The organism is Chitinivibrio alkaliphilus ACht1 (genome assembly GCF_000474745.1).
GTDB classification, from domain to species: domain Bacteria; phylum Fibrobacterota; class Chitinivibrionia; order Chitinivibrionales; family Chitinivibrionaceae; genus Chitinivibrio; species Chitinivibrio alkaliphilus.
Genome location: NZ_ASJR01000007.1, coordinates 57,672 through 115,342, shown reverse-complemented (window position 1 = coordinate 115,342; position 57,671 = coordinate 57,672). Strand labels below are relative to the sequence as shown.

Annotated in this window: 61 protein-coding genes (2 of these 61 cut by a window edge); 42 read left to right on the top strand and 19 right to left on the bottom strand. The window is 46.1% G+C overall.

Going from position 1 to position 57,671, the window contains the following annotated elements; genetic code table 11:
• From CALK_RS04915 to fliN, 10 genes are all read left to right on the top strand, one after another.
• Window positions 1–597 carry the 3' portion of a flagellar hook-length control protein FliK gene (locus CALK_RS04915; RefSeq protein WP_022636558.1) on the top strand. It extends 276 nt beyond the left edge of the window, so only the last 597 of its 873 coding nucleotides appear in the window; the start codon falls outside the window, past its left edge; it ends in the stop codon at window positions 595–597.
• Between the two features lie 11 nt (window positions 598–608).
• Window positions 609–1,802 (top strand): flagellar hook capping FlgD N-terminal domain-containing protein, encoded by a 1,194-nt coding sequence (locus CALK_RS04910; RefSeq protein ID WP_022636557.1) that lies wholly within the window; start codon window positions 609–611, stop codon window positions 1,800–1,802.
• Window positions 1,803–1,817: 15 nt separating this feature from the next.
• The gene (locus CALK_RS04905; protein ID WP_022636556.1) at window positions 1,818–2,207 is read left to right on the top strand and encodes a TIGR02530 family flagellar biosynthesis protein; all 390 of its coding nucleotides are present in this window, start codon (window positions 1,818–1,820) and stop codon (window positions 2,205–2,207) included.
• A gap of 83 nt (window positions 2,208–2,290) precedes the next feature.
• Window positions 2,291–4,423 (top strand): flagellar hook-basal body complex protein, encoded by a 2,133-nt coding sequence (locus CALK_RS04900; RefSeq protein WP_022636555.1) that lies wholly within the window; start codon window positions 2,291–2,293, stop codon window positions 4,421–4,423.
• A gap of 125 nt (window positions 4,424–4,548) precedes the next feature.
• Window positions 4,549–4,764, top strand: a complete 216-nt coding sequence (locus tag CALK_RS04895) for a flagellar FlbD family protein (RefSeq protein ID WP_022636554.1) — start codon at window positions 4,549–4,551, stop codon at window positions 4,762–4,764.
• A 3-nt stretch (window positions 4,765–4,767) separates the two neighbouring features.
• Window positions 4,768–5,535: a motility protein A gene (locus tag CALK_RS04890; protein WP_022636553.1), complete on the top strand. Its 768-nt coding sequence runs from the start codon at window positions 4,768–4,770 to the stop codon at window positions 5,533–5,535.
• A 1-nt stretch (window position 5,536) separates the two neighbouring features.
• A complete protein-coding gene (locus CALK_RS04885; RefSeq protein ID WP_022636552.1) occupies window positions 5,537–6,253 on the top strand; it encodes an OmpA/MotB family protein in 717 nt (238 codons plus the stop codon).
• Between the two features lie 15 nt (window positions 6,254–6,268).
• Window positions 6,269–6,832: a flagellar basal body-associated FliL family protein gene (locus tag CALK_RS04880; protein WP_022636551.1), complete on the top strand. Its 564-nt coding sequence runs from the start codon at window positions 6,269–6,271 to the stop codon at window positions 6,830–6,832.
• 18 nt (window positions 6,833–6,850) lie between these two features.
• The gene (gene fliM / locus CALK_RS04875; RefSeq protein ID WP_022636550.1) at window positions 6,851–8,035 is read left to right on the top strand and encodes a flagellar motor switch protein FliM; all 1,185 of its coding nucleotides are present in this window, start codon (window positions 6,851–6,853) and stop codon (window positions 8,033–8,035) included.
• The gene (gene fliN / locus CALK_RS04870) at window positions 8,028–9,077 is read left to right on the top strand and encodes a flagellar motor switch protein FliN (RefSeq protein ID WP_022636549.1); all 1,050 of its coding nucleotides are present in this window, start codon (window positions 8,028–8,030) and stop codon (window positions 9,075–9,077) included. The genes fliM and fliN overlap by 8 nt, the downstream gene beginning before the upstream one ends.
• Before the next feature lie 2 nt (window positions 9,078–9,079).
• Here the strand turns inward: fliN and CALK_RS04865 are convergent, their stop codons facing one another.
• The 3 genes from CALK_RS04865 to CALK_RS04855 form a co-directional block, all read right to left on the bottom strand.
• Window positions 9,080–9,979: a hypothetical protein gene (locus CALK_RS04865; protein WP_155851789.1), complete on the bottom strand. Its 900-nt coding sequence runs from the start codon at window positions 9,977–9,979 to the stop codon at window positions 9,080–9,082.
• Window positions 9,980–10,067: 88 nt separating this feature from the next.
• Complete coding sequence (locus CALK_RS04860) at window positions 10,068–10,742, bottom strand: glycosyl hydrolase family 8 (RefSeq protein WP_022636547.1); 675 nt, start codon at window positions 10,740–10,742, stop codon at window positions 10,068–10,070.
• A gap of 66 nt (window positions 10,743–10,808) precedes the next feature.
• On the bottom strand, window positions 10,809–11,438 hold the full coding sequence (locus CALK_RS04855) for a redox-sensing transcriptional repressor Rex (protein ID WP_022636546.1): 630 nt from the start codon (window positions 11,436–11,438) through the stop codon (window positions 10,809–10,811).
• A 109-nt stretch (window positions 11,439–11,547) separates the two neighbouring features.
• Here CALK_RS04855 and CALK_RS04850 point away from each other — a divergent pair, with 109 nt between their 5' ends.
• The 6 genes from CALK_RS04850 to CALK_RS04825 all read left to right on the top strand — a co-directional run bounded on the left by CALK_RS04850 (window position 11,548) and on the right by CALK_RS04825 (window position 17,392).
• On the top strand, window positions 11,548–11,787 hold the full coding sequence (locus tag CALK_RS04850; RefSeq protein WP_022636545.1) for a (2Fe-2S) ferredoxin domain-containing protein: 240 nt from the start codon (window positions 11,548–11,550) through the stop codon (window positions 11,785–11,787).
• Window positions 11,787–13,490: a [Fe-Fe] hydrogenase large subunit C-terminal domain-containing protein gene (locus CALK_RS04845; RefSeq protein ID WP_022636544.1), complete on the top strand. Its 1,704-nt coding sequence runs from the start codon at window positions 11,787–11,789 to the stop codon at window positions 13,488–13,490. The genes CALK_RS04850 and CALK_RS04845 overlap by 1 nt, the downstream gene beginning before the upstream one ends.
• Entirely contained in the window at window positions 13,468–14,655 is a 1,188-nt protein-coding gene (locus tag CALK_RS04840; protein WP_022636543.1) for a SpoIIE family protein phosphatase, read from the top strand. The genes CALK_RS04845 and CALK_RS04840 overlap by 23 nt, the downstream gene beginning before the upstream one ends.
• 8 nt (window positions 14,656–14,663) lie before the next feature.
• On the top strand, window positions 14,664–14,924 hold the full coding sequence (locus CALK_RS04835) for an NADH-quinone oxidoreductase subunit NuoE family protein (protein WP_022636542.1): 261 nt from the start codon (window positions 14,664–14,666) through the stop codon (window positions 14,922–14,924).
• Window positions 14,908–16,377, top strand: coding sequence for a monomeric [FeFe] hydrogenase (locus tag CALK_RS04830; RefSeq protein WP_022636541.1), 1,470 nt, complete (start codon window positions 14,908–14,910; stop codon window positions 16,375–16,377). Before CALK_RS04835 ends, CALK_RS04830 begins: the two co-directional genes overlap by 17 nt.
• A 145-nt stretch (window positions 16,378–16,522) precedes the next feature.
• A complete protein-coding gene (locus CALK_RS04825) occupies window positions 16,523–17,392 on the top strand; it encodes a pirin family protein (protein ID WP_022636540.1) in 870 nt (289 codons plus the stop codon).
• Here the strand turns inward: CALK_RS04825 and CALK_RS12805 are convergent.
• From CALK_RS12805 to CALK_RS04805, 5 genes are all read right to left on the bottom strand, one after another.
• Window positions 17,387–17,563, bottom strand: coding sequence for a hypothetical protein (locus CALK_RS12805; protein WP_022636539.1), 177 nt, complete (start codon window positions 17,561–17,563; stop codon window positions 17,387–17,389). The genes CALK_RS04825 and CALK_RS12805 overlap by 6 nt on opposite strands.
• 86 nt (window positions 17,564–17,649) lie before the next feature.
• Window positions 17,650–18,396, bottom strand: coding sequence for a ZIP family metal transporter (locus CALK_RS04820; protein WP_022636538.1), 747 nt, complete (start codon window positions 18,394–18,396; stop codon window positions 17,650–17,652).
• 167 nt (window positions 18,397–18,563) lie between these two features.
• On the bottom strand, window positions 18,564–20,357 hold the full coding sequence (gene guaA, locus CALK_RS04815) for a glutamine-hydrolyzing GMP synthase (protein ID WP_022636537.1): 1,794 nt from the start codon (window positions 20,355–20,357) through the stop codon (window positions 18,564–18,566).
• 81 nt (window positions 20,358–20,438) lie between these two features.
• Complete coding sequence (locus CALK_RS04810; protein ID WP_022636536.1) at window positions 20,439–21,275, bottom strand: sigma-70 family RNA polymerase sigma factor; 837 nt, start codon at window positions 21,273–21,275, stop codon at window positions 20,439–20,441.
• 141 nt (window positions 21,276–21,416) lie between these two features.
• Entirely contained in the window at window positions 21,417–24,011 is a 2,595-nt protein-coding gene (locus tag CALK_RS04805) for a GH36-type glycosyl hydrolase domain-containing protein (protein ID WP_022636535.1), read from the bottom strand.
• Between the two features lie 191 nt (window positions 24,012–24,202).
• On the opposite strand from CALK_RS04805, the gene CALK_RS04800 reads away from it, so the two are divergent.
• From CALK_RS04800 to CALK_RS04780, 5 genes are all read left to right on the top strand, one after another.
• Window positions 24,203–25,258, top strand: a complete 1,056-nt coding sequence (locus CALK_RS04800; protein WP_022636534.1) for a type IV pilus twitching motility protein PilT — start codon at window positions 24,203–24,205, stop codon at window positions 25,256–25,258.
• Window positions 25,259–25,278: 20 nt separating this feature from the next.
• A complete protein-coding gene (locus CALK_RS04795; protein ID WP_022636533.1) occupies window positions 25,279–26,475 on the top strand; it encodes a type II secretion system F family protein in 1,197 nt (398 codons plus the stop codon).
• Between the two features lie 89 nt (window positions 26,476–26,564).
• Window positions 26,565–26,885 (top strand): flagellar biosynthesis anti-sigma factor FlgM, encoded by a 321-nt coding sequence (locus CALK_RS04790; RefSeq protein WP_022636532.1) that lies wholly within the window; start codon window positions 26,565–26,567, stop codon window positions 26,883–26,885.
• A 76-nt stretch (window positions 26,886–26,961) separates the two neighbouring features.
• Window positions 26,962–28,143 carry a tetratricopeptide repeat protein gene (locus CALK_RS04785; RefSeq protein ID WP_022636531.1) on the top strand — a complete coding sequence of 394 codons (1,182 nt, stop codon included), beginning with the start codon at window positions 26,962–26,964 and terminating at the stop codon, window positions 28,141–28,143.
• Window positions 28,144–28,205: 62 nt separating this feature from the next.
• On the top strand, window positions 28,206–28,511 hold the full coding sequence (locus CALK_RS04780) for an HU family DNA-binding protein (RefSeq protein WP_022636530.1): 306 nt from the start codon (window positions 28,206–28,208) through the stop codon (window positions 28,509–28,511).
• A 2-nt stretch (window positions 28,512–28,513) separates the two neighbouring features.
• On the opposite strand, the gene CALK_RS04775 is transcribed toward CALK_RS04780, so the two are convergent.
• The 5 genes from CALK_RS04775 to acpS all read right to left on the bottom strand — a co-directional run bounded on the left by CALK_RS04775 (window position 28,514) and on the right by acpS (window position 31,321).
• The gene (locus tag CALK_RS04775) at window positions 28,514–28,729 is read right to left on the bottom strand and encodes a DUF2905 family protein (protein ID WP_022636529.1); all 216 of its coding nucleotides are present in this window, start codon (window positions 28,727–28,729) and stop codon (window positions 28,514–28,516) included.
• Between the two features lie 2 nt (window positions 28,730–28,731).
• Complete coding sequence (gene ruvB / locus CALK_RS04770; protein ID WP_022636528.1) at window positions 28,732–29,781, bottom strand: Holliday junction branch migration DNA helicase RuvB; 1,050 nt, start codon at window positions 29,779–29,781, stop codon at window positions 28,732–28,734.
• The gene (ruvA, locus tag CALK_RS04765) at window positions 29,778–30,395 is read right to left on the bottom strand and encodes a Holliday junction branch migration protein RuvA (protein ID WP_022636527.1); all 618 of its coding nucleotides are present in this window, start codon (window positions 30,393–30,395) and stop codon (window positions 29,778–29,780) included. The genes ruvB and ruvA overlap by 4 nt, the downstream gene beginning before the upstream one ends.
• Window positions 30,396–30,458: 63 nt before the next feature.
• On the bottom strand, window positions 30,459–30,935 hold the full coding sequence (gene ruvC, locus CALK_RS04760; protein ID WP_022636526.1) for a crossover junction endodeoxyribonuclease RuvC: 477 nt from the start codon (window positions 30,933–30,935) through the stop codon (window positions 30,459–30,461).
• On the bottom strand, window positions 30,932–31,321 hold the full coding sequence (acpS, locus tag CALK_RS04755; protein ID WP_022636525.1) for a holo-ACP synthase: 390 nt from the start codon (window positions 31,319–31,321) through the stop codon (window positions 30,932–30,934). Before acpS ends, ruvC begins: the two co-directional genes overlap by 4 nt.
• An 85-nt stretch (window positions 31,322–31,406) precedes the next feature.
• Between acpS and CALK_RS04750 the strand changes: the two genes are divergently transcribed.
• The gene (locus CALK_RS04750) at window positions 31,407–33,419 is read left to right on the top strand and encodes an endo-1,4-beta-xylanase (protein WP_022636524.1); all 2,013 of its coding nucleotides are present in this window, start codon (window positions 31,407–31,409) and stop codon (window positions 33,417–33,419) included.
• Between the two features lie 120 nt (window positions 33,420–33,539).
• Here CALK_RS04750 and CALK_RS04745 read toward each other — a convergent pair whose 3' ends face one another.
• From CALK_RS04745 to CALK_RS04735, 3 genes are all read right to left on the bottom strand, one after another.
• Entirely contained in the window at window positions 33,540–34,271 is a 732-nt protein-coding gene (locus CALK_RS04745; RefSeq protein WP_022636523.1) for an SAM-dependent methyltransferase, read from the bottom strand.
• A 2-nt stretch (window positions 34,272–34,273) separates the two neighbouring features.
• A complete protein-coding gene (locus CALK_RS04740) occupies window positions 34,274–35,401 on the bottom strand; it encodes an MraY family glycosyltransferase (protein WP_022636522.1) in 1,128 nt (375 codons plus the stop codon).
• A 110-nt stretch (window positions 35,402–35,511) separates the two neighbouring features.
• Window positions 35,512–36,756: a hypothetical protein gene (locus CALK_RS04735; protein ID WP_022636520.1), complete on the bottom strand. Its 1,245-nt coding sequence runs from the start codon at window positions 36,754–36,756 to the stop codon at window positions 35,512–35,514.
• 145 nt (window positions 36,757–36,901) lie between these two features.
• Here CALK_RS04735 and pyrR point away from each other — a divergent pair, with 145 nt between their 5' ends.
• The 11 genes from pyrR to CALK_RS04680 all read left to right on the top strand — a co-directional run bounded on the left by pyrR (window position 36,902) and on the right by CALK_RS04680 (window position 45,302).
• Window positions 36,902–37,432 (top strand): bifunctional pyr operon transcriptional regulator/uracil phosphoribosyltransferase PyrR, encoded by a 531-nt coding sequence (gene pyrR, locus CALK_RS04730; RefSeq protein ID WP_034636802.1) that lies wholly within the window; start codon window positions 36,902–36,904, stop codon window positions 37,430–37,432.
• Window positions 37,432–38,361, top strand: coding sequence for an aspartate carbamoyltransferase catalytic subunit (locus CALK_RS04725; RefSeq protein WP_022636518.1), 930 nt, complete (start codon window positions 37,432–37,434; stop codon window positions 38,359–38,361). Before pyrR ends, CALK_RS04725 begins: the two co-directional genes overlap by 1 nt.
• A complete protein-coding gene (locus tag CALK_RS04720; RefSeq protein ID WP_022636517.1) occupies window positions 38,351–39,673 on the top strand; it encodes a dihydroorotase in 1,323 nt (440 codons plus the stop codon). Before CALK_RS04725 ends, CALK_RS04720 begins: the two co-directional genes overlap by 11 nt.
• Before the next feature lie 69 nt (window positions 39,674–39,742).
• Complete coding sequence (locus CALK_RS04715; protein WP_022636516.1) at window positions 39,743–40,210, top strand: hypothetical protein; 468 nt, start codon at window positions 39,743–39,745, stop codon at window positions 40,208–40,210.
• Window positions 40,210–40,845, top strand: coding sequence for a DUF6162 family protein (locus CALK_RS04710; RefSeq protein WP_022636515.1), 636 nt, complete (start codon window positions 40,210–40,212; stop codon window positions 40,843–40,845). Before CALK_RS04715 ends, CALK_RS04710 begins: the two co-directional genes overlap by 1 nt.
• Window positions 40,846–41,724 (top strand): metal ABC transporter solute-binding protein, Zn/Mn family, encoded by an 879-nt coding sequence (locus tag CALK_RS04705; RefSeq protein WP_022636514.1) that lies wholly within the window; start codon window positions 40,846–40,848, stop codon window positions 41,722–41,724.
• Window positions 41,717–42,418, top strand: a complete 702-nt coding sequence (locus tag CALK_RS04700) for a metal ABC transporter ATP-binding protein (protein WP_022636513.1) — start codon at window positions 41,717–41,719, stop codon at window positions 42,416–42,418. The genes CALK_RS04705 and CALK_RS04700 overlap by 8 nt, the downstream gene beginning before the upstream one ends.
• A gap of 23 nt (window positions 42,419–42,441) precedes the next feature.
• Entirely contained in the window at window positions 42,442–43,329 is an 888-nt protein-coding gene (locus CALK_RS04695; RefSeq protein WP_022636512.1) for a metal ABC transporter permease, read from the top strand.
• Window positions 43,330–43,483: 154 nt separating this feature from the next.
• A complete protein-coding gene (gene hisB / locus CALK_RS04690; RefSeq protein WP_022636510.1) occupies window positions 43,484–44,074 on the top strand; it encodes an imidazoleglycerol-phosphate dehydratase HisB in 591 nt (196 codons plus the stop codon).
• Window positions 44,075–44,159: 85 nt separating this feature from the next.
• Window positions 44,160–44,942: an SPOR domain-containing protein gene (locus CALK_RS12070; protein ID WP_022636509.1), complete on the top strand. Its 783-nt coding sequence runs from the start codon at window positions 44,160–44,162 to the stop codon at window positions 44,940–44,942.
• A gap of 87 nt (window positions 44,943–45,029) precedes the next feature.
• Window positions 45,030–45,302 carry a hypothetical protein gene (locus tag CALK_RS04680; RefSeq protein WP_022636508.1) on the top strand — a complete coding sequence of 91 codons (273 nt, stop codon included), beginning with the start codon at window positions 45,030–45,032 and terminating at the stop codon, window positions 45,300–45,302.
• Here CALK_RS04680 and CALK_RS12800 read toward each other — a convergent pair.
• Both CALK_RS12800 and tsaD read right to left on the bottom strand, forming a co-directional pair.
• The gene (locus tag CALK_RS12800; protein ID WP_022636507.1) at window positions 45,299–45,454 is read right to left on the bottom strand and encodes a hypothetical protein; all 156 of its coding nucleotides are present in this window, start codon (window positions 45,452–45,454) and stop codon (window positions 45,299–45,301) included. The genes CALK_RS04680 and CALK_RS12800 overlap by 4 nt on opposite strands.
• 4 nt (window positions 45,455–45,458) lie before the next feature.
• Window positions 45,459–46,454, bottom strand: coding sequence for a tRNA (adenosine(37)-N6)-threonylcarbamoyltransferase complex transferase subunit TsaD (gene tsaD, locus CALK_RS04675; protein WP_022636506.1), 996 nt, complete (start codon window positions 46,452–46,454; stop codon window positions 45,459–45,461).
• 202 nt (window positions 46,455–46,656) lie between these two features.
• Between tsaD and CALK_RS04670 the strand changes: the two genes are divergently transcribed.
• The 6 genes from CALK_RS04670 to nadB all read left to right on the top strand — a co-directional run bounded on the left by CALK_RS04670 (window position 46,657) and on the right by nadB (window position 52,681).
• The gene (locus tag CALK_RS04670) at window positions 46,657–46,845 is read left to right on the top strand and encodes a hypothetical protein (RefSeq protein ID WP_022636505.1); all 189 of its coding nucleotides are present in this window, start codon (window positions 46,657–46,659) and stop codon (window positions 46,843–46,845) included.
• Window positions 46,846–46,944: 99 nt separating this feature from the next.
• A complete protein-coding gene (locus CALK_RS04665; RefSeq protein ID WP_022636504.1) occupies window positions 46,945–47,733 on the top strand; it encodes a hypothetical protein in 789 nt (262 codons plus the stop codon).
• Window positions 47,733–48,602, top strand: a complete 870-nt coding sequence (locus tag CALK_RS04660) for an RluA family pseudouridine synthase (RefSeq protein WP_022636503.1) — start codon at window positions 47,733–47,735, stop codon at window positions 48,600–48,602. The genes CALK_RS04665 and CALK_RS04660 overlap by 1 nt, the downstream gene beginning before the upstream one ends.
• Window positions 48,599–50,350 (top strand): sensor histidine kinase, encoded by a 1,752-nt coding sequence (locus CALK_RS04655; RefSeq protein WP_022636502.1) that lies wholly within the window; start codon window positions 48,599–48,601, stop codon window positions 50,348–50,350. The genes CALK_RS04660 and CALK_RS04655 overlap by 4 nt, the downstream gene beginning before the upstream one ends.
• Entirely contained in the window at window positions 50,331–51,017 is a 687-nt protein-coding gene (locus CALK_RS04650) for a LytR/AlgR family response regulator transcription factor (protein ID WP_022636501.1), read from the top strand. Before CALK_RS04655 ends, CALK_RS04650 begins: the two co-directional genes overlap by 20 nt.
• 65 nt (window positions 51,018–51,082) lie before the next feature.
• Complete coding sequence (nadB, locus tag CALK_RS04645; protein ID WP_022636500.1) at window positions 51,083–52,681, top strand: L-aspartate oxidase; 1,599 nt, start codon at window positions 51,083–51,085, stop codon at window positions 52,679–52,681.
• A 28-nt stretch (window positions 52,682–52,709) separates the two neighbouring features.
• Here the strand turns inward: nadB and CALK_RS04640 are convergent, their stop codons facing one another.
• The gene (locus CALK_RS04640) at window positions 52,710–54,518 is read right to left on the bottom strand and encodes a tetratricopeptide repeat protein (protein WP_022636499.1); all 1,809 of its coding nucleotides are present in this window, start codon (window positions 54,516–54,518) and stop codon (window positions 52,710–52,712) included.
• A gap of 104 nt (window positions 54,519–54,622) precedes the next feature.
• On the opposite strand from CALK_RS04640, the gene CALK_RS04635 reads away from it, so the two are divergent.
• From CALK_RS04635 to CALK_RS04625, 3 genes are all read left to right on the top strand, one after another.
• Complete coding sequence (locus CALK_RS04635) at window positions 54,623–55,795, top strand: TraB/GumN family protein (protein WP_022636498.1); 1,173 nt, start codon at window positions 54,623–54,625, stop codon at window positions 55,793–55,795.
• Window positions 55,792–57,432, top strand: a complete 1,641-nt coding sequence (locus CALK_RS04630; RefSeq protein WP_022636497.1) for an Ig-like domain-containing domain — start codon at window positions 55,792–55,794, stop codon at window positions 57,430–57,432. Before CALK_RS04635 ends, CALK_RS04630 begins: the two co-directional genes overlap by 4 nt.
• A 149-nt stretch (window positions 57,433–57,581) precedes the next feature.
• Window positions 57,582–57,671, top strand: partial view of a trans-sulfuration enzyme family protein gene (locus CALK_RS04625; protein WP_022636496.1) — the 5' portion only. The gene runs 1,071 nt beyond the window's last position; only the first 90 of its 1,161 coding nucleotides appear in the window; the start codon lies at window positions 57,582–57,584; the stop codon falls past the right edge of the window.

Below are 57,671 nucleotides of genomic sequence, written 5' to 3'. Positions count from 1 at the left end.
TCATCTGTTCAGGCGGGATCTGAAGAGCTTGATATACACCTTGAGGGGTTACGAAAAGAGGGGCTAAGTACTCAAGAGCTCTCTCAAATCCGCTCTTTCATTACTTCTGAACAGGCAACAACCCCTTCCCTGGACGATATGCAGCAGATGAAAACAATGGCTGAACGGATTGAAGAAATATCGGTGATGACACAACTCTCTGACAAAATGAGCGATGCCCCGCGAGAGGGGGTACATGCCATCACCTTAAAACTAAAACCAGATCACTTGGGTGAAGTACAAATACGAATGCAGGTTGATCAAGATGTGGTAAGTGCCCGTATTCAGGTTGAGAGCCAACAGGTACGACAAATTGTAGAAAGTAATTTTCAGCTTCTCCGTGACGCTCTCCAAGACCACAACCTCTCCGCGGGTGCCTTAGATGTAAATGTGGGAGGCTTCTCTCATGAAGAGGGAGGGCACAAACAAAACCGCAGAGAAAGAACAGAAAATGAATTACCGCAAAATGAGTATGATAACTCAGCGGAAACTCTGTCAGAGATTCGTGGCGACTCGGGACGAAGATTTGGCACAAATTCCTTTGAATACATAGTGTAAGGGAGGATGACATGACACGAGTAAGTGAATCAGTGAACAATATGTTCACCCCGAAGAAAGACCCCTATAGCGTCACCGCCGGAATCGGTGAGAGCGGCTTGGAGACAAAGAAAGTGACGGGCGATCGCGATAGTGATACCTTTGTTGATCCGAGCGATCACGGCATGGGACAAGATGAGTTTCTTTTTCTTCTCACGGAACAGATGCGTCATCAAGACCCCTTGGACCCCATGGATAACCGTGAGTTTGTGACACAACTGGCACAATTTTCACAACTTGAGTCCTCCACGAACATGCGCGAATCTTTGCAGGATATGAACAAATCCTTTCAAAGCTCCCTTGATATACAAAATAACACAGCCCGTTCTATGAATAACGCTTCCGCTGTCTCTCTTGTGGGTAAGGAGGTACGCCTTCTGCAAGATACCATGAACTGGACGGGAAATACAAACCAACCCTACTATGTACAAATGGGAAGCCACGATATGGTACATGTAGAAATAGTTGACAGGGAAGATGAAGTTGTTGATACAATTGAAGTTGAACGGGGCCCCGAAGGCAATGCGGGGGTTTTCACTTGGGATGGAGTAACAGCCCAGGGTGACCGGGTTGATTTTGACCAGTACAAGCTACGTGTTCGGGAAAATAAAAATTCAGCCGATGAGCTCTACTGCTTCGTTCAAGATACGGTCACGGGCCTGCGATACACTGGCGATGGAGCCAAGCTTCAGGTGGCAGATCGGGAAATTGGAGTGAGTAATATCTTAGAAGTATCACCCCAAGGTGGTGACACGGAGACAGACTCACCAGGATTTTCTGGGCTTACCATGGGGCAAGCCTTAAATTTGGTCGGTAAAGATGTGCGAACCAGTGTCACCCCATCCTATCGTCCTTCACCGAACAACACAGAAGCAACCTATCGAGTTGATCTCAACGGGGCTCCCCAGGCAAACCTCGTGGTACGTGACTCAGAGGGGGTTGTGGTACAGCAGCAGGATGTTCGGGAGTCAGGGGAAGTGACGGTGCCTCTTTTTGGCGACCCTGATGAAGAATATACAGTCTCCCTTGAAGGAAGTGACGAGCCATTCTTTTACATGGATTCAACCGTCACAGGGGTACGAACCACCCCACAAGGGGTGCAATTAAGTGCAGGAGGACGTCTCGTGCGCCTTGATGATATTATAGAGCTTTCAGCGAAATCATAAATAAAGGAGGTTGTAATGGAAACGCCGGGAGTAGGCTCTCCCAGAAGGATCGACCCGCCACAGGGCCAAAATATACAGAGCCGTATTACGCAATACCGCGATACGGGGGTTACCTTTGGAGATCTGCTCAAAGACAAAGTAACTCCGCAGGAACTGAAATTCTCTGCCCATGCGGAAAATCGTATTAAAAGCAGAAACATACCTATGAACGAGGAGGTTCAGGAAAAATTAAATCGAGCCGCACAAAAAGTTGCTGAGAAGGGAGGAAAGGATGCGCTCCTACTTATGAAAGACTCAGCCTTTATTGTGAATGTGAAAAATAGAACCGTTGTCACTGCCATGGACAGTGCAATGATGAATGAAGATGTCTTTACAAATATTGACAGTGCAGCATTTGCGGAATAGCCGGTCCCGTTCTAACGGGAAGCTTTGCGGGGTTGACCGATTGATACTCCGCCCGGGCTGCACAATTCCACAAGGAGTTTTGTATGTTACGGTCACTCTATAGCGGTACATCAGGATTGCGAAACCATCAGGTTTCCATGGATGTTACGTCAAACAATATTGCCAATGTAAACACCACCGGGTATCGTGGACAGCGCGTTACCTTTAAAGAACACATGTACCAAACCCTTCAAGGAGCTACCCGTCCTCCTGGAGAACGAGGCGGCACAAACCCAATGCAAGTTGGTCTCGGTATGGGAATCGGCTCGGTTGATACCATTCTTAGTCAAGGCGCTCTTGAGTCTACGGGCCAAATCACCGACCTCGCCATAGAAGGAGATGCATTTTTTGCCTTTTCCGATGGCATAGGAACCTACTACAGCAGAAATGGTTCATTACAACTTGATGGAGGTGGTCGATTGGTTTCTCCGACCAACGGTTACACCATTCAAGGGCTGATGGCAGATCCCGATGGACGAATTCCCTCCAAGGCAGTTCCAGGAGATGTTCGTATTCCCTTTGGAGAAAAGGCCCCTGCAAATGCAACCTCTGAGGTTGGGTTTTCCAGTAATCTCAATAAAGACTCTGCTGGTCTAGGAACAATCCTTCACACAGGCAAATTTCTTGCCTTGGCTGAAGGGGACAACCTTTTAACGGGCTTGAACGATCAAAATGGGAATCTCCTCAATATCCGTGACGATGACACCTTGCGCATTGACATCAACGATGGAGCTGGAAGCTATCGTTTTGAGGTGCGCGTTGGTGATGGTTCAGACGAGATAGAAACCATGGCGGATCTTGCTGACTGGCTTGAAGAGTCTCTCCAGGATGGAACCGACGGTCCGGGTATCGGCGGGGCTTCGGTCACCATAAATGGAGAAGGGCAACTTGAAATTGATGGGCTGGGTGGAGATACAATCTCCAGTATATCTATCGGAAACGCCACACGCCCCACCTCCGATACCTATGTAAAAAATCTCTTTAACTGGACAAGTATTACCGGTGACAACAACACATCAAGCGGACAAGCCATGACTCCTGCCACGGAAGATCATGATATCACCGATCTCTTCGATGCAGCAGGCCGTGATCTCGGACTCGAACCGGGGGATGAACTCAATATTGCTGGCAGTATTGGATCCGAAACTATTAATTTTGACCCCGTGGTATACGGTACCGACTTTACCACCATGGGAGAATTTCTTGATGTAATCCAAAAGGCCTTAAATCTCCCCGAAACAGTTGTGGGAAGCGACGGAACTGATGTACCGACAGTGGAGCTGAACCGTGCCGCCGATGGGGATAAACGAGCTCCCGCTGGAGCAATTATGATCCGGGGCCAAGCTCAAGAATCCTTTGCGCTCAACGGTATTGCCATCAGTGCCCGTAATTCGAACCAGTCTGAAACCGCCCCCAACCCCTTCAACAGTAACCTCTCTTTGACAGAAGTGCAAAGTGCCCGGGACACGGCTGTGCACGCAACGTCCATCGAGGTGTATGATGAATCGGGGCAAGCTCACACCATGACCACCACCTTTACCCATACGGGAGAGCCAAACAAGTGGTTGTGGGAGATTTCCATGGAGGGTGATCAAAATATTATCAGTGGAAATAAGGGCACCATCGAATTTGGACAAGACGGTTCCCCATCATCCTGGACCTTTGATGATGGGGTATCCCGCTTTCAATTTGATCCCATGAATGGATCGGCCAATGTAAGTCTCGATCTCAAAACGGGGAGTCCCGGTAATTTTGAGGGAATCACCCAGTTCAGTTCTCCAACAACTACTGCGGCAAAAGAACAAGATGGTTATGCCATGGGGATACTGGACCAGATATCTATCTCTGAGGATGGATCTGTTGATGGTACCTATACCAATGGAACCAACAAGACCATCGCCAAGATTCTCGTGGCGGAGTTTCGTAATCCTTCGGGGCTTCAACGTCTGGGAGATAGTATGTACGGTGTTTCCAGCAATTCTGGTGAAGCTGTGTTGCAGGAGGCTCAAAAGGGCTCTACCTCTTCAATCAAGCCAGGAGCGCTTGAAATGTCAAATGTTGAATTATCCACAGAATTTACCAATTTAATTACCATTCAGAAAGGATATCAGGCTAATTCCAGGGTAATAACAAAGTCAGATCAATTACTGGATGAATTAATTAATTTAGTACGATAAAATAGAGGGAGAGAAAAGATACTCTCCCCCTTCTCTGTAAGGAGTATTCTTGAAAAAGAAGAATACCTCTTACTGAGCAGGGGACGGTAACAAAGGATATATATTAGAGGAAAAAGGACACGGGTATGATTTATGTAACACGGCTAAAGGGCAAAGAATTTGTAGTAAATGCCGCCTATATTGAAACCGTTGAAAAAACGCCGGATACGGTAATTCGTCTTACCACGGGAAAGGTATATGTGGTACGTGAAACCCCCGAGGAAGTTGTGGATAAGTGCGTTACCTATTTTACAAACTGTCGTACAGAGCTTACCGTGCGCCATATGACGCGAGAGGAGTAAGGCATGAGTATCAGCAATATTGCAGGACTTTTTACGGCATGGCTCTTTATTCTTATGGGCATGGGTTTTGGTCAGCTGGGTACTTTTATCGATATCCCTTCGCTGCAAATCGTTATTATCGGCTCCATTGCAGCAACGGTTGTTGCCTATCCTCTGGAAAGTATAAAAACCTTGCCGGCCTTAATAAAGCAAGCCTTTTCTTCATCAAAGGTTGCACCGAAAGAGTCTATTACCACCCTCGTCGATTTCTCCGACCAGGCTCGTCGTGAAGGAATCCTAGCCCTTGAAGATAAGGCTCAAAAACTGGATGATGAATTTCTGAAAAAAGGAATCGGCCTCGCTGTAGACGGCACAGAACCGGAAATTATTCGGGATATTCTTAAAACGGAGATAACGTTCATAGAAGATCGACATAAACGGGGCGCACAGATGTTTGAGTTTATGGCAACCATTGCTCCTGCCATGGGCATGATTGGAACCCTCGTAGGACTGATCCTTATGTTGGGAAGTATGGATGATGTCTCAACCATTGGACCAAACATGGCGGTTGCTCTGATCACAACTCTCTACGGCTCTCTCATGGCAAATGCCTTTTGTACTCCCGTGGCAAACATCTTGTCTGAAAAATCGGGACAGGAGATTATGGTGAAAAATCTTATGCTTGAGGGAATTATGGCATTACAAACAGGGGATAATCCCCGGATTGTAAAACAGCGTTTAGCAGCCTTTCTTAACCCCGTTGCTCGTGCTGAAATAATGGAGGAAGACTAAGATGGCGGACCAAGAAGAATGCAAGCAGGAGGAGTGTAAGCAGGGCTCACCGGAGTATATGGCCACCTACGGCGATATGATGACCCTCTTACTCTGCTTTTTTGTACTGCTTCTTTCCATGGCGGAGGTTGATCCGGCAAAATTTGATATTGCTGCCTCCTCCTTTCAAAATGCCCTCAGTGGTGTTTTAGAAAGCCTTCCTACAGTTGCTGTGCAGCAGGAAGTCCTTCGTCCGCGCCTCGGAGGAGATGACCAAAACAAGCGGATTGCTGCGAATGCGGCCATGCGTATCCGTGAAGTAACACAGCAGGATGAGTTTCTTGAAGATGCCGTCCGTGTGAAGGTGACGGAGAAAGGAATTGGGGTTATCATTAATGACCCTGTCACCTTTGATCCGGGAAGTGCTGAACTAAAAAATGAATTTATGACAATATTGGAGACGGTCATGACCACCATTGAGGATATCCCTCAAAAGGCAATTCGTGTTGAGGGACATACGGACAATGTCCCCATCAGTACGCCGCAATACCCCTCAAATTGGGAACTATCCTCGGCCCGTGCCCTGTCGGTGGTACAATACCTGTATGGACGGGGTATAGACCCGGCAAAACTGAGTGCCGTCGGATACGGAGAGTATCGGCCTCTTGTCCCAAATACAAGTGCAGAAAATCGACAAAAAAACCGACGAATTGAAATATATGTAGATTTCACCGACTGATAACTGGAGTGCCCTATGGCTGATGAAAAAGAACAAGTAGAAGAAAAAGAGCAGAAACAGGAAAAACCCGAGAAAAAGGGGAATCTACCGCTGCTTCTTGGCCTAATATTCGGAATAATTCTCGTGCAAGGCCTTATTGTCTTTGCAACAATCCGTTTTATCCATGCTCCGCAGGGTGATGATATGGCACAGGAAGAGACACCGGAACAAGAGGTAGAACAGCAACAACAGCAACAGCGAGCCTCAGGCAATGAGGTAATACTCAGCGATGCAGCCTTTGAGACTGTCGTAAATATATCTGGAACTGAAGGATCTCGGTTTCTCAAAGTACGCATTGAACTTGCCTATGATCCAGATCTTCGTGAGAACCGAAATCTCCTTTCTGTTGCGACAAACCGTATCAGCCACTTAAAATCAACGGCAATACACTATTTGTCCGGTCTTACGTTGCGGGAAGTGCTTGATCCTTCGGCTCAGAAAAATATTAGCTCAGACCTGCTCATTCGTTTTAATAACTCCCTACCTTCAGGGGCTGGGCAGTTCAGTAATGTATATATTACTGAGTACATAGTACAATAACAGGACAAGGAGGCGACCATGAGTGATATCCTTTCTCAAGATGAAATAGATGCGCTTCTCTCTGCGGTAAATGAAGATGATGTAGAAGAGAGCCCTTCCCATGGTGATGCCCCCGTTGCAGAATCTTTGCCTGAAGAGCCCTCCTTTGATGAATCATTTTCTATTGATTATGACAGCGATGACGATGATGATATCGGTGACCGTGTACTCAGCCTCTACGATTTTCGTCGCCCCGATCGAGTCTCAAAAGAGCAAATGCGGACAATTCATAACCTTCATGAAGGGTATGCCCGCCTTTTTTCCACCACCTTAACAAATTATCTTCGCACCTTCGTTGAAATTGAAGTGGTAAGTGTGGATCAGCTCACCTACTCAGAGTTCATCATGTCCATCTCAAACCCAAGCTGTATTCACCTGTTTCAAATGGAACCCATTGATGTGACGGCCATCTTTGAGATGAACCCTTCCCTCGTATTTTTTATGATAGACCGTTTATTTGGGGGGCTTGGACGTGGCTCTGAAAATAATAGGGAGTTAACAAAGATTGAACAAAATGTAATCCGCAGTATTGTATCACGGGGCTTGGGAGACCTCTCCGGTGCATGGGAACATATGGGATCATTCAATCCACGCATTACCAACTACGAAACAAACCCCATGTTCGTACAGATTGTCCCCCCGGGGGAAACGGTAATACTCATCACTTTTGAAGTACATATGCTTAAATCTTCAGGCCTTATGAGTATTTGCTTTCCCTACCAAATTATTGAGCAGATATTCTCTGAACTCGAAGGAAATGATTATCTCTCCACGACAGCTGAAACCACTCCGGAAACAATAAAGACAATGGAAGAGGAAATTCAAGATGTAACCGTTCCTCTCTCAGCACTCATTGGAAAAACGCAGATATCCATACGTGATCTTCTCCAGCTTCAGACAGACGATATTATCTGTCTGGATAAACATAAAGATGCCAATCTCATTGTTCAGATTGGCGGCAAGAGCAAAATGGGCGCCAAAAGCGGTGTTTCCGGACGAAAAAAAGCGGTAAAAATAACCAAGATTTTTGAACAGGAGTTCCCAGCCCCGGGAAAAACGAACCAAGGAAAACGATTTACCACATCGTCCTTGGAAGACGATTTTGAAGAAAATGTCTTTGCAGATGCCGGGGAAGACACTACAAAGGAGGATTCTCATGAGTGATTTTCTCTCTCAAGACGATATAGATGCACTACTTCAATCAGAAGAGGTTTCAGGGGGCTCAAGCAGTGGTGGCGGTGATGCCTTGGAAGCAATTGTGGCCGACTTTAACTCACAACAGGGATCCGTCATAAAAACCCTTATCGGCAAAGAAATCACTTTTACCTTTGAAGAGAAAGTTGATTCTGAAGAAGGGGCACAACTCTTTGAGAATACGGAGTATCTGGGAATTGATATCCCCTTTACCGGTGCCGTAGAAGGTACAGCAACCCTCTACATGTCAAAAAAACATGTGGCAACCTTTGCCGACCTTATGGTTATGGGTGACGGAGCAGCACCGTACAACGCAGAAGAGCATAATGATGCAATTAAGGAGCTTTACAGTGCCGTTGCCGGAGGATATACCACAGACCTTGGTGGCAAAGCCGACGGTTCTGTAAACTACGACACCATTGAGATACAAGATGGCGATACAACCTTGGATCTTCCTGCGGCAACAGCAAAGATATCAGTTACTATCGAAACAGGAGACCCCTTCTATATTCTTCTCGCCATGGATACGTCTCTCCACGGGCAGCTCAATGAGCTATACGGTGGTTCATCTGAAAATCTGGAAGAGGAAGAAGAGGAGGCGTCTGCCCCCCGAAACCGCCCCTTTGATGATGATGATGATCTTCTTTCTCAAGATGAACTTGATTCATTGACAACAGCGTCTTCAAGCCTTAGCGGTGGATATGAGACAAGTGAACCGACACCACAGAAGCCTCGGGTCAAGCCTGCATCTCAGAAAAATATTGACATGCTTCTCGATATTGATCTGGATATTGCCATTGAACTGGGCAAAACAGAGATATCTATCAAACGAGTTCTCGATATGGCTCCGGGATCAATGGTTGAACTTGATAGCTTTGCCGGCGAACCGGTGAATCTCTTGGTAAACAACAAGGTTGTAGCCAAGGGTGAGGTGGTGGTGGTTGACGAAAACTTTGGAGTGCGTATCATCTCCCTTGTTTCTCCCGAGGAGCGTATCAAAAGCCTTCGATAAATTTAGGGAAACCGAATAAGCTGGCTCTGCTTTCTCTCCACACGAGAAAGGATATACTGTCCCGGTGTAAGCTCCGGAAGAGTAAGCATACCGTGAGAGTCTGCCTCTAAGGTGTGGATACGACGGCCATGGGGAGAATAGAGGTGGATTGTTTCATCCCCGGAAAACCCTGAAAATTGACGAACATCATGTCGCAAGATCGTTCCCTGTTCGCGTGTATGAGTCTCCTCTTGCGATACAAGAGAAACCTCTTCACTCCGATGAGCTGTGGGAATCCACCAATTTCCGGTCACTAAGAGAAGTGTAAGAAGAGTAATTGAGTTATCATAATATCCCGATGACCATTCAGATGGTTCTGAAAAGATACTCAAGGAGTCCCAAAGCTCATTAAAGGCCCACTCCCGAGGCAAAGTTGATTCCGTATCCCGAAGAGATAAGGCTGTCATAAAAGGAGCAGCAAAAGCTCTATCGTAGTAGTTATATCCCTCAAGAGGCGATCCATCCAAGGTGTACCCGGCACGAATACTATCAAGTTGTAGATACCCCCACCCCTCATGGACCGGAGCAGTGAGAACCCATCTACCGATACGCATCACAGCCTCACGTGCTTCTTCAATCCCGTATTGAATATAGCCCTGGGCAAAACGCCAGGGAAAGCGGCACGCATTATACCAATAGGCATTATCAAATGCACCGGGGGTTGCATCAGGCTCATCCGATATTCCCGTAAACGTAGAAATAGGTTGAGAAAAGTCACCTGCCTCATTCCCCATAAAATCAGGTACAAGACCGGTATTTTCATTACGAATAAACCCGACAAGCTCTATTTTCATATCTTCAAGAACGCTCCATACCTGAGGCACATCACCATGACCGGTCTTACGATAAAAGGAATCACTCATACGCGCCTCATGAAATGCTCGAAAATGGGAAAGCATAAAATCTGAGGAGCGTGTCGCCCGAACCTCCCAATACCCTAATTCCGGATATTCATGATTTGTCCCAATACCAAGGCGGGGAAAAACTCCGCTTGGGGATGCTCCTGCGGTGCATAGAGGATATTATTTTCTTCAAGGGCTGTAATAACACGAAGAGCAGCCTCTTTATAGGTGAGATCAAACCCTTCAGGACCTCCTCCCCCCACTGCTCATGAGCAAGAAGAAGTGCGTAGGCAACATCCATATCTCCATCTGTTGCGGAAGGTAAACGACGATCTGAAGAAAGGTCACCATCAAGAGGTACGGCCCATGACATTAAATCATCGTGCTCCTTGCATGACCAGTTACGAAACACACGATACAGCCCATCAAAAATCTCCCGAGCCTGCCTTTCTTCCCCCGCCATTAAAACCGTAATAATCATTGCCCACCCATGCGCTTCAGACTGAGAAATGGTCTCACCCAACCCGGAAACATCAGAGGGATTTGTTTCAGCTTGCAAGACATACCCTCTGCCGGAATTTTCATAGGCTCCATTGGTGAATTCATACTCCATCAGGTACGCGTCCTTCCACCGTGAATAGTACGTTGCCACCACTTCACTTGGAGTATGTTCGCTCACTTGATATATTCGAGAATAGTCAACTTCTTGTGGAAAGGGACGGTGAACTCGTGCTGCTACGGGTACACAGAGAAAAAACAGACACAAGAGAAAGGACACTGCCATGGGAACCCCTTTAACTCAAATTAGATACACCTATAAAATACATGGATATCGATTCATTTTTACAAATTATTCTGCCAAATCAATTGATAAGAGCGCAAGACCTGCAGAAATATCTTCATCCTGCACCACAACATCCGTGGGAACATCGAGTTTTAAAGAACTAAAATTCCAAATACCGCGAATCCCTCCAGCAACCATTTTATCAGCTACATCCTGAGCTGCTTTCGGCGGTACCGTAAGTATCCCCAAGGAGACAGAACATCGCTGAACAAGCTCGGTTAAACGACGTAAGGAAAATATTTCAGTACCATGAATTTTGGTACCCACCTTATCTGAATCAATATCAAACCCTGCCAAGATAGACAAGCCCTTATCAGCAAAACCCGTATACCCCAAAAGGGCTGTTCCTAAAGCTCCAACCCCTACCAAAAAAGCTTCCCGATTCTTATGCCATCCTAAAAATCGCCGAATTTCTTTTATGAGCCCATCCACAGGATACCCTCGCTTTGGCATACCGACAATATCGGTGTATGCCATGTCTTTACGTACCTGTATTGGGGTAAGTTCCAAGCGACGAGCGATGGTGGTTGCGGAAACCCATAGGGCATTTTCTGCGGCAAGCTCATGTAACACCGTAAGATAACGAGGAAGTCTCTTAACTGTTGGAACAGGAACACCCCGTTCATTTTTTCTCATACAGCTCCACCAATAAAATCGGTAATATACATAAAATACGAAAAAAAGATTGCGAAAGCCAAATAAAGATATATCTTTATCGATATAAATTTATACAAAGAAGGTCGCTGTGCACGTAAAAATTTGTATGGGAAGCTCCTGTTACAGCCGCGGAAATAATCAAAATCTGGCCCTACTTGAAAAGATGTCTTCACGAACAACTGAAGATGTACGCATAGAGCTCACGGGACAACTTTGCATGGAAGCATGCAAAAAGGGACCTCACATTGAAATTAATTCCACTGCCTACACAGACGTTTCTCCTCACGACCTCCCCACTCTATTGGCACACCATCAAAGGAAAGAGTAATGCACGCCCCCATATACACAGAACAGCGAGCATGCCAAGACTGCTATAAATGTGTGCGACAATGCCCGGTAAAGGCCATTGAGGTAGTAAACTCCAGCGCGGTAGTAAATCATACGTACTGCATATTCTGCGGAAAATGCACCCTTGTGTGCCCCGCCGGTGCAAAAAAAATACGATGTGACATATCACGGGCTCGAAATCTGCTCGATACTGCTGAAACAACCATTCTCAGCCTTGCCCCAAGCTATGGCGCTGAGTTTTCTGACCGCTCTCCAGAAGAGCTTATTGCAGAAATACAGTCCCTCGGTTTTTTCGGTGTTTCAGAAACTGCCCTAGGAGCTGAAATCATCTCGGACTATCTACAACACCACCCCCATGATTTTACCATATCCACGGCGTGTCCGCCCGTGGTGGAACTCATTACAACCTATCTCCCCCATCTTCTCAGCCATGTATCTCAAGCAATGAGCCCACTAATGGCACATGCGTGTATGCTCAAAGAACAGTACGGCCCTGAAACGAAGGTTATTTTTGCCGGTCCCTGTCCTGCAAAGAAGCTTGAAGCGGATCGCGAGGACACCGCCATAGACCTGGCACTTACCTTCTCTGAGCTCAGAGAATTACTCCGTACACAGGGAGAATCGCAGAAGAAGCATGGAGGAACATTTATCCCTTATGGTGCTCACAATGGTACACGCTTTCCCCTTGATGGAGGGATGAGTGAAGTAATGAAAGAGCGGGGAGATACCCGTCAAACCCTTTCCTATTCCGGCATCGACCATATTGTGGAAACATTGAAGAAAACCTCCGCAGAGACAATGCCGCCGGTATTCCTAGAACTTCTCTCCTGTGCCGGAGGCTGTATTAACGGCGCCGGATGTACCACAACAAATACCACCATTCTTCGCGAACTCAGCATTATACCTGGTAGAAAACATCCATCTGTCCCAGCCCTTTTGCACCAGAGCCCCCACTATTCCTATGGTACGAACCTGCCCCTTACATCGCCCTTTTTTTACCCCCACGAAATAACTACGGTACTGAGAGATATCGGTAAATATTCTGCAGAAGACGAAATAAATTGCGCCGGCTGCGGCTATAATTCATGCCGCGATTTTGCCCGGGCCTGTTTGCTTGGAAAGGCAGAAACAACCATGTGTGTAGTTCACATGCGCCGACAAGCAGAAGAAAAAAATGATGCGCTATTACGCACCATCCCCCTCGGAGTTGTTCTTGTGGACAGTGCGCTACGTATTGTAGAGTGCAATGCAAAATTCATGTCTCTTTTTTCTGATATTGAGTTTTCTCTCTCTCACAAGGAGTTACAACAACTGCGAGGAAAACCTCTGCACCAGCTCATTCCCTGTGATGCCTTATTCTCCCATCTATTTGAAAAGAAAAAGAAGACCCATGAAATCCGTCAAACCATTCACAATAAAATTTACCGAATCTTCCTATTCCAGATAAACGATCATCGCCAAGCAGGCGCAATATTTCAAGATATTACCAGCCCCGCTGTAAAGGCTGAAGAAGTTATTGGAAAAACAGAAGAGGTGATTCAAAAGAACCTCTCCACCGTACAAACCATTGCTTCTCTCCTTGGAGAAAATGCCGCAGAGACGCAACTGATGCTCAACTCAATTATAGAAACATTTCGACCAAGTCAGGAGGGTGAAAGCCGTGGTGGAGCATCCTTTTATTGAACTGGAATATAGTCAACACTATAAACATACTGAACGGATTGGCGGAGACGTTTTTATTAAACGTCGATGTAGTACGGATGGCTCTATCACAGCAGTACTTTCTGACGGCCTAGGCAGTGGGGTAAAAGCCCATGTACTCGCCAATCTCACAGCTCACATGGGGCATCGGTTCCTAAACGGAGCTATGGACATCAGACAATCAGCAGAGATTATAATGAACTCACTGCCCGTCTGTAAAGAACGCCGTATTAGCTATGCCACCTTCACCATGCTTCACATGGACAATCGGGGAAGGGCAAACCTCATTGAATATGACACTCCCTCTCTCATACTTCTTAGAAATAATCGCCCCGTTACTACAAAGCCTCGACAAATTGTGCTTCATCGTTCCACGGCATTTAAAGAAGAAGTATTGCTTCATACCCCCCTCGATTTACACCATGGAGATCGATTGGTCTTTTTCTCAGACGGAGTACCCCAATCTGGAATGGGATCGCCCCGGTTTCCCCTGGGGTGGAGACCGGAGGCAGTTTCAGAATTTATTGTGGATATTTTACACCGAACCCCTCAGATATCCGCCCGCGCCCTTGCAGAAAAAATTACCCAACGCGCGCTCTCTCATGATAGATCCCGCGCACAGGATGACATTACCTGCGCCTCGCTGTATGTGCGAACTCCACGAAAAACCCTTCTTGTTTCGGGACCATCACTCAAAACAGCAGAGGATACACGTATGGCCCGTACCTGTGCTGAATTTACGGGAAAAAAAATCATCTGTGGTGGCACAACTGCTCGTATTATCTCACGAATCTGGGAAAAACCCCTACAGATTCAACTCCACAACAGAACCCGCCATGTCCCCCCATCTTCAACCCTTGAAGGAGTTGATTTAGTTACAGAAGGAATCTTAACCCTTTCAAAAACAGTTGAGTATCTTGGAGCATACCCAAATATACCCACGGCAACGAAGGATCCCGCCTATGCCCTTACAAAACTCCTTATTGAGAGTGATGAAGTACATTTTCTCATTGGAACAAAAATAAACGAAGCCCATCAAGACCCTTCCATGCCCGTAGAAGTGGGAATTAGGAGAAATATTATTACACGAATAATTGAAATTCTTGAGAAAAAACACTTAAAACAGACCAGTCTGGAATTCATATAGGAGAACCGATGGAACCTGAAACACTCAAAATATGCCTTGGAACTACCTGCTATATCATGGGAAGCTGTGACCTTCTCGCCGTGGAAGAGTATCTTCCCGAAGAGATTTGTCAACGTATTACCGTTGAGGGGGCCACTTGTCTGGGCAAATGCAAAGACATACACGCCACCCCTCCATTTATTGAAATTGACGGGCACATATACGAAGCAGCAGATCGTTCCACCGTAGAAAGCAAACTTCGCGAGGTACTCCATGCTGACCATAAATAATGAAACAACACGCATTCGAAAACAACTTGGTGCGGCCATGCTTAAGGCTGTGCGTAAGGAAGAATTATATCGCCTCGATCATATCCCTATTGATTTACGCCCCCGTATACATGGTGAAGCGAGTCGTTGCTGTGTATACAAAGATCGAGCCATGCTTCGATACCGGCTAATGGCGCTCTTGGGGTTTTCCATAGAAGAAGATGACAACGAATACCTCGCCCTTGCAGAATATGCAGAGCAGGCTCTCACACGACAGGAACGTCCGAATCCGGTATTAACAGTTATTGATATGGCCTGCAGTGCATGCAGAGGTGGTACTCATACCGTCTCAGATATGTGCATGGGCTGTGTTGCTCGGCCCTGTAGGCACACCTGTCCTGTCTCTGCCATTACCATGGTTGACGGACACGCTAAAATAGATACAACATCCTGTATCAACTGTAAAAAATGCACCAAGGTCTGTCCATATAGCGCCATATCATATACTCCGGTGCCCTGCGAAGAAAAATGTCCTGTTCGAGCTATTTCAAAAGGAAAGGACGGCAAAGCCCGCATTAATTACGATAAATGCATATTCTGTGGACGCTGCACAAGAAGTTGCCCCTTTGGCGCTGTCATGGAACGAAGCTCTCTCGTGGACGTAGCTCGCCTGTTATGGAGCAGTACCCCCATCGTTGCCTTGGTGGCACCATCGTTAGTAGGCCAGTTTCCCGGAACCATGGGGCAAGTTGTAACAGCCTTACACCAACTTGGCTTTTCCCATGTGGAAGAAGTTGCTGAAGGGGCCGACAAAACCATTACCTTGGAAGCAGAAGAATATATGATCTTACAGAAAGACGGGCCGACCACCATGGGTACTTCATGTTGTCCAGCGTATACAGAAGCTGTGCGAAAACACGTACCAGAATTCACCCCACATCTCTCCCATACAAAGAGTCCCTTATACTATTCTGCTGAAATGGCATCTCAGCGATACCCCGGTGCCCCCCGAGTATTTATTGGTCCCTGTGTAGCAAAGAAGGCCGAAGCACAGCGCGACTCATCCGTAGAGTTTGTCCTAACGTACGAGGAGTTGGGCTCACTCTTTTTAGCAGAGGGGCTTCAAATTGAAGATCTTGCGGAAACCCCCTTTGATTCGTCCAATGCCTCTGCAGAAGCCTGGGGATTTGCCACATCAGGCGGGGTTAGCACAGCCGTTGCCCAGGAAGTAGAAAAACAAACAGCTACTACGGCATCTACTCTCTGTATAGACGGACTTGATAAAAAAGGACTCGCCATGCTTCGTGCTGCTGGTAACGGAAAATTTCAAGGAAAGCTCGTGGAGGTCATGTCATGTCACGGTGGGTGCCTTGGTGGGCCGGGAATAATCGCCCCCCCTGCTCTGAGTACCAAAAAGCTAGAGCAGTATGTACAAACTCATACCGAGGAGTCAACACAACCAAGTATCACCTAAAATGAGGCTTTCCCACTCTGGTTCAATGGAATAGACAACGGTTCTTTGTATTTTACCACAACAGAGCTTTTTCAAAGGGTGAAAATTCTCCTCTCATACACCGTGGTAATATATACTGTAGTATTCCTTTTTATACGGAGGTCCCATGGAAAAAACATGTATCTATAGACCGATCCACACCACAGATCATTGGGTGGGGGATGGTTTTTTTGTCCGCTCTCTTTTCACCTATCACCATGGTGGAGAAGACCTTTCTCCATTTCTCCTTCTTGATTACGCAGAACCGAAGGAGTTTCCCCCAACCAAACAAAAAAAAGGCATTGGTGAACATCCCCACCGTGGGTTTGAAACCGTTACTATCGCCTATGACGGTGAAATAGCCCACCGGGACTCTTCCGGTGGTGGTGGGTGTATTGCAACGGGAGATGTACAGTGGATGACAGCGGGAGCTGGCATCGTCCACGAAGAGTTTCACAGTGCCGCCTTCGCACAACAGGGAGGCACAATGGAAATGGTACAACTTTGGGTAAATCTCCCTCGGAAGAAAAAATGGACTGCCCCGGCATACCAAAGCATTGCAGCTCAAGAAATACCAACAATCAACCTTGAAGGAGAAAAGGGATGGATACGCCCGATCGCAGGAACCTACAATAATATCCCAGGGCCTGCAAAAACGCATACTCCTATGAATGTATGGGATCTCTTTCTTCGTTCATCCGAGTCCTCTACTCTTACATTACCCACAGGGCATACCACCATCGTAGCAGTCTTGCGGGGGTGCGTTCACTGCAACTCTCTGGACACCCCTCTCAATTCTAAAGAAACAGCACTTTTTTCTCAAGATGGCTCACTGATTACCCTACAGAGCACAACAGATACACGAATACTTATTCTTACCGGAGAACCGCTCAAGGAGCCAATTGCAGGTCGAGGCCCCTTTGTTATGAATACATCTAAGGAAATAGACCAAGCCTTTACCGATTATTATGACGGTGCCATGGGACATCTTTCATAGATATCTTGTGGCTTCATCTTCATATACTTTTTTGAGTGAACCATATACTTCTTCTATCATTTCAGCAATTTTCTTAGGAGGAACAACAAAGTCATCTTTTCGCACTGCTGAAGCAACAATATCCTTCGTTAATACGAGAAGATCATGGGGGGTTACATCGTCTGATTTCATACGTGACCTCATAAAAAAAGGGTGATACGTAAATATATAGTATCACCCATGCTGAAACAAAATATTAGAAAAAAAGATCTTCCTTGTTAAAATATCCCAAACCCAAGAATAATACCGCCCATAATGCCAAGATTGGCAAAATGAGTGTGCAATTTATTTGCGTTGGGGACAAGTTCATCATTTACAATATACACCATAGCACCAGCAGCAAAGGCAAGAGCTCCCCCGACAAACACTTCAGAAAGATTAAAAAAGAAGTGCCCAATTATAGCTCCTACGGGAGTCATAAGTCCAGCGGAGAGTGTGAGAAGGAGTATTTTAAAGCTTGAAAGACCGCCCGATTTTAATGGCCCCGCAATGGCTAGGCCTTCAGGAATATTGTGAAGAGCAACAGCAACAGCCACCATGAGTCCCAGCTGCGGACTTGACTCCAACCCTGCTCCAATGGCGATTCCCTCAGGTAAGTTGTGCAGGGCTATCCCAAAAAGGACTAAATACCCCGTACGCAAAATAGGATTTTCAACAGCTTGTATCTTTTCTGGATTTTCCACTTCAAAGCTATCCGGCGTAGCAACATGTGAGTGAGGAAGAACCTTATCGACGAGAAACATAAGGGCAACTCCAAAAATAAAACCTACCACGGAAGCAGGCATCGACCCAATATCAACAGACTCCGGTAGTAATTCAAAAAGAGAAATTGCAATCATAATCCCACCAGCAAAACCAAGTAACGTCGCCAAGGCTTGTTTATTTGGCTTTCCGAAGATCATGAGTAATACAACTCCAAGGGCTGTAGAGATACCCGCATAAAAACTATAGACGATACTTTCCAAAAGAGCTCCTTTGCTTATATACTGGTTACACGAATAGTTAGACATGCCTAATATACATAGATATCACAAAAAAACAGGAAAAAGTTTTTTTATGAGTTATACCCATACACCGTCTAAAAAAAATGTCAAAAAATGCCACCCGAAAAGAGAGGGGCAACTCACCACGATTATTCCCACTCAATTGTTCCCGGGGGTTTATGAGTTAAATCAAAGAAGATATCTCCAATGCCATCAATCTCTTTTGCTTGTGCAATAATTGATTCTATAGCAGTATCAGTGAGAGGACAGAAACGAGCTGTCATGGCCTCACGCGATACAATCGGGCGTAACACAGCACACTCATTGCCCGCAGAATTCACTAAAGGAAGAAGTACCACCGGCATCTGCCAAATTGTATCATATTCTCCTGTCGCATACAGGGTTTCTGTTACAATATGATCAAGAACACGAAGCCGATCAAGGCGCTCCTTCGTAAGGTAAGCTTCAACAAGATTGTACTCCGCCTTGTCTTCAATATAGAGGGCATAGACAACACGGTTTACCCCGCGGACAGAATTGGTAAGGCGCGTAGAAATTGAGTCAAGATTTTCCCAATTTCGGTCACCGCAGAGCAGGGCTGGATGCGCATAGGTGCGACTATCGCCTTGCACCCCCACCGATTTAATTGGGAGAATCTGTCCAATATAGCCCTCTGCATCAGCAATATCTTGTACTGTACTTGCATCATGGGTGGGAATGTTCTCCGTACCACCAGGAGAACACAGACAACGAACCCCAAGGCCCGGGCCAGGAAAGGGATGCCGCCACACGAGATTATGAGGAATACCCAGTTCCTCACCAACCAATCGAACTTCATCCTTATAGAGAGAAGCCAAGGGCTCAATAACCAACCCCTGTTCAATAAGGTCAAGAACAACATCAACACGATTATGATGTGTCTTAATCTTGCTCGCATTTTTTGTTCCTGCAGATTCAATTGTATCCGGATAGATGGTTCCTTGGGCAATCATCCATTCATCAGAATTAAGCCCCATTTTTTTCTGTGCACGTGTCTTAACTTCGATGAACTCAGTACCGATAATACTTCGTTTTTCCTCTGGAGAATATTTCCCGGCAAGTACGGAAAGAAACTCCTCTTCTGCATCGTAGATATGAAGGTTGTCAAAGCCATTTTCTTTCATGAAAGTCATTATTTCAGCTGACTCATCTTGCCGCATCAACCCATTATCAACGTGCAAGCCGACTACTCGATCAGGGCCAAGAACGGTATTAAGCAGTGCAAAGGCAACGGTGGAATCAACCCCACCTGAAACCAGCAGAAAAACCTTCCGATCTCCACACTGATTTCGGATATCTTCAGATATTTCAGAGATAAAGTTTTTAGACGACCAGTCTCGTTGCACGCCACTGAAGGAGAGAAAATTATCGAGCATTTCCATTCCGTGTACTGAATCAGTTACTTCAGGATGAAATTGAATACCAAAAAGACGTTTTTCTGTATGCACAACCGCGGCATAGGGACAATCATCCGTAGAGGCAAGTACGGAAAACCCTTCAGGAAGCTCTTCCACAGAATCTCCATGACTCATCCACACATGTTCAGTATCGTCACATTCGGCAAAGAGCGTATTTTTATCTGTAATACGAATAGCAGCGCGACCATACTCTGCAGAACCAGCAGAATATACCGAACCACCCATGAGTTTTGCAATAAGCTGATGTCCATAGCAGATACCGAGAATCGGAATGTTCATGTCAAGAATACGTGGATCTACAGTGGGGCTGTTGGGATCTGTCACCGAATGAGGACCACCACTAAAAATAATCGCAGAATAGCGACGCAGTTTTTCGGGTGTTATCTCTGGTTGAACAATTTCTGAATACACATTCAAGCGACGTATTCTATTTGCGATAAGATGAGTGTACTGTCCCCCGAAATCGACAACTGCAACGGTATCCATTATAAGAACGCTCCTCTGAGTAAAGTTGGCTAAAAATAAATCCTGCAAAACCAGAAGAGAAGAATCTTTACAAAAAAGGAGTCACATCCCCTTATCATCAATATAATCGTTCATTTCTTCACGAACCGTGGGGTTTTTATACAGCTTTCGCAATGCCCGATCGCGAATCAGACGTACACGTTCGCGCGTAAGATTTAGCTCCTCGCCAATCTCCTCAAGGGTAAAGCTTTTTGAAAAATTTACCCCATAATACATACGAACAATCTTCTCTTCCCGGGAGTTGAGCCGCATCATGGCTTTATTGATAATTCCGGTTAATTCCCGCATCGCACTTTCATCTTCCTGCGTTGCTGGCTCATTAATAATATCGAGGAGCGAACGCCCCCCATCATCATCGGGGCTGTTTCCAATTGGTGTATCAAGGGAGATTTCAACACTTTTTTCAAGCACATCAAGAATATCTATTTTACTTCCACGAAACTCTTCCTGATTAATCGTCTTATCAAAATCTCCATCATTTGCTTCTAAGGCTTTTTTAAACTTATTTACCAAGGTGATTTTATTCATGGGAATGCGTACGGAGGAGGTCTGTTCAAAAACAGCCTTTTGAATAGACTGGCGCACCCACCACACCGCGTAGGAAATAAATTTTACTTTCTTTTCTTTATCATACCGTTGCGCAGCCTTTAAAAGGCCAAGATTGCCCTCATTAATCAGCTCTAAATAGCTTAAGCCACGCCCTCGATACTTGCGAGCAACACTAACAACAAATCGAAGATTTGACGTTATGAGAGTATCCGCGGCTTTTTTATCACCTTTTTGTACACGCTCAATAACTTCCAACTCTTCTTCATCAGAGAGAAGATCATATTTATTAATATCTCTGAAATAGAGGGACTCAGCCCTTGATTGTTGCACATTACCTCCCGTTAGTATAGGCGTACCACCTATAATTTATATAAGGACCATACTCCCTTGCAACAATATTTCGCTTCCCTATACGAAAGGAGGGGAAGATCAAATGATCTTCCCCTCACTATACCCGAAAATAGTACTCGCTTATCCCATGACCACATCAACAACGTGCTCGCAATTATCACAACACGATGCAGAAGTAACGGGAATAACCTGACCATCAATCTTTTTACCATCAACAGTAATAGATGCAACACCCTTTTCAACCCCCTGAGGATTGCTGAAATTAATGGTAAACTTGCATCCACGGAAATGACGCACCAAGGAGAACTTCTTCCACTGAGGGTCCACACATGGATCAATAACAAGACCCTTATAATCTCGACGAACCCCAAAGATCCAGTCAATCAAAACACCCAGTCGAGTCGGCGCGGTACCAGTAAGCCACGTATGCCCTGCTTTTCCATGATCATTCGATGCAGGACCGGAAATATACTCAGGATAGACAAAACGTTCAACCGCGTATTGGTACGGATCTTTTTCTGAGCATTTTGCAGGAAGTGTTTTCATATATACGTCAACTGCTTTCTTACCGTAGCCAAACTTCGCCAACGATGCAATATACCAAGATTCCAAATGACGGAACCCGCCACCATTTTCTTTTTTACCCGGTGCATTTCTTTTCCAGGCCTGATCATCACTGGGAAGTTTCCCTTCAACCATCTCCGTATCACCTTGACAAAGCATTACACCGTAAGGATCATCAAGATCGGCATCACACACATCCACACATTTGGCGAAACGATCCTTATCAGCAATCCCAGAGAATCCTGCCCAGGCAATTGTTGAAAGAAAGGTATATCCATCGGTGTCACTGCTGCCCATATCAATCAGATGTCCGGCCTCTTTAGCATCAGTGAGCTCTTTGCGAATATCTTCCATATCCAAGCCGCTCATACCAGGCTTAATTTTATTTAAAGCAGATTCAAAATCACCATTTTTAGGAGCAACCGCACGGATATAATGTCCACGCTTATCAATACAACGCTCCTCTACACTCTTCTTTACAATTTTTGCCTTTTCCTTGTAGTCGGCAACCAAGTCTGAATCAGCCCCTTTGAGCTCAAGAAGTTCTACCATATCATTCAAGGCTTTGTAGAGCTGCTGTGCTGCCATAGTTGAGGTGTGAGCAAAAAGACCGGAAAGATCATCATTCCAATCTGCCATAAGCAGATAGGGAAGTCCTTCATCCGACTGAGTCCACACTTTATGGATACCGGTTTCTAAATGCTCAAGGATGGTACCTTTTGCAGGAGGATGCCCTTCCATGGCATCAACGTAAGGCACAACCTCATCGAGGATATCCATATCGCCGCTTTCTTTTATGTACTCACACACAGCGAAGATAAGCCAGAGGGGATCATCACTGGCAACAAACTCTTTTACGCCGGGAGAGCTCACATAGAAATTGTGATACACATATCCATCAGAAAACATTTGCTGAGCAGTATATTTAATCAACTCCTTGGCACCTGCCGGATCGTAGGGCAACAGAGCCAAAAGATCTTGAAGAATATCGCGGAACCCATATCCATACTCAAAACCAGAGTGAAAACGAGATTTCATACGGTTTAGAAGAGCAACCATGGCACACTGATACTGCAACCACTTAAAGCTTGGTGTCAACTCTTCAAGTCCATCAACTGAAACCTGGAGCATATCAAGCTCGCCATTCCAATCATCCTTTACAGATTGGAACATCTTCCATGCTTTTTCCGGTTTCAGGGCATCTGCAAGAAAGGCCTTAAGGTCACGTTTGTTTTCGCAGTAGTAGTCTTCAGTGCTTGCTGCTGCTAATACAACAACAACCTCACGCTCTTCACCGGGAGCAAGGGTTAATTCATTTTGAATAGCAGACAAGGCAGAAGTAAGTTCATGGGCATCACGGTTGGGAAGCTCTGCGCCTGAAACAACTGCTTCCGGATTTGCCATGGTATTCGTGTGGTGACCAACAAACTCATCATAGCGAGTAGAAAAGCTTTTATTTTCCAAGGAGGTGGTGTGCACCGCAACTTTTCCAAAAACGCCGTTAATTCGTTCTTCATTATCAGTAAAAGGGATCCCATAGCTATTACGCCACACAACACCGTTTACATCACGATCAATAGTAGCGCCACCCATCATGAGTGTATTAAATCCGGAAAACTGTATATCCCGAGCATCACCAATATTAATGGGATTCACATTATAGAGTTTTACCGTACGCTGCGATGACCCTGTATTCTTAATTTTAAGTATTTGCACCATGGCATCATATTCATTCGGAACAAAGTTGGTTGTCTCAACATCAAGGTTGTTATAGGAGGTTTTATAGACAACGTAGCCGAAGCCGTAGGTGGTATCAAGGGTTTGGTCTTCGTGTAGTACAGGATACCACGTATTGGAAAAATACGAACCATCCTCATCAACAAGATAGGCGTAGGGCCCCAAAAGACGAGTCTTATACGGATCTTCATGGACGAAGCCATTCAGGATATCACCTTCCTGTGTACCAATACGGGCGAAGGTAGTACCATTATTTGTCAATCCCCAGCAGAGTGTTTCCGTAGGCTTTTTTTCTCGACGTGCAAGAAGCATAAGCCACGGTTCCCTGGTCATATCACCGCTTTTCTCTTTAATGAGAACTTCGTTGTCTTTTGAAAAACTGAACGAACCATTATTTCTCTTTGTGTCAGTCATTCTAAAACCTTCCTGTAAATTGAATAGTTACTTTGCACACTGATTTCAGATAATATAATATTTGTTATTTCCCGCAAGGCAATTTTATCCGTGAAGAATGAAATGGGAATTTCTTCGTGAAATAATTGCTGAATAAGGGTATACTAGGTTATATTTAGGTGAATTAATGGATAACCGGGAGAAGACATACCATGGCATCATTTCAGGAACTGCTCAAAAAATGCCTCGACCTTGGGGCGTCCGACGTTCATATCACAGCAGGACTCCCCCCCATGTACCGTATTGACGGAAAACTGAACCCCGGTGGGACAGAGCGGCTTAACAAAACCCAAACAGAAGCCCTTGCATACAGCATTATGACTGAAAAGCAGCGAAAGCATTTTGAGCAAAACAACGAAATTGACTTCTCCTTTGGTGCTAAAAATATTGGACGATTTCGGGCAAACGTATTTCTTCAACGCGGCTGTGTAGCAACCTCTCTACGAATTATCCCCACAGAAATTCATGCCTTCGATGACTTGGGGCTTCCCCCCATAATTAAAGATCTTATGGATCGTCCCAACGGCCTTATTCTTGTAACGGGACCTACGGGAAGCGGTAAGTCGACCACCTTGGCCTCGATGATTGACTACCTCAACGAAAACCGGGCCGAACATATTCTCACAATCGAAGACCCCATTGAGTTTGTGCACCATCATAAAGGATGCATGATTAATCAACGGGAGATTGATCATGACACGAACGATTTTGCAACGGCCTTAAAGTCGGCACTTCGACAGGACCCAGATATCGTGCTCATCGGTGAGTTGCGCGATTTGGAAACCATAAAAGCTGCCTTAACAATTGCAGAAACAGGGCACCTCACCTTTGCAACCCTCCATACAAATTCAGCCCCAAAAACAATCAGCCGGATTGTTGACGTATTTCCCGCAAATCAAAAATCAACTATTCGTACGCAGCTTTCCATGGTACTTGAGGCAATTGTGAGCCAGAGTCTTCTTCCCAAAGTACAAGGCGGGCGGGTTGTTGCCACGGAACTCCTTGTTCCAAACTCCGGGATTCGGCAGCTCATCCGTGATGATAAGCTCCATCAACTACCCGGTATGATGGAAGTGGGATCACAGGACGGCATGCACACAATGAACAGCGATTTGGCTCGACTCTACCATGAGAATAGTGTATCCCTCAAGGACATTATGAAAAAGAGTCCCGACCCAAAAGGCTTGGAAAAGCTGCTGTTTGAATAAACACTCATAAAGGAGAGAGAATGCCAACCTTTCAATATTCAGGCGTTGATAAGAATAGAAAACAAGTAAATGGTGAAATTAAGGGCGCTGATAAAAACAGTGTCATAGCGCAGTTACGAAAACGAGGGATACGCCCGACATCGGTACGAGAAAAGAAGCAAAAGCAGTTGGGATTTATGCAGGGAAATCCCAAACTCGACGATGTCTCCCGATTTACTCGGCAGTTTGCCGCAATGATTGACGCAGGCCTTCCCCTCGTGCAATGTATGGATATTTTGGCAGCACAAACGGAAGTTCCCGTACTCCAAAATGCTTTGAAGGAAATCTCCATGGATATACAGGGTGGAAATACCCTTGCTGACTCAATGCGGAAGCATCCAAAGATTTTTGATGGCCTGTACTGCAACATGATTGCCGCTGGTGAGGCCTCCGGTAATCTTGATGAAATACTGCTCCGTCTTGCAGAATACATGGAAAAAAACAGTAAGCTTCGGCGAAAAGTAAAGGGTGCCCTCACCTATCCCATAGTATTGATTGTTGTCTGTGTGGCTGCCACCACCATTATGCTTACCTTTGTAGTCCCAACCTTTGCAGATCTCTTCGGAGGCATGGGACGAGATCTTCCAGCATCAACACAACTTGTTGTTGACGTATCCAATTTTCTCCGCACCTATTTTATTCAAATTGTACTTATAATTGTAGCAATTGCTACGGGAATCTACCAATACAACAAAACGGAGGGAGGAAAACGAAATATCGACAAACTCATCCTTCGCACCCCTGTTGTAGGAAATTTGGTTCTTAAAACAGCAGTAAGTCGATTCTCCCAAACCTTGGGAACACTCCTGTCATCAGGGATTAATATCATCCAAGCGATGACCATTACAGCTAAGACAGCAGGGGTAAAACCCATTGAAGAAGGCCTACTCCGCTCTGTAGAAGAGATAAAAGGGGGGAAAAGTATTTCAGCCCCGTTGAAAGACGTGGGAATATTCCCCCCCATGGTACTTCACATGATTGCTGTTGGTGAAAAAACAGGGGATATATCAAGCATGCTTGCCAAGGTCGCAAAATTTTATGAAGAAGAAGTGGATGCTGCCGTGGAAAGTTTAACCAGCGTTATTGAACCCATTATGATTGTTATTATGGGCATTATCATTGGTAGCATATTGATTGCTATGTACATGCCCATGTTCACCATGATTGGCGGGGTATAAAAGAATGCACTTTTTTCCCTTTTTCCTAAAGATACAGGAAAATTATTCCGATCTCTTACATAGAGACAAACATGACACAGGAGGTTGGTATGAGACTTGAATCCATAAACAACATGGTCTCAGCCGAATTTAGAAAAATACACTCCACTTCTGATAAAAAGAAGACCGCTGGACCACAAAGCCCTTCCCGAACAGGGCGGACAGATACAGCAAGCCTTTCAGCTTCCGCCGCGAAAACACACGGAACAGAAGCACAGGCTCAGTTATTATCAGCACGCCTAGACGCCGAACCGGACATACGGGATGAACGCATATCCGATGTCCAGGAAAAAATTGAGTCGGGGTACTATAACTCTTCCAATTTTGCTGATACCTTGGCAGATAAACTCATCGGAGATTTCGGATTATAAGAATATCTGCATATACCATACGGAGGAGAGCTCTCTCAGCTCTCCTTTTTTATGTGAGTAGCCATGGAGAGTAATCATGAATAAACTTGCCGTATTTGAAACCCTTCCACTTATCAAAAACCTCCCTCTCTCCTCACGGGAACGGCAAATCCTCGGGTTTATTGTCTTTACCACTATCAGCCTCACCGTTGCAGTACTTACACTTCTTATTATATGGGCACTCGCCACTCCTTCAGAGATATCAACAAAAGGCGCAGCACCCCTTGAAGAACCATCGACCCAGCTTTCAGAAAAACTCCGGAGGAAGGCGTATAAAGCAGCAGCAAAAGAAGCGACTCGTCGCTCAGATATATCCACAGCTATTAAGTACACTGAATACCTTCGCCAAACCGACCCTGCCCACAAAGCCTATCACCTCTTCATGGCACAACTGCTATTGCAAGTCAACCGCCATGAAGATGCACGAAGAGTGCTTACCTATATTATCCAGAATTTTGAAAACAGTTCTTCCGCAGAAACTCTCTACGCCAGTGCTCTCCCCACAAAAGAACTTCTTGACAGCCTCAACTCTCCCTCATTTTTTGCTCTGATAGAAGATGATTCCCATATCCTGAAAACTATTGGGTGTCGTATCTACTCCCATGACTACACCATTACAGAGAAACTGGGCACCGCCCTACGTTCCAAAAACAACCACTCTTCCATGGGAATATTTCTTACATCATACAGTAACTTCAAAAAAGAAGGAGCTACTGCGAAACAGCTGAGAAGTATTGAAACAATGCTCCATAGAACCCCTCTTTTCCATGAAGGTCATCTCCTCAGAGGAAAAATTCTCTTAGAAAAAGAGCGCTATAAAGATGCCGCCCGAGCATTATCAACAGCGGTGCACCTTAAACCGGAAGATGTGAAAACGAACTTTCTCCTCGGCACACTCTATTTCTCACATCTTGATACCCCCATACGGGCAGCTAACTATTTTGAGACAGTTCGAGCAACAGACAGCCTTCATTGGCAAAGTAACTATAATCTTGGAATACTGTATCTTAAAGAAGGACGTCCTCGCGGAGCTCTCCCCTATTTCTATAGGGCGTTGCAAAGAAGTCCTGATACACGCTTGGTTCGCTATCAAATTGGAGCCGCGTATGAAAAATCAGAGCAGATACAAAAGGCCATTGACACATACAAGGCAATACTGGAAGAGCACCCTCTCGACAAACTTGCCCTGCATAAGATACGGTTTTTAAAAAGTAATTGACATTTTTTTCTATCTATGCTAGAATGTGTGGGTTGTTTCATCGTAAAAAATATGGAGACCATATGAAAAACATAACAAAACGGGAAGTGGTAGAACGCCTCTCTGAGCAGTGTAATCAAACTCAAAGCGACACAAAACTTGTGATAGAGTCTTTTATGAACAGTATCGGCAAGGCTTTGCAACAAGGAAGAAATATTGAGCTTCGCGGGTTTGGGCGATTTAAGACAAAGGAGCGCTCTGCACACCGAGCACGAAACCCCCGTACGAATGAGGTGGTACAAGTAAATAAAAGTTTTAAACCTATTTTTGAGGCTTCCACCTTGCTACGTGACAGAATTGACTCAAAAATTATGAACAAAGATTCATAACTTTAACGAAGAAAGATATTTACCACCAAGGTAATAATAAGGGTTACGAATACCGTCGTGGTTACGGGGACGTAAATTCTAAGCCCTCCGCGGCGAAGGAACATATCACCCCATAGCTTTCCATCGGGAAGGTCGTGAAAATAGATAAAAAGAATACCCAGTATAAAAAGAAGTACACCAGATATCAGCAAGAGCCTGCCTAAGTCAAATAAACTCATAATCACTCACTTTCCAAGTCAAACAGATTAATCTGCCCCGTGGAACTCTCTTTACGGGACATACCGAGGTACCCATAGGTCTTAGACGTTACTTCGCGCCCTTTTGGAGTCCGTTTTAGAAACCCCGCTTGAATAAGATATGGTTCGTACACATCTTCAATTGTATCAGACTCTTCCCCTACGACAACGGCAATATTCTTAATACCTACGGGACCTCCCTTATAATGGGTAATTATCGCGGAGAGAATCGCTCGATCCATTTCATCAAGCCCCCCCGTATCTATCCCGAGCATTTTACAGGTTTTGTGCACAAGGTCCGTGGTAATATGACCATTGCCCCGAACGTCAGCTACATCTCTGGTTCTCCGCAGTAGGCGGTTTGCAATACGGGGTGTCCCCCGAGAACGGCGACCAAGCTCTAAAGCAGCACCGGGGTCACAGGGAATATTCAAAAGCTTTGCAGAGCGAAGAACAATTTTTTGTAGATCTTCAGGGGTATAATACTGCATACGCCCGACATAGCCGAAGCGCGCGTGCATGGGAGCCGTAAGTAACCCTGCCCGCGTGGTTGCCCCCACCAAAGTGAAGGGCTTGAGAGGAAGACGAATTGATTTTGCCGCTGGCCCTTCACCTGTTACAATATCAAAGCAGAAGTCTTCTATTGCTGGGTAAAGAGACTCCTCCACCACTCGGTTTAACCGATGAATTTCATCAATAAAGAAAATTTCCCGCTCTTCCAACCCCGTCACATTTCCGGCAAGATCACCTTTTTTCTCCAAAACTGGCCCCGACGTAATGGTAATTCCAACGCCAATTTCATTCGCCAAGATTCGTGCAAGGGTTGTTTTTCCCAATCCCGGCGGACCTGAAAAAAGGATGTGATCGAGAGCCTCCCCCCGTTTTTTTGCCGCAGCAACAAAAACTGAAAGATTTTGTTTTAACTGCTCCTGCCCGATAAAATCAGCGAAGGTTTGCGGCCGAAGGGTTCGATCCAAATCAACATCATGCTCTTCGCTCACGGGAGAAACTATTCGTTCTATATTACTGTTCATATCACCTGCAATGCCTTGGTAATACACTCCTCAACGGTCTCACAAACCGTATCAGACTGACGCATACGTTCCAAAGCCTTTTTTATTTGTCCATCCGTAAAGCCTAGGGCTATAAGACCAGTATAAGCCTCATCTTCGAGGGTATACTCTGATGCACCTTCCTGTTCGACATGCTCATTGGTGGAAGGCGAGAGAGAGGTTCCCATCAACTCCATATCCAGCTTATCCTGTAACTCCAACACCAAACGGGATGCTGTTTTTGCCCCCACCCCAGATACGGACGTAAACAGGGCCGGGCGCTCCTGCGTAACTGCAGAAACAATTTCACTCACGGTCAAAGTGGAAAGAATGTTTAAGGCAACACGCGGACCAATCTTATTAACACCAATTAAAATTTCAAAGAGGGAACGCTCTTGATGATCGATGAACCCATAGAGAGTTTGACTATTTTCTGTCACATGAAAGTGAACAAAGAGGCAGGCCTCTTCTCCACGGGGGGGTAAGGCAATACTGCAATTGTGCGAAATGCCGAGTCGGTATCCGACTCCCCCGGCATCAATCACCGCATAATCGATACCGGAACTAACATGAATTCCTCGAATAAACTCATACATATTGTAACGCTCCCCGCATACTGTATCTGTAAAAATACGTTTTGTCACATCGTAAAAGAAGAGTCAATATGTATTGCCATGGTTGTATGCACAAAGAGCCAGCCCTAAGGCGTCAAAGGCGTCATCCTTAATTGGCTCTGGAGAAAGACGGAGAATACGACGAAGCATAAATTCCACCTGCTCTTTTTGCGCACGCCCATTTCCCACGACACTTTTTTTTACCGTGGTGGGAGCAAACTCAACCACCGATGCCCCCGCCTGATCTGCAGCAAGCAGGATAACCCCCCGTGCCTGACCCAGCTTGAGCGCACTCTGTATATTTTTTCCGACAAAGGCTTTTTCAACAGAGACCACCTGTGGCTCCCAACGACTTAAAATTGACTGGAGACTTACATAAATATCACGAAGACGACGAACCAAGGAGTCATCTCTACCAGTTCGAATGACACCGTATTCGCGGCATTGCACCCGTCCCTGTTCTACTGAGAGTACCCCAAACCCCGTAACGACAGTCCCCGGGTCGATCCCAACAATAATCATGGAGACACCTCCAATATAACAAAGGCCACGGCCACACCACCGTCATGACTGATTGAGTGATGCACTTGCAGATCTCCATATTCAGAAAGCTGAGCCGAAAGCTCCTGCGAACAAATATGAACCCCCCCCTTACCCGTGCTACGCACACATTCTACAGAACGCCATGTTGCACCAGATTGACACGATTCTGGCAATGCCTTGTAGAGGGCTTCCTTTATGGCCCATCGTGCAGCATATCTTTCATACCGCCCGCCAACCTGTTTTTCACAATACTCCTGCTCTGCTGGCGTGAAGACACGGTCGATAAAGCGATGGGCATATTTTTTCTGCAATACCCGCGTAATTCGAGCCACCGAAACGATATCCGTACCAATCCCGAGAATCATACCCGTATCTCCTCATCAAATAAACCTGCACAACCACATTTTCCGAAGTATAATATACGTTATACCCGTTTTTTTGGAGGAATCAATGCAACGGCGAATCATACTATATGTCTTCCATAGTATTCTTGCGTGTATGATACTCCCCCTGCATGGAGAAAACCTTATTCCCACCGGAGACTTTGAACGCTACGATCCTTCATGGGAAGTCACCCATGCTGACCACGTTTCTACAGACCTCTTTTCAGCCAACTTCCAATCTTCTGAAGCAGCTGCATCGGGAAACTACGGGGCAAAGATTGAGATATCTGAAAAACAGGAAGAAAACTGGCATATTCAAATTAGAGTCCCTTCATGGACTGCCCGTAAAAACCAGCTCTACCGATTTTCCATGGATGCACGGGGACCCGCACCAATTCATGTCAGTGTCTCCTATGATGACTGGACGTATAAAGAAGGGTTTCGCTTAAATATTCAAGAAGATGAGTTTCAACATTTCTCAGGAAATTTCTACAGCGACACCAGCGGAACCGATGCATTAATTATCAATATAGGACTTGCCACAGGTGAAGGAATCTACCATTTAGATAACATATCTCTGTATGAAATTGAAGAAATTGATGAAACCAACCAATGGTACCATGATGCCCCCGCACGTATTGACAGCATACGCAAAGAAGATTTCTCCCTCCACCTATTTGACAAAACGGGAAGCCCCATGAGGCATACCGATGTACAGATTAAGCTCCAACGTCACGAATTTTCCTTCGGCACAGCCTTCAATCTTGACACAATTGGCCCCTATGATTCGTGGTACCGAGAGAAAACGCGTGAATATTTTTCAGAAATAGTTACGGAGAATGCCTTAAAATGGGTAGATTTTGAACCTGTACCGGGAAGCCCCGACAGAGAAAACATGCGCAAATACACTGAATATGCAAAAAAGCACGATATCCCCCTGCGTGGGCATGTTCTCATGTGGGGGCTACAGCAATACGGATTTGAGGATCACTGGTCTAACAGCCTCGCCCCGGAAGAACTTGTAGATGCAATTCGTGAGCGCATTATCCGTGATGTCTCCTACTATCGAGGCAAAATTCAGGAGTATGATGTGTGGAATGAGCCCATTCATGAACTCGCCCTATTTCGCAAGACGGTTCACCTCTTTCCAGATAACGAATGGGCACTGCTTGATTCCGCCTTTATTTGGGCACATAGGGCAGACCCTGATGCCCGCTTGTTTCTTAATGAATACTCCTTACTGGCAGGAGGACAGGCAGAGAACTTTGTAGATTTGGTAACAGGCATGCGTGAACGCAATGTACCAATCCATGGTCTTGGTGTTCAAGGACACTTCGGAAATAACTCCATCTCCCCAGAAGTAATACGGCACCGCCTTGACGAACTCAGTAGAGCAGGACTCCCCATAAAAATCACGGAATTTGATATGGGAACACGAGAATCGGGGCTTCATCTTTGTGAGGAGGAACAGGCTGAACAATATAGCAGATTTATACGAACAGTCTTTTCCCACCCTGCTGTAGAAGGAATGTTGCTGTGGGGATTTTGGGACAAAAAACAGTGGGTTGCTCCGATACATGGAAGCAACGGCGCTGGTCTGTACCGGGTAGATAAAAGTGCAAAACCCGTGGCTGATTCAATACGGTACTTATGGGACACTCTGTGGACAACAAACAAGAAAGTACGTACAACTGCCGAAGGCACCCTTAATTTCCGGGGGTTTCGTGGCACCTATTCCCTACAAACAGAGCTTGAGGGCATTGAAAAATCCGCTGAAATCATCCTATCTTCCAGCCACAAGGACTCTCTCATATTACAGAAAGACACCCCCACCACAACTCTTCCCGATAAAAACCAGCAGGCCCCTCCCCGTGTTATTACACAAAAGGGACGACTACTCAACTTTGCTGAAAAGCCAGAAGAACTCTTCTTGTTTACTCCTCGAGGAGAACGAAAGAAACTCTCTCTTCCCGCAGGAGAAACCCAGGTTGACCTCTCCGAACTAGCCCGAGGAATATACATTCTTCGCCTTCGTTCATCTGAGGGCACACACGTACAAAAACGACTTTTTATTCCCTAAGAAAAAAATAATAAAGTATGAGCAGTGTATGACCGATACGGTCAATGAGTGGCTTCTTAAGCCCCATAACTTCCCCGAGTTATGAGAACGAACGCTTTCCCCGTATAAGCGTTCGTTTCTTTATAGATCGCTTTTTTTCCTCAGCATGCCGAACAGGTAGCCGATATAGCGAAAACCCTCAAGACGATAAAAGATATCGATTTCACGATGAAACAATTTTTTCACTGCAGGGTCAGCAAACATCCCATCATTATCCTCCAGTCGTCGAGCCATGTGAGCATAGTAGTTATCCCATCCGCTGGGCGGTACCAGGGTCATTAACTGAATATCAAATCCAGCACCGGTAATCATCTTTCGATAGGATGCTTCATTCTCATAATGATAGCGTGAATTTTCATAAATATGAAGAACTTCACGGGGAATATTTTCAATGCCTGTCAGAAGGATCAGGTCTGAAAAAGCAAGCCACCCTCGCGGAGCAAGACGTTCACCAAGAAGAGAGAGACCTGTCTCACGACCAAGCAAGCTGAGAATACCTCCTTCAGCAAGAATCAAATCGAAACCGTGATGCGCAGGCGAGAGGTTTAGAAGGTTCTCCGATTCAAATTGAATGAGATGGCTTATTTTTCGCTCTTCTGCCCGTTGACGCGCAGCACGTATATTATCTTCATTTAAGTCAACCGCCACAGCTTTACACCGAAACTCATCAGCAATATTACACACTCCCTCTCCATACCCACAGCCTGCATCCAAGACAGAACTCGCAGGGGATATACAGGCAAATCGTCCTGCAACGAGGGAAAACTCTTTCCCCGCAGGAGAGGTATAGTTGCTATCCAAATCTGTTACCATTCCTACCTCACCTTCATGTATAAGACAAGTCCCACCACGAGAAGAAATATGGAAAGAATATGAAAACGCCACGTGATTTTTGAGATCACATCACCCTTGCGATTAAAAACCCCTTTTCGTTTCAGATGTATCTCAAAATGATGATGAATGGGAGCCATGAGAAAAATTCGTTTTTTTGTCATTTTATAATAGAATATCTGGATAAAACTTGAAGCAAACTCTACAAGAAACACAAAGGCAACAATGGGCATATAAAACTCCGACTTCGTAAACACAAAGAGTATACCAAGAAGCCCTCCCAAACCGATAGATCCAGAATCACCCATAATAATATCTGAAGGAGGAGAGTTAAACCACAAAAACGCAAGGAGCACACCCAAGACCGCTCCAACAAAGGGAATAATTTCATTAATACCTTGAATTTGCGGGATAATAAAATAACGACTCCAGTCAGGCCTGCTTGATACGTAGCCTATCAAGGCGATAAATACAAAATTAGTAAGAAGGGGCACCGTGGCAAGGGTATCAAACCCATCGGTAAAGTTTACGCCGTTGGCCAAAATAGCAATAACAAGAGACATGAGGGGAATAAAGACATATACGGGAAGCTCAACCCCTTCATAAGAGCCCCAAAAAGGAACCGTAACGACCCTATTAATTTCCGGAATAAGACAGTAGCACACAATGGCCGTAATGGTGGCAATAAGGAGATAGAGCCCCAACCGTAAAGATGCAGAGATGCCATCTGTTTTATATTGATAATCCTTAAGGCTTATTTCCTTACGAATTAACCGACGTTTATTATAGATTTTGGCAATGTCATCTACAGCACCAATGAGACTGTAACAAAAATAGACAATCAAGGCAGAGGTAACATACACATTGAATCGAGATGTAAGCAACACAATGGGAATAAGCAGAAGCATAAAGAAAATCCCCGCAGGCATTACGGGTTGCCGCTTTGCAGTGTCGAGCTCAGAACTAAAATGAAAACGGCGAAGGAGTCGTATATACGGAGGAAACAAAAGCATGCCGCCAATAAAGGCAAGAACCACTGCAGCAGAAGCCGCGAAAAAACGACTTTGGAAAAGGGGGAGGCCTGTTATGCCGTAGAGTACATCAAAAATCATAGTGCATATCCCATAAAAATATCCCCTAAAAATAATACAGGCACAAAAAAGAAGCGACCTCCATTTAGAAAGGTCGCTATAAAACTCATATAATTCATATTCCAGAAAACTTATTCACGCTCCTCACCAGCAGAAGAAGTGGCTGCTTCAAAGCCACTTCCAAAATCAACTGTGAGGGTTGCAGCGGCACCGGTTGGACCAGTCAAGACACCATCCCAATTACCAAAGTTAACATCCACATCTAAGGCAGTACGACCAAGACCCATACCAACACCGGTAGTAAGATTAACTCCATCACTGTTTATCCACGATGTACGCACTTCATCATCATTACGCCGTGACCAACCACCGGGGCGAAGCGTATAGGCAAAACCAGACCGGGGAGTAAGATGCTCAAAACGCCAGATACCTTCTACGGCTTTCTCAAAGGAAAGCGCCGCCGTATGCGCCGTATTTCGTGTTCGCGTTGTAACATCACTCGAACCGGAAGGATCAGTAACTGTTTTGTTTACATCAATGGCTCCACGATACTCTGCGACCCACTGAAGATTATCAAGCATCTCACCCACAAGGCCAGCACGAAAGTCCCAAAAAATATCGCTATACGTATTATCACTTAAAGAACTGGACGTACCGTCAACTTCCTCCTCAAACTCATATTTCTCAAGCGTCCACGCACCGGCAAGAACGAGTTCGGCAGCCGCCGTGGGAATACGTGCTTCAAGACCGGTTGAAAGCAAAAGGCCGAAATCGGTACGTTCTTCAAACTCGGAATCAAGAGCTTCTGACTCTTCATAGGAGCTTGCACGAAGCTGCCCTATAGTAAAGGTTGGTTTCAAGCGCGTTGTATTTTCTCCCCCTAACAGTGCTGACAGATGCACCCCTTTGGTAGAAACAAGTTCACGCTCTGTATCGGTGTCACCATCATCATCCTCTGATGTTGCTCGGTAGAGATCAAATTCATAGAGAGTTTTTACACCTAATGAAAATGCGCCAAGATCTAAGGCGGCAAAGAATTGCGGCATATCAAAGGGGTCAATACCAATCTCTAAGAATGTGATATAATCATCAGCACGGGAGTAAAAGCGTCCGCGCACAATGTCCTGTGCTTCAATGCTCATACCAAGGTAAAAGGCGCTATTCATTTGCTTTGCAACAAAGAAGGTGTGATCATTATTTGTATTTGCCGTTACCTGTATCATGTCATTATACCGGGTCATCAAAGCAGGCGTATACAGTAGATCTGATGCATCCTGTTGCGACCATGTACCAAGAGAGGCCATGCGAGCATTTTGCCCCACGGCACTGACGATCCCCAAAAGAACACACAGGGCAGTCAACACGTTCATTTTCATACAAAACTCCTTACATGTTTGCGTTTGTACAATTCGAATCATTGGACATAAATAAATTAAATTAGCTAAAAAGGCAATATCAAAATTATTTTACCAGTGAAAACGTTTTACCTTCGGAGGAGCAGTGCAAACGGGCAGAACTGTTATGAATTCCAAAGAAATAGAACAGTGTATACGGAGAATATCTCTGCAGATTGTTGAAGAAGAACCTGCTCCGGAAGGTCTCGCCTTGGTGGGGATTCAAACACGGGGAGTCTGGCTTGCACAGGAAATTCGCAACAACATAGAATCCTTTGAAAACATATCCCTTCCCCTTGGCGTTCTCGACACAACCCTCTATCGGGATGATTATCGCTACTCTGCCGCAGGAAGCCCAGCGCGAGAAACAGACATCCCCTTTAACATATCGCGAAAAAACCTTATCCTTGTTGATGATATTCTTCACACGGGACGGACAATTCGTGCAGCCCTTGATGCACTTATGGATATGGGTCGTCCCGGCACTGTACGCTTAGCTGTACTGGTTGATCGTGGGCAACGGGAAATCCCTATACAGCCAGACTATTCAGGACGAATTATCTCTACCGTAGCACGGGAAAACACCTTGCGATTATTTTGCTCCACCGTGGACAAGGTGGAGACAGCCGTACAAATTCTTCCGCGGGAGGGACAATAATGCCTGTTTCTATCAAACACCTTCTTGGCCTCAAAGGGGTTTCTCATGACGACATTACAACAATTCTTGATACGGCGGATACATTTCATGAAGTGTTGCAGCGAGAAGTAAAAGTAGTGCCGCCGCTCCGCGGGAAAACAGTGGTTAATTTTTTCTATGAAAACTCTACGCGGACACGACTTTCCTTTGAAATGGCTGAAAAACGACTTTCTGCAAATCCCCTTAATTTTTCAACCTCCGGCTCTTCTGTGTCGAAGGGGGAAACCCTCAAGGATACAATACAAAATATAGAAGCCATGAAGATTGACATGATAGTGGTGCGACATCAGAGTGCAGGAATACCTCTTTTTTTAACCACCTGTACCGATGCTGTTATTATTAATGCTGGGGACGGCTATAACGAACATCCAACCCAAGCACTTCTCGATATTATGACCATACGACAACGGCTTCGGCGATTGGAGGGCCTAAAAGTTACCATTGTAGGCGATATACTTCATAGCAGGGTTGCCCGTTCTAATATCTGGGGCATGAAAACCCTTGGGATGAATGTCACTCTCTGCGCTCCTTCAACTCTTCTCCCCCACGATCATGATGCCTTGGGGTGCCCCTGCACAACCGATGTAAATGACGCTCTTGAAGATGCTGATGTAATTATGCTCTTACGCCCTCAGCTTGAACGGCAGCAACGAGGTCTCTTTCCCTCTGTACGGGAGTATCGTTCTTTTTTTGGGATTGATGCAGAAAAAATGAAACGGGCACAGAAGAATGCACTTATTATGCATCCAGGACCAATAAACAGGGGCGTTGAACTTGCTTCAGATGTTGCTGACAGCGATAATTCTTTAATTCTTGATCAGGTAACAAACGGTGTGGCGACACGAATGGCTGTGCTGTATCTACTCGGCGGAGGTGACAATGTACAATGAACATACCAAAGAAGTATCCCAAAGAACGGGCAAGAAAGACGCCATATTGATTCGCGACGGGCGAATTCTTGATCCCAAAAACAATCGTGACGAAGTGGGGGATGTGGCCCTCTTGGACGGGAAAATATATGCAGTAGGAACGATTCCCTCCAATTTCACCCCCACCGTAACCATTGATGCAACTGGCAAATGGATTACCCCCGGGCTCATTGACATACATGTGCATCTGCGTGAACCCGGAGGGGAACACAAGGAGACAATTGAAACAGGAACTGCCGCTGCAGCCGCAGGTGGGTTTACCGCACTTGCCTGTATGCCGAACACAACCCCCGTGACAGATACAGAAGCAAAAATACGGTATATCAAACAGCAAAGTCGTTATTCTCCTGCTCGGGTATACCCCGTGGGCGCCATGTCAAAAGGCCTCGCTGGAGAAGAGCTGGCACCGTACGGCGAGATGCACAAGGCCGGCGCATGCGCTGTGTCGGACGATGGAAAATCGGTCTATCGCTCTGACATGCTCAAGCATGCCATTACCTATGCTAAGATGTTTTCCCTTCCGGTGCTTTGCCACTGTGAAGATAAAGATCTTGCCGCAGAAGGTGCCATGGATGAATCAGCCTACTCTGTGCAAAGGGGAATTCCAGGAATCCCCTCTATCTCTGAAGATATCGATGTGGCACGACATATTGCCATTGCTGAATACACAAATACCCCTATTCACATTTGTCATGTTTCAAGCGCAGGGGCTGTCCGTATTATTGCTGCAGCAAAAAAACGAGGCGTTCCTGTTACAGCAGAAACAGCAGCGCATTATCTGTGGTACACCCATGCAGATGTAGGATATGATACATACAAAAAAATGAACCCACCCTTACGCGGCCCGGAAGATCAGGAAGCGCTTCTTGCGGGGCTTATTTCAGGAAGCATTGACCTTATCGCTTCTGATCATGCTCCTCATACCATCGAAGATAAAGATGGTGGCTTCGATACGGCAGCCTTCGGTGTTGTCGGTCTTGAAACAACCGTCGGAGCAACCCTTCCAAAGCTTGTTCATTCTCAGAAGATATCTCCCTTACAATGGGTAGCCCTACACTCTACTACCCCCGCAGAGGTTCTTCATGTAGAAGGAGGAGAGCTCTCTCCTGGAACCGTAGGTGATGTTACCCTTATTGACCCTAACAAAGAGTGGACCGTGTCGGCAGATGCATTCTGTACCAAAGGACAAAACTCAGCCTTTTTAGGTGAAACCTTGCACGGAAAAGCCGTACTTACGATTACGGATGGTGAAATCGTATTTAGGGAAAAATAAACATCCCGTACCGTGAACAGTAACTATATTTATACAGTATGATATTACTCTAACAAGAAAGAGGATACGATGATACAAAAGGTGCTTCCCCTGTTTTTTATGCTAATCTCCCTTTCACATGCTCATGGTGTCTTACTTATGGCGGAACCGGTGGAAGACTCCATGGTATACATTGAAGGTGGGCTTACCGATGGAAGTATTCCCGTGGGAGCAAATCTTGTGCTTCATGCCAGAGCAACAGGACGCCCCATCTGGCAGGGAAAAGTTCCTGAAGAGGGGCATATAACCATTGACCGTCCTGATGAGCCCTATACCATTACCCTTATGCTTGACCGTGCTCATAGTCGAACCATTACGGGGCCTCTTGAGTCAAATGAGACAGAACAGGAAAAACCGGTCCTCAATACGGACGATCTTGACACTGAAGATGCCTTGGCAGATGCGGATCTCCCCCTCCCCATCGTGGTTCCCCTCATTATATTTCTTCTCAGTGGTATAGTTGGGTTTTATCTTGGATTTAGGAAGAGGAAAAAATAATGATATCTCGTGAGGTAAAACCGGCAAATGATTCAAAGGAAGTTCTCGCAATTAGCTTGATCTCCGTGGGGATTATTGTCATAGCAGCGCTTCTTATTATTCTACGAAACATAGAACGGGAGCGACCGCAAACACTCCGATCTCACCAACAAAACGCCTCAGAAGTTCTGAACGACACGGAGTGGAAAAAGTATTCTGATCTCTATACCGAAGGTGCCACGGAGGTTTTGAATATATTTCAAGATGAAATGTCCACGCGGGGCACAGCCCGCTGGCCCACTATTCGAGAATTGGAGCAACGCCTCGTTGCCCCTTTTGAACGTGTATCTCTGCGAGCTGGAGAGGGTGAGTATTCATGGCGCTTGCGCACACGAGAAAGTAAATTTCATGTGCAGGGAACGTACATTGGTCGATCTGCTAAGCCGAAGGAATATGGATCATTCCTCTTGAAAATACAATTTACAAAAAGTATGGAAGGAATATTGTCCGTGTCACCGGAACAAGAATCCCCCTACTCAATATGGTTTAAACGTGGTGAGTTTACTCTTCCCTCAGAAGTTACAGAAGGTGCCTTAATAGATGCGGGGTGGCGTGAATTAATCAACATGACCGGTCAAAGCAGGAGAGATAACTAAATGACAAAACAAATAGCACTTTTCCTACTCTGTTTTATTATCAGTGGGTTCGGACGAGACCTTACCATTGGCGTTGCTCTGCACCCGTACTACAGTTTTGTTAAGAATATCGTACAGGACGAAGCGTCCGTGGTAACTGTCACAGACGGTTCAAACCCGCACGCGTACCAAGCCACAGCTCGCGATATTATGCGTCTTGATTCGGTAGATGTTCTTGTATTAAACGGTATTGGCCATGACGATTTTGTCGAAGATATGCTGAGCGCGTCGGGAAGAGCTGATGAAATAACCCTAATTTACGCAAACGATAATGTCCCGCTTATACCGGAGTCTGTTGGCTCAGAGCGGCTTAATTCTCATACCTTTGTCTCCATATCTTCTTCCATCAGCCAAATTTACCATATCGCAAACGAATTGGCACAGCTCATGCCGGAACAGGAAAGTACCTTTCGACAAAATGCCGGAGAATATGCCCGTAGGCTTCGTTCTCTCAAATTTTCCTACTTAGAGAAACTATCCGATATCGAAACCGGAGATATACGATGTGCGACGACCCATGGCGGTTACTCCTACCTTCTCCAGGAATTTGGCGTCACGGTCAACGCAGTCCTTGAACCCGGCCACGGTTTAAATCCTACGGCAACACAAATGCGACAGGTGATTGAAATGATTCAGGAAAAAAATATTGAGATACTGTTCTCAGAACACGACTATGATGACCCCTTTGTACGCGTGTTGAAAGAAGAAACAGATATCCGTGCGATTCCCCTGTCTCACCTCTCCTATGGAGAGTACACTGCGGAGCATTTTGAAACATGGATGGAGTTTAATCTTGGCCAAATAGTGAAGGCCTTGCGGGGAGAGGCAGATCATGAGTAATGGACCATGTATTACAACGGAGAAAATCTCGGTACATTTTGGACAAAACCATGTCTTAGAAGACGTCTCTTTCACGGCTTATCCCGGTGAAGTGCATGCCATAATCGGCCCTAACGGTGGGGGTAAAACAACCTTTGTCAAATCTCTCATGGGGCAGATTAATCATGCGGGCAAAATCACCATGGAATGGCCGAAAAAAGAAGGGGTAACCGGGTATATGCCGCAAGCTATTACCATTGACACCACGGTTCCTCTCACAGTGCTTGACTATATTGGTCTCTGCATTCAAAAACGACCGGCCTTCCTTGGCATATCAAAGCGATGGCGCACTGCAGTGAAAGAGGTGATAAAAAAATTGCATCTTACCGGAAAAGAACACTACCAATTTTCTGAGCTTTCTGGCGGAGAACGGCAGAGAGTGCTCTTTTCACAAGCCTTACTTCCCCGCCCCGATCTACTTATCCTTGATGAACCGATGAACAACGTTGACAAAATGGGTTCATCCATTTTCTCTGAAACCATCTATGAAATGCGGGATATGGGATGTACGATTATCTGGATACACCATGATCTTGCGGAAGTAAAGGAAAAAGCGGATCGAGTTACCTGTCTTAAAAAACAGATGATGTTTTCCGGTGTTCCGAAGGATGTCATGGACGATGAGCACATCTTTAAAATATTTTCAACCCACTAAGATACCAGCGAGGAGCGATTGCCGTGGAATTTTTCTTTGATTTTATTCGCCATACTATCCAGCAACTGGTACAGCAGGGGCTCCTTCCCGAGTCTCTCAAGTATAGCTTTGTAATTAATGCCCTTCTTGCGGCACTGATGTCAGGGCCAATTCTCGGTTTTATCGGTACTACCGTCGTATCAAAACGAATGGCATTTTTTTCCAGTGCGATTGGTAATGCAACCCTCACCGGGATTGCCATCGGTATCCTTCTTGGAGAACCGGTGCAGGCACCATATATCTCACTCTTCTCCTTTGCAGTCCTTTTTGCAATTCTCCTCAACTTTCTACGCCACCGGACCAATATGTCAAATGATACCCTCATTGGGGTTTTCCTTGCAGCCTCTCTTGCCATAGGTTCAACCCTGGTCTTGGCAATTACGCGGGATATAAACCTTCACACTCTCGATGAATTTTTATTTGGAAACATTTTAACTCTCACTACGGTAGACCTCACACTTCTGTTCTTTACTTCACTTGCCACTCTTGCTGCGGGAATATTCGGCTTTAATTATATTATGTTGAGCGGACTCAATCCTTCCTTGGCACATGTACGGAAAGTTCCCGTAAAAACCGTAAACTATCTCTTTGTAGTATTTATTGCTCTCATCACAGTTGCTTCAGTAAAAGTTATTGGAGCGGTATTGGTACAGGCCCTATTGGTCATTCCCGCAGCATCAGCTGCCAATGTGAGTAAATCCCTCAAAGGATTTACCTTCTACAGCACTCTCTTTGCTACGATCAGCGCGGCGGCAGGAATATTAATTCCTGCTGAAATGGAGCTTAACATTCCCTCTGGTGGTGCAATTATTATTGCCGCAACCATCATCTTCATCGCAACATTTTATATCAAACTGTTAAAAAAGTTTTAAATTATGCCTACCCTGAGTATACTATTTTTTATATTGATTGTGAGCATTGTGCTGCTTGTTGTACATATACAGCTCCGTGCAAATGTCCTCGAAAATGATCTTGCGAATGTTATGAAACGGGCAGAGTCCCATTACAATCTGGAAAAGGAACCTCATGAGCAGAATAGCTGAAATACATAGAAAAACCGGAGAGACCGAAATACATATTCATCTTGCTATTGATGGACAGGGAAAGGGCACGATTAGTACGGGCAACGGATTTTTTGACCATATGCTTACAGCCTTTGCCCAACACGGATTCTTCGACGTGACCATTAAATGTCTTGGCGATATTGAGGTTGATTTCCACCATTCTGCAGAAGATATTGGTATTAGCTTAGGCCAAGCTTTTCGAAAAGCCTTACAGGATAAGCGCGGTATATTCCGCTATAGTCATAGTTATGTTCCCATGGATGAAGCCTTAGTTCGCGTTGTTGCTGATATCTGTGGACGAAGCAACCTTGTCTATTCAGAAGAGCTTCGTGATCGACGCATCAACACCTTTGAGGTAGATCTTGCGTATGATTTTCTTAAGGGTCTTGCTGATCACGCCATGATGACCCTTCATATTGATATCATCCGTGCAAGAAACAGTCACCATGCATTAGAAGCTCTTTTTAAAGGACTTGGACGTACACTGCACCATGCATGTATGATTAATCCAGCCGCCGCAGATGTTATCCCTTCTACCAAGGGAAGTTTATAATTTTTACATTAATTTGTTGCACCCCTATGATGTATATTATACAATCAACAAAAGCTGACAAAAACATACAAAAACAGGAGTAGCTATGATAAAACCCGCCTTAGCACTGTTTCTTTCCCTCGCCCTTCTACTTACCCTCACGGGCTGTGGTTCACGTGAAGAGGAAGCACCGCAAGACGTTGAACAGGAAAGTGACAGAGTTGAAGAGTCGCAGCGTACTGCCGACGATCTCTTTCGGGAATTTGAAGATACAGATACAACAGACGAAGAAGATGAAGCAGAGCTGGACAGCGGCCTTGAGCGGGTTGATGATATAGATGACACTTTGGATGAGCCCCCCATTTCCGATGATGCAGAGTACATGCCGGAGTTTTACACTGATGGTGCCTATGTAGTACAAATTTCAACCATAGCATCGCAGGATATAGCTGAAGATGTGGCTCGAAAATTAGAGGACAGTGGCTACCCCGTTTATATCGCGGAGGTTCTTAATCCTTCTCCCCAACTATTAGGTACATACTACCGTGTGCGGATTGGCGGCTTTCGCTCCATCTCTGCGGCGGAACAATTCGGTGATAATGTTCTTGTTCCCCAAGGGTATAGCTATTGGGTTGACAACCGATCAAATGACAATGTTGGGATCGGCGATTACGGCTTAGGACGATCTCGAGATGAAGAACGCCACTCTTCTGAAACCAAAGACACTCTCCGTTCTGAAGAAGAAGAAAAGGTGTCTACTGAGGATACAGAGAAAGTTGCCGAAACAGATACCTCTCAGCCCTCTGATGATATCCCCGAAGACACTCTTAAAGAAGCAGTGGAAGAGGTGGATGTAATTGAGGACGACTGGGATACCGCTGACTGGTAAGTAACATCCATACAACCGCCATACAGACAAGGGAGGAAGGCCATACGCCACCTCCCTTTTTTTCACAACGGAAAGGAACTGATCAGCATGGCCAAGATACTCTTTGAAGCAGGAAGTATCCAAACAGATTCAAAGTATTTTAAAAGCATCGTTCGAAAAAAAGAGGAAAATGGTCAGTGGAATATTGATAAAACCCTAGTATCACTTCGCGTTTCTTTTTCCAGTCCGCAAGAAGCTGCAACCCTTGCACAATATGACATTATGACCGCACGGGAAAAAGCCATGGCCAATCGTGGTACCTATACAATGGATCACTATCTCGTTGCACTGGGGTACCAAGAACTTGATCAGGACGCTTAAGAGGAAGAACTGTTTTCAAAAAAGAGCTTTATTTTATTCTCTGTATACCGATAAAAATCCCGGGCCCGTTGCTCAAGTCGCATAAGCTGAATCGTAATAGACAAGAGGGTTATGCTTACCAATCCGCCGAGCATAAATAAAACATACTCCATATGATCACCCTCTTTCTTCCGTAAGGCGTGATGTTGGCTCCATACGAGGAAATCTTCTTACTCCACGTTGATACAAGCGTGCCCCAGCCTGAGCTATCATGGCTGCATTATCAGCACACAGTTTTGGTGAAGGAAAAAACACGTCATTGGAGAATTCCTCAGAGAGCGCTTCTCGTAATCGACCATTACAGGCAACCCCCCCCACAAATGCGAGGGGAAGGGAACCGTGTTCATGAAGTATGGTACGCAAATTCTGAACAAATGCTGCAACAACCGCTTCTTGAAAAGAGTAACAGACACGAGCCCGCTCATCCTCTGAGAGAGGTGCAGAGGACTTCTGCACATAGTATTTCACTGACGTCTTTAAACCACTAAAACTAAAATTGGCTCCATCATACTGTGTCACTTGTGCCACGGGAAACTCAATGGGATCACTCCCGGTATATCGACGAGCCTCACGTTCTATATAAGGTCCTGCAGGATAGGGAAAGCCCAATAGTTTCCCCACTTTATCAAAGGCCTCTCCCGCTGCATCATCAATTGTCTGCCCTAAAATTGAATAGGAGTCCTCCGCAACACGATAAATAGAAGTATGTCCTCCACTGGCGACAAGGGCAAAAAAGGGTGGACGAAGGGAGTGTTCTATGGTAACTGCAGCAATATGTCCCTCAAGATGATTTACACCGATCAGGGGAATATTCTCTGCCACATGAAGCCCATAGGCAAAACTCACCCCCACAAGAAGGGCGCCTGCTAAACCTGGGCGATCTGTAACAGCAATAAGATCGATAGCATCCAGAGATCCCACCGTGGTATCTATGACTTTTTTGCATAGAATAGCAACTTTCTTAATGTGTTCACGGGAGGCAATTTCCGGTACAACACCACCATAAACGGCATGAATATCTTGCGTAAAAACCTCATTTGCCCGTACGCGTCCATTATCGATAATTGCAACGGATGTTTCATCACAGGACGTTTCAATGCCCAAAACACGCATAGAGTATATCCTTCCCAAGGTATGAGCTACAATATATATTATATACGGATATGCATTACACATCCTTTTGCATTTCCATATGGGTGAAGTGGCATGGCACAGAAGAGAAAAAGCAACCGAAGCATTTTTTTTTGAGCAAAATTGAATATCTGTACTATATTACTGAGTACAGTGCTTTGTTCCATGAAATATAGAGGGAATTATGAAAAAGTATCTTGTGTGTATCTTCTTTTTTGTGTTCAGTGTCTCTGCCTTTGCTGAGCAGAGTAGTTCAGAAAAGCAAGCTGATACAACTCGACAGGAGCAAGTTGACGAATCACTGTCTCCCCGCACCCGATCTATCGATCGAGGAGAAGATAACTGGTCAAAGATAAAGTCAATCTTCTTATAATAGGTGGGTTGTTTTCGCAACTCTCTATTTTCATTTGACCTTGCTTTGCCGGTAATGTATACTACAATGTATTCTCACAGTATACAAGGCGAGGCAAACATGAGTTCCAGTTCATGGTACGATACCTTTAAAATCCGGTACGAACAATTTGTACACCGCTTTGTTCGTCAAACAGTATCCTATGCAAACACAATAAATCTTCTCTATGATCATATAGAACGGGTTGCCCTTGAGTGTCGCGGGATCGCGAATTCTCTGTTCCTAGAAGAGGAAGAGATGGATGTTCTACTTATCTCAGCGTATATATTCCGCCTCTCCTGCTACGAAGCTCCCCCATTTTTCGTTCCCTGCTCTATAAAGCTCTCTCCGGCCATGCTTTCTGAAAGTATTTCCACATGTGAAAAAGAAGCACTTTTGTATGGATGTGATGAAGTACAAAAAGAGCGAGTATATCACCTTGTACAGACGTTGTATCACCAAACCCCGCCTGCACGTCTTTCTTCGGAAGATGCCCTCCTCTTTACAATCTGTAAAGACGGGCTATTAATAGATACGTTCCGACAGCTTGCCTTTCAAGAATACGCCCACATGAAGACTGAAGTGTGTAGCTCGTCTCGCTCGTCCTTTGAATTTTTGCAAAAACTCTATACTCGTGAAGCAGCCGGTGCAACAGCCGTGGAAACAGAAGAAGATATCTTGACACACCAGCTCTCATGGTTACAAACAATTCATCATTTATGGACGGCAAAGACAATTGAAAAACGTGATTATATCACAACCTTGGTCAATCAATCTTCGCAAGGCCCACCTCAAAAGGCCTACCCCTTTCTTACATTCTTTGTGCAGAAAACGCAGGAAGCTCAGGCACAAAAGATAAAGGGTATTTAATGCCACGCATCTGTTCTCAAGTAAAACCCGCCTACGACGGACTCTGCTTAGGCGAATACCTTTCACGCCGCTTTACCTATAAAACAGAAGCTGAATGGAAAGAGGAGATAGCAGCAGGACGATTTTCTGTAAATGAGATCATCCTACAGCAGCACCATCGCGTCTGCACAGGAGACACCCTCGTATATCTATTTCCTGACGAATATGAAGAACCGGGGGATCTCTCATACCATATTCTGTATGAACAGGACGATTTTCTGGCGGTGCATAAACCACCGCGTTTGTTGGTGCATAATAACAAAAAGACCCCCACCCAAAATCTAATCTATCAACTTCGAGAATGTCACAGCCCCTCCTACCCAACTGCCGATATTATACATCGGCTTGATCGAAACACTTCAGGGGTGATTCTTATTTCCAAGAACAAAAGGGCCTTGGTGGACCTCCAAAAGAAATTCTCTCAACGACAGATTGACAAAACCTACTACGCCATTATTTCCGGTGTTCCTAAGAAGAAAGAAGGATGTCTGCAAAGTCCTATTACCATAGGTGCTTCAGGAAAGATTAAAGAGGCTGTCACCACATACCGGGTTGTGAGCGCTACAAAAAACCATGCCGTGGTAGAACTCTCACCTCGCACCGGCTACACCCATCAATTGCGTATTCATTGTGCGCATATGCATACTCCTATACTCTATGATACAACCTACGGAGCCTCCACAGCTCCCCCCGGATCACGCCAGATGCTTCACTGTGCAGCCCTTACCTTTGCTTATAAAAATCGTATTCACCACATCACGTCTCCCCTTCCTGATGATTTTAAAACTACCATGAACCGTCTCAATCTTTTCCTGGAAGAAACAACGTGAGCCGCTCTGTCATACTCCTTATACTCCTGGGGCTCTGCCTTGGCACGGTGCACGGTGCGGTGCCAACCTACTCGATTTCCCCAGATACCCCAACAGCGATTTTTCTTCAAGAGTGGCATCGTACCGAACATTCCCCCGCTGAAGATACGCAGAGCGTGCTCTTTTCACACTCCCGGCACCACCCCCTTGAGCTCCCCGGACGAGATATTTCCCTCACAACGCATATATCTGTACCGAACCATGGCGATCTCACGAAAGACTTCCTGCTTTCCATCCCCGTATTACTGCATACCTACCACATCTACTGGAATGGCACCCCTATTGGGCATGGACAATACGATTCCCAGGAAAACACCTCCTCTGCCTCACGGCATCACCGAATTCCGCAATATCATATTCAGGAAGAAAATACCCTTACCATTGATTTCTCTACCGCTCCGTTCAGCAGTGGTGGCATGGTGTATCCCATACGCCTTGGCCATACTGAAGAGGTGCTCTTACATAATCGCAAAGACTTGGCTCTCTCCTTTTTCCTTGGAGGGATTTTTCTTACCACGGCCGTATTTCACCTCCTTCTTCTTTCGTATCGGGGCAGAAGACGTACAAACACTCTTTTTGGTCTCTACTCACTCTGCTGCGCCGGCTATGTTTGTATCGACGCGATTATTCGTTTTGGAAGCATCTCCGCCACCCATGTTTTTCCGCTTCTCATAAGTCTTGATTTTTTGTGGCTCGGCCTCATACTTCTCTTGCCGCTTTTTCTCCTCTCACATTTTAAGGCATCCTATCGCCATATCACGGGAACCCTTCTCACGGTACTCTCCTGCACCGTATTAACCATGGCACGTCTCTCGTATTACAACATCATCCCTCTTGATTGGGCTCCCTTTTGGTACAGTGTTAATCTCCTCTACGGGTATCTGGCGACACTCTTTGCCATCACCATCGCCCTGGGCGCAACCCTGAAAAAACGGCGGGGAAGTAAGACAATTCTCTCCGGCCTGATCCTCTTTTTTATCGCCCTCATTATTGGAACCTCTGCCCAGGGAGTGGGCAATAGCTGGATTATTGGTGTATCCGTACTCAATATATTTATCACCATTGCCATCGGAAAACAACTCTCCCAACAGCTAAAAAATTCCTATCGATCAGAGATCAAAAGTACCCGTTTGGAATTAGAATTGTTGAAACGACATATCCACCCTCATTTCCTTCTCAATAGCCTCCACTCAATTGTCGCCTGGATTGAAGAGGATCCTCCCACGGCAACACGGCTTATTACCCACCTTTCACGGGAACTTCGCTATCTCATGGCCTTTGCCGGGCAGGATTTAGTTGTCCTGAGTGAAGAAATAAAACTTTGTCAAAGTCATCTTTCCGTAATGAATATGCGAAAAGAACAATCCATAACACTTCAGTGTAGCGGTGACTATCGTGAAACTATCAAGATTCCCCCCCTTATTCTGCATACGCTGATAGAAAATGGGTTAACCCACGGTTTCTCCGAACAGGAAGAGGGGTATTTTCTTCTTGACTGTCATCGAGGCGAAAAAGATTTTACCATTAACTTGTCGAACGACGGCAACTCCCGTGGAAAAACAGAAACCTCTGGAACAGGAAGTGCCTACATTAAAAGCAGACTCCAGGAAGCCTACGGCACAGAGTGGTCTCTCTCCGGTGGTCCTGTGGGTGGTGGGTGGAAGTGGACTATCTGCATAAGGAACATATATGCATATCGTAATTGCTGAAGACGAGAAAGTTTCGGGACGGCGACTCAAGCGAATGGTGGGAGAGCTTCTTGGTGAAGCTCTTGAGGAGTGCGTTCTTACACACTCCATGGAAGAATGTCTTTCCTACGTATCTCAACATTCCATCGACCTCCTGCTTCTGGATTTAAACCTTAATGGGAAAGATGGTTTTACCCTTTTGAAGGAGCTTCAGGAAAAAAAATTCCAGACTATTGTGGTCTCTGCAAATACAGACCGGGCGATTGAGGCTTTCGAACTGGGTATTACCGATTTTATCGCAAAACCCTACGACACCACACGACTTGCTAAGGCGCTTAACCGTTTTTCAGGACGCCTCAATAGAGAGCAGGAAGCCCAAACCCTTGTCGTAAAAAATTGCGGAGAACGCCTCTTCATCCCCGTATCCTCCATCATCTATATTAGTGGTGCAAAAGACTATTCTGAACTGCATTGCTCCAAGGAACCGGCCTATTTGTATAGCAAGTCCCTGGAAAACCTACATCAAATTCTGCCAGCACGGTTTATCCGTATTCATAAATCGTACATCGTAGATACAACCAAAATTGACCGTGTACGCGTGTACGGCGGCGGTCGCTACCGTGCCCATCTGTGTACGGGGGAAGAACTACCCATCAGTCGTGCAAAATACAAGCAATTCTTTACGTAAGCACAGTAAAAGACGCACGGCGGCATCTGCAACACCTATTTTTATTCTTCAGCAAAGGTGGAGCCATGGCATATACGAGTGACTTTCTTATCATCGGTTCAGGTATTTCGGGATTGCTCTTGGCACTCAAAGCAGCTCGAAAAGGGTCTGTTATACTCGTGACCAAGCAAGATCTCTCCAAGGGCAGCACCAAACGCGCCCAAGGGGGCATTACAGCGGTTATCTCACCGCACGACAGTGTAGAACAACATGTGGCAGACACCTTGGAAACGGGAAATGGTCTCTCTGATAAAACAGCAGTTGAGTTGGTATCAACCCATAGTGCAGCCTTGATAGAGGAGTTGCTTGACTACGGCGTACCCTTCTCCAGGAATTCTTCATCTACAGCACCTCACGGGCTTTCCCTGGGACGGGAAGGCGGACATGGGGTACATCGAATTGTCCATGCCCGTGACCATACCGGCCAAACCATTCAGGAAACCCTGACGGAGCAGGTACAAAAGACACCGGGAATTACCATTCTTACGTGGCACACCCTCGTTGACCTTATTACAGATCACCACCGTCATACCAGTCTTACGCAACCGCAATGCTGTTATGGCGCCTATCTCTACGATCGTTCGGAGAAACAGTTTCATCGCGCTGTGGCAGGGCAGACAATTATTGCCACCGGGGGCATTGGAAAAATCTATGAACATACCACCAATCCCAGTGTAGCCACGGGAGACGGTATTGCCGCGGCATGGCGAGCTGGGTGCGCTATTACCAATATGGAGTTTGTCCAATTTCATCCAACCACTCTCTATCACCCCCGCTCCCACTCTTTTCTTATATCTGAAGCGGTGCGCGGTTTTGGTGCACGGCTTTTAAACAGTAATGGCGAGGAGTTTATGCACTCCTATCATCCCATGGGCGAGCTGGCTCCACGAGATATCGTGGCCCGCGCCATCGACCGAGAAATGAAACTCTCCGGTTCTCCCTGTGTCTACCTTGAAATACTGGACAAAGACCCGGCTCGTGTGGCCCGGCGGTTTCCAAAAATTTCTGCAAAATGTACAGAACTGGGAATTTCCATCCCCCACGATGTTATTCCCGTTGTGCCTGCGTCCCATTACTCCTGTGGAGGGATCCACACAAACCATACGGGCATGACAGAAATAGAAAACCTCTTTGCCTGTGGTGAAGCTGCGTATACCGGAGTACACGGAGCCAATCGCCTAGCTTCAAACTCTCTGCTTGAAGCAGGGGTTTTTGCCACAATTATTGGCGAAACCTTAGAACAGAAGCCACGCTGTCCAGTGCAGGAGATTCCACCATGGGATGATTCAAATACGGCAAATACTGAAGAGTGGGTGCTTATCTCCCATAATAAAACAGAAATTCAGAAGATCATGTCCGACTATGTGGGGATTGTACGTACCAACGAACGACTCACGCGAGCCCTGAAACGCATTATCCTCCTCCGTGAAGAGATAGAACATTTCTACAAACGTACAAAGATTACCACGTCACTGCTTGAATTACGTAATATGGGTATTGTGGCAGAGTTGGTGATTCGTGCGGCCAGACAGCGAAGGGAGAGTCGCGGCCTGCACTTTAACCGTGACTATCCTGAGAAAGATCCTGCCCAAGCACAGGTCTTCTCCCAAAGAAAAGAAACGTAGAACCAACTTTCCAGAGGTACTCCTCCGTCTAGAACCAATCTGAAAAATCAGGTATCGTGGGTTCTCCCGGTTCTTCATCCGCAGGAAGCTCTTCCTCCGCAAGGGGATCCGTGGCATACTCCTCTTCCTTTGCAACCCGCTCCTCATATTCGCGTAAATACCCGCGGGCAGCCCCAGTCTCCAAGGCCGGCCGAACCGCCGCACATTGTGGAGAGTCTGGGTAGGAGTCACACAGCCGGCTATACACTTGCACCACCACCGTATCAAGACGGTCATCACGGCGGGTGGGACGGCGTGAAGCCTCACGACCTGCTGCATAGAGAGCCTTGGCAGCAATATCCGGAATATCCTCATACTGCATTGCCGTAATTATATAGTGATAATACACCTCTTCAGAATACTCATCATGGCGTTCTGCCAAGCGTTCAGAACGTCGAAACCGCTGTGCTGCCGAATCTCTTCGGGTCACAACGGTAACCTCCTGATGCATAATGTTTTGTGCCTCCTGAGCTGCTTGAGAAGAGGGATATTCTTCTATGAGTGACTGAAACAGGGAATCGGAACGAAGCGTATCCGCTTCAACCTGACGATAAAGCATCGCCTTTGAATATAGGGTCTTTACCCGCAAAGAATCACTGAGATCCTCATCTGATAAGAGGTATTTAAACTCCGCAAGTGCCTTATGAGGGAGTTCAACATCAAGCCAGAAATGTTCACCCACACGATACCGATCCAGGGAAACATTCTCAGAACGCTCCTCTTCCATGGCCGTGCGAAACTCTTTCACGGAGGTAAGACCACGTAAGCGGCGACGAATGCGCTGGAGCATCTCACCCTCCGCATAGGAGCGAGCCTCTTCAAGCTCTGTACGTCCCTGTTCAAGATCCCCGCGTACTTCCAAGGAGATTGTCGCCATGGTATACCAGGAGGAGGCCATGATATGATCTGCGGCTGAACGGTAGGTAATCTCTTCAAACAAGCGATAGGCACGATTTTTTTCGCCTTGGGCTAAGAGCACACGGGCCCGGTAATAGGTTAGTTCATTGCGATACTCCAGATACTCCCGTCGGTCAAGCCCCTGGGAAATTTTCTCCGCCGCATGGTCATACTCCTGTTGTGCCAGAAGAATTTGTATTCTACGCAGGTCACAGAGATAAAAAACAGAACGGTATGAGTCATCAAACTCCGGCAGACGTGCTATCCATGTAAGGGCATCGTCATACAAATCAAGATCGTAGTAGTATTCAGAGATCCGTTCTATGAGATACACCTTTTGCCCAACCTCTTCTGCTGATTCATAGGCGGTAATAAGAAACTCAACTGCTCCACCGCGTCCGTCCGTCTCGGCAGAAACCTCCGCAAGGAGCAGGGTGACACGGTTATTTTCATTCAGATCAGGAAAGGAGTTTAAGACGTATTCATAGGTGTTTCGCGCGAGGGAATATTCTCCCATGGCATGGTAGGCCCGTCCCAGATAGAGCCATGACTCAGGTATGTAGGATGATTGGGGAAACTCTGCCTGCAGTGATTGAAAGGAGTTAAGGGACATTCGATACTGCCCTAAACGATATGCAGCAATACCACGGAGAAAATAGGCATTGGGGTGAAAACGTTCACTGCGAGGAAACTGCGCAAACACCTTATCGGCTTTCTCCACGGCCCGTTCATATTGTTCAGCCGTACGCGAGGTAACACGAGCGCTGTCATGGCCTTCACTGAGAAGCTTTTGCTCCTGTTCATAGGCAGTATCATAGGCTTCCCACCCGTTATAGAGAGTGTTAAAGTAGGCACAGGAGATAAGAAACAGGAAGCTGAGTAAAAGGGCACGAGATTTCATAGCCACCACCCCGGAGAATATACCGGCTGCATGAATAATTTCATATATGTTTTAGTTTAGCCATCGTAATATAGTATTTTCCAATAAAAATAATTGGAGCCCCCATGGAGTATGACAAAAATATCACAAAGGTGGACTGGCAGGAAAAAACCGTATACCTCCTCGGCACGGCCCACGTGTCAAAACAGAGTGTGGTGGAAGTACGGGAGGCCTGTCGAAACCTCTCCCCCGATACGGTTTGTGTAGAACTCTGCAAAAATCGCCTTGAATCGATCCGCAACGCCGACCGATGGAAAAATATGGATATTTTCCGTATCATAAAAGAGAAAAAGGCGGTGATGCTTTTTGCGCAGCTCATACTCAGCTCTTTTTATCGTAAATTAGGCAAGGAGCTTGAAGTAACTCCCGGTGCAGAAATGATTGAAGGAGTGCATCAGGCAGAACAGGACAACCGTGAGCTTATTTTGGCTGATCGGGATATTCAAATTACCCTGAAACGGGTCTGGGGCAATCTCTCCTTTTTTGAAAAAATTCGTCTCCTTGCCCACCTCCTTCCTTCACTCCTGTTTCATTCTGATGAGAAGATTGATCATGAAACGGTGGAAGAGCTAAAAAACAAGGACCATCTGGAACACGCCATGGAAGAGTTTACCCATGAGTTTCCTCGCATTCAGGAAAGCTTAATCCATGAACGCGATATGCACCTTGCAGAAAAGATAAAATCCGCCACGGGAACCACAATTCTTGCCGTGGTTGGTGCCGGCCATGTTCCGGGGATTGCCAGACAACTGTTTGAAGAAAATGATCTTGACGCAATTACCCATGTGCCCCCCCCGTCCCTGCTACCACGCCTGATCACCTGGGGATTTCCCCTTCTTATTATTGCCCTGATTGCCTATGGGTTTGTCACGGGAGGAAGCGAACGGGGCGGCGAGATGCTTCTTCTTTGGGTACTCTTAAACGGAACTCTTTCCGCTGTGGGAACCCTTCTTGCCGGAGCCCATATCCTCACGATACTGACCGCCTTTGTTGCGGCCCCCCTGACCAGTCTGAACCCAACCATTGGTGCCGGATACATCACGGGACTGGTGCAAACTATTTTAAAACGTCCCACCGTGGCTGATATGGAAGCGGTTCCCGAAGCCACAGAAAGCATGCGCGGGCTCTGGAAAAACCCCTTAACCCGTATTCTCCTCGTGTTTATCTTTTCAAGCCTCGGAAGCTCTCTTGCCTCCCTGGCCTACCCCTTTGTTCTTGCATTCCGGCTTGCCCAATGATACGCCTCATTCTCCTTGGAGCCCTTCTCTGGACCGGCTGCGCCCAGCGCCAGTTCCCCGAGGGGGGAGACGGCACGCCCCCGGTTCTCTCGGTTATTCACACCCATCCATCTCAGCAGGCAGTACAGGTGAGCCCCGATTCACCCATCACCATTCGCTTTTCAACCTGGCCCCATCGAGACCGGGCCGCCGCAGGAATAGAAATAAGCCCTCCCGTCCCAGAGGGGGTTACCGTGGATATTCGCCGCTCCACCATGACCATTCACCCCCGTACTTCCTGGGAAGAGGAAACAACCTACCACATCCATCTCACCCCCAATCTGGCCGGGTATCAACAGGCGGCTCTTTCTCCACCCTACACCCTCATTTTCTCTACGGGAGACAGCCTTAGTTCGGGCACTCTTTCCGGCACCATCCCTCCCCACACCCAAGAGGAATTTACCCAAATCGGGCTCATATCGACCCAGCGTCTGAAAGAAGATTCTCTGGTAAATATCTCCACCTTTGACTACCGTGCTACCCCCGATTCAACGGGGACCTTTTCCGCACATCACCTAAGCGAGGGAACCTATCTCTGCCTTGCCGTTGCACAGTGGCCCCTGCAGGCAGGAGACACCCTTTATAGCTCCTCCTCCCCCGCCATGGAAACCAGTGCTGCACCCACATCTCTGTCCATGCCCCTTGTCTATGAACCACGCCCCGTGGAACCTGAGGCCATAACCTACCGTGATTCAACCCATCTCGAACTCACCCTCACCAGACCACTGCTTCCCCGCGACTCCGCCCTCATGGTGAGCCTCTCCCGTGAGAAGGATACCATGCCCCTTGATAAGTGGAGCCGCCGAGACGATGGCCGTGCTCTGCACATTTCTCTGCCAAGCCCCCTCACAGATACCACCTATGAAATACATCTACACAGCCACCGTTTTCCCTGCATCGATACCAACCGCAGAGAAACAACGGTCCACTCCCTTCCATTTTCAGGCCCCCCACCGTCGGAGTTTCCCCCCATTCACATGACAAAGGTAGAGATGGTTCAAAGAGACAAGACTCCCTCCCTCCGTATTTCCTGGAATACAGCCGTGCAGAAGCAATCCCCCGACAGTATCGTCGCCCTGCAACCCGACGGTGATACCCTGTGGTTTATTGCCAAGGAATCTCGTCTTTCTTCAACCCATCACTACACCGCAGAGACCCCTGCCCCCATGAACAGTGAACTCGCGTTCACCCTTGCGTGGAAGGACTGTCGTACCGAAGACAGAGACACAACCATCACCACCACAACCCGTGGAACCAGTGATTTTGCAGAGTCCTTTACCCTGATCGATGCCACAGAACAACTCTCTGAAACAGTACTGGAACTTCGAGGCCACAAAACTGGTCTAGTTTATCGCAAAAAGATTACCGATACCAAAACCACCATTGCCCCCTTGCGTGCCGACACCTACACCATGCGCTTTTTTGGCACACCACATGAAGACACGACCTTTCGTACGGGAACCCTTCTCCCCTTCGCACCGGAATCATACTATCTTCCCGTAACAGATACCATCTCCATTCCCCCGCGCTGGGAACAGGAATACCATTTCTCGCCCGAAACTTTCCCATTTTACCCACCCCATCCGTCCGCTGAATAAGCAGACCTTCCTCCGCTCTTCGGGGCAGATATTCATCTGCCCGCATGAAGGAGCAACCTTTTACACAGAAAGCGTATTGTCCTTCTTCGAGGCGTTAAGTATATTTTCACAAGAGGAATAGTAAACAATTATCTCATAGAGGAACTCCCATGGACTATCAACACTGTTCAGTAGCAACTTTATTATCCCATGCCGCAGAAGTGGGAGCCATAAATGACCCCCACGGGGCAACCCATATG

Excerpts from the sequence above, each read along its gene's own strand:
- CALK_RS04910 (WP_022636557.1), top strand. The coding sequence starts at position 609 with ATGACACGAGTAAGTGAATCAGTGAACAATATGTTCACCCCGAAGAAA.
- CALK_RS04905 (WP_022636556.1), top strand. The coding sequence starts at position 1,818 with ATGGAAACGCCGGGAGTAGGCTCTCCCAGAAGGATCGACCCGCCACAG.
- CALK_RS04900 (WP_022636555.1), top strand. The coding sequence starts at position 2,291 with ATGTTACGGTCACTCTATAGCGGTACATCAGGATTGCGAAACCATCAG.
- CALK_RS04895 (WP_022636554.1), top strand. The coding sequence starts at position 4,549 with ATGATTTATGTAACACGGCTAAAGGGCAAAGAATTTGTAGTAAATGCC.
- CALK_RS04890 (WP_022636553.1), top strand. The coding sequence starts at position 4,768 with ATGAGTATCAGCAATATTGCAGGACTTTTTACGGCATGGCTCTTTATT.
- CALK_RS04885 (WP_022636552.1), top strand. The coding sequence starts at position 5,537 with ATGGCGGACCAAGAAGAATGCAAGCAGGAGGAGTGTAAGCAGGGCTCA.
- CALK_RS04880 (WP_022636551.1), top strand. The coding sequence starts at position 6,269 with ATGGCTGATGAAAAAGAACAAGTAGAAGAAAAAGAGCAGAAACAGGAA.
- fliM (WP_022636550.1), top strand. The coding sequence starts at position 6,851 with ATGAGTGATATCCTTTCTCAAGATGAAATAGATGCGCTTCTCTCTGCG.
- fliN (WP_022636549.1), top strand. The coding sequence starts at position 8,028 with ATGAGTGATTTTCTCTCTCAAGACGATATAGATGCACTACTTCAATCA.
- CALK_RS04865 (WP_155851789.1), bottom strand. The coding sequence starts at position 9,979 with ATGAGTGATTCCTTTTATCGTAAGACCGGTCATGGTGATGTGCCTCAG.
- CALK_RS04860 (WP_022636547.1), bottom strand. The coding sequence starts at position 10,742 with ATGGCAGTGTCCTTTCTCTTGTGTCTGTTTTTTCTCTGTGTACCCGTA.
- CALK_RS04855 (WP_022636546.1), bottom strand. The coding sequence starts at position 11,438 with ATGAGAAAAAATGAACGGGGTGTTCCTGTTCCAACAGTTAAGAGACTT.
- CALK_RS04845 (WP_022636544.1), top strand. The coding sequence starts at position 11,787 with ATGCACGCCCCCATATACACAGAACAGCGAGCATGCCAAGACTGCTAT.
- CALK_RS04835 (WP_022636542.1), top strand. The coding sequence starts at position 14,664 with ATGGAACCTGAAACACTCAAAATATGCCTTGGAACTACCTGCTATATC.
- CALK_RS04830 (WP_022636541.1), top strand. The coding sequence starts at position 14,908 with ATGCTGACCATAAATAATGAAACAACACGCATTCGAAAACAACTTGGT.
- CALK_RS04825 (WP_022636540.1), top strand. The coding sequence starts at position 16,523 with ATGGAAAAAACATGTATCTATAGACCGATCCACACCACAGATCATTGG.
- CALK_RS12805 (WP_022636539.1), bottom strand. The coding sequence starts at position 17,563 with ATGAAATCAGACGATGTAACCCCCCATGATCTTCTCGTATTAACGAAG.
- guaA (WP_022636537.1), bottom strand. The coding sequence starts at position 20,357 with ATGGATACCGTTGCAGTTGTCGATTTCGGGGGACAGTACACTCATCTT.
- CALK_RS04805 (WP_022636535.1), bottom strand. The coding sequence starts at position 24,011 with ATGACTGACACAAAGAGAAATAATGGTTCGTTCAGTTTTTCAAAAGAC.
- CALK_RS04800 (WP_022636534.1), top strand. The coding sequence starts at position 24,203 with ATGGCATCATTTCAGGAACTGCTCAAAAAATGCCTCGACCTTGGGGCG.
- CALK_RS04795 (WP_022636533.1), top strand. The coding sequence starts at position 25,279 with ATGCCAACCTTTCAATATTCAGGCGTTGATAAGAATAGAAAACAAGTA.
- CALK_RS04790 (WP_022636532.1), top strand. The coding sequence starts at position 26,565 with ATGAGACTTGAATCCATAAACAACATGGTCTCAGCCGAATTTAGAAAA.
- CALK_RS04785 (WP_022636531.1), top strand. The coding sequence starts at position 26,962 with ATGAATAAACTTGCCGTATTTGAAACCCTTCCACTTATCAAAAACCTC.
- CALK_RS04780 (WP_022636530.1), top strand. The coding sequence starts at position 28,206 with ATGAAAAACATAACAAAACGGGAAGTGGTAGAACGCCTCTCTGAGCAG.
- CALK_RS04775 (WP_022636529.1), bottom strand. The coding sequence starts at position 28,729 with ATGAGTTTATTTGACTTAGGCAGGCTCTTGCTGATATCTGGTGTACTT.
- ruvB (WP_022636528.1), bottom strand. The coding sequence starts at position 29,781 with ATGAACAGTAATATAGAACGAATAGTTTCTCCCGTGAGCGAAGAGCAT.
- ruvA (WP_022636527.1), bottom strand. The coding sequence starts at position 30,395 with ATGTATGAGTTTATTCGAGGAATTCATGTTAGTTCCGGTATCGATTAT.
- ruvC (WP_022636526.1), bottom strand. The coding sequence starts at position 30,935 with ATGATTATTGTTGGGATCGACCCGGGGACTGTCGTTACGGGGTTTGGG.
- acpS (WP_022636525.1), bottom strand. The coding sequence starts at position 31,321 with ATGATTCTCGGGATTGGTACGGATATCGTTTCGGTGGCTCGAATTACG.
- CALK_RS04750 (WP_022636524.1), top strand. The coding sequence starts at position 31,407 with ATGCAACGGCGAATCATACTATATGTCTTCCATAGTATTCTTGCGTGT.
- CALK_RS04745 (WP_022636523.1), bottom strand. The coding sequence starts at position 34,271 with ATGGTAACAGATTTGGATAGCAACTATACCTCTCCTGCGGGGAAAGAG.
- CALK_RS04740 (WP_022636522.1), bottom strand. The coding sequence starts at position 35,401 with ATGATTTTTGATGTACTCTACGGCATAACAGGCCTCCCCCTTTTCCAA.
- CALK_RS04735 (WP_022636520.1), bottom strand. The coding sequence starts at position 36,756 with ATGAAAATGAACGTGTTGACTGCCCTGTGTGTTCTTTTGGGGATCGTC.
- pyrR (WP_034636802.1), top strand. The coding sequence starts at position 36,902 with ATGAATTCCAAAGAAATAGAACAGTGTATACGGAGAATATCTCTGCAG.
- CALK_RS04725 (WP_022636518.1), top strand. The coding sequence starts at position 37,432 with ATGCCTGTTTCTATCAAACACCTTCTTGGCCTCAAAGGGGTTTCTCAT.
- CALK_RS04720 (WP_022636517.1), top strand. The coding sequence starts at position 38,351 with ATGTACAATGAACATACCAAAGAAGTATCCCAAAGAACGGGCAAGAAA.
- CALK_RS04715 (WP_022636516.1), top strand. The coding sequence starts at position 39,743 with ATGATACAAAAGGTGCTTCCCCTGTTTTTTATGCTAATCTCCCTTTCA.
- CALK_RS04710 (WP_022636515.1), top strand. The coding sequence starts at position 40,210 with ATGATATCTCGTGAGGTAAAACCGGCAAATGATTCAAAGGAAGTTCTC.
- CALK_RS04705 (WP_022636514.1), top strand. The coding sequence starts at position 40,846 with ATGACAAAACAAATAGCACTTTTCCTACTCTGTTTTATTATCAGTGGG.
- CALK_RS04700 (WP_022636513.1), top strand. The coding sequence starts at position 41,717 with ATGAGTAATGGACCATGTATTACAACGGAGAAAATCTCGGTACATTTT.
- hisB (WP_022636510.1), top strand. The coding sequence starts at position 43,484 with ATGAGCAGAATAGCTGAAATACATAGAAAAACCGGAGAGACCGAAATA.
- CALK_RS12070 (WP_022636509.1), top strand. The coding sequence starts at position 44,160 with ATGATAAAACCCGCCTTAGCACTGTTTCTTTCCCTCGCCCTTCTACTT.
- CALK_RS04680 (WP_022636508.1), top strand. The coding sequence starts at position 45,030 with ATGGCCAAGATACTCTTTGAAGCAGGAAGTATCCAAACAGATTCAAAG.
- CALK_RS12800 (WP_022636507.1), bottom strand. The coding sequence starts at position 45,454 with ATGGAGTATGTTTTATTTATGCTCGGCGGATTGGTAAGCATAACCCTC.
- tsaD (WP_022636506.1), bottom strand. The coding sequence starts at position 46,454 with ATGCGTGTTTTGGGCATTGAAACGTCCTGTGATGAAACATCCGTTGCA.
- CALK_RS04670 (WP_022636505.1), top strand. The coding sequence starts at position 46,657 with ATGAAAAAGTATCTTGTGTGTATCTTCTTTTTTGTGTTCAGTGTCTCT.
- CALK_RS04665 (WP_022636504.1), top strand. The coding sequence starts at position 46,945 with ATGAGTTCCAGTTCATGGTACGATACCTTTAAAATCCGGTACGAACAA.
- CALK_RS04660 (WP_022636503.1), top strand. The coding sequence starts at position 47,733 with ATGCCACGCATCTGTTCTCAAGTAAAACCCGCCTACGACGGACTCTGC.
- CALK_RS04650 (WP_022636501.1), top strand. The coding sequence starts at position 50,331 with ATGCATATCGTAATTGCTGAAGACGAGAAAGTTTCGGGACGGCGACTC.
- nadB (WP_022636500.1), top strand. The coding sequence starts at position 51,083 with ATGGCATATACGAGTGACTTTCTTATCATCGGTTCAGGTATTTCGGGA.
- CALK_RS04640 (WP_022636499.1), bottom strand. The coding sequence starts at position 54,518 with ATGAAATCTCGTGCCCTTTTACTCAGCTTCCTGTTTCTTATCTCCTGT.
- CALK_RS04635 (WP_022636498.1), top strand. The coding sequence starts at position 54,623 with ATGGAGTATGACAAAAATATCACAAAGGTGGACTGGCAGGAAAAAACC.
- CALK_RS04630 (WP_022636497.1), top strand. The coding sequence starts at position 55,792 with ATGATACGCCTCATTCTCCTTGGAGCCCTTCTCTGGACCGGCTGCGCC.